The organism is Dactylosporangium thailandense (assembly GCF_059739745.1).
The window spans coordinates 12,324,221-12,379,096 of sequence record NZ_AP029195.1 but is presented as its reverse complement, the minus strand read 5'-3'; the positions used below and the strand labels follow the sequence as shown (position 1 = coordinate 12,379,096).

59 protein-coding genes and 1 pseudogene (2 of these 60 only partly in view) are annotated in these 54,876 nt (G+C 72.9%); 30 read left to right on the top strand and 30 right to left on the bottom strand.

The window, feature by feature from the left end:
* On the bottom strand, positions 1-983 hold the 5' portion of the coding sequence (locus AC6JBM_RS55890; RefSeq protein WP_497981524.1) for a glycosyltransferase family 2 protein. 19 nt of this gene lie to the left of the window's left edge; the window shows 983 of its 1,002 coding nt (coding positions 1-983); it begins with the start codon at positions 981-983; its stop codon lies beyond the left edge, outside the window.
* 42 nt (positions 984-1,025) lie between these two features.
* The gene (locus tag AC6JBM_RS55885; RefSeq protein WP_497981523.1) at positions 1,026-2,852 is read right to left on the bottom strand and encodes a hypothetical protein; all 1,827 of its coding nucleotides are present in this window, start codon (positions 2,850-2,852) and stop codon (positions 1,026-1,028) included.
* 249 nt (positions 2,853-3,101) lie between these two features.
* Here AC6JBM_RS55885 and AC6JBM_RS55880 point away from each other — a divergent pair, with 249 nt between their 5' ends.
* Positions 3,102-3,878: an NPP1 family protein gene (locus tag AC6JBM_RS55880; RefSeq protein WP_350621238.1), complete on the top strand. Its 777-nt coding sequence runs from the start codon at positions 3,102-3,104 to the stop codon at positions 3,876-3,878.
* 23 nt (positions 3,879-3,901) lie between these two features.
* On the opposite strand, the gene AC6JBM_RS55875 is transcribed toward AC6JBM_RS55880, so the two are convergent.
* The 4 genes from AC6JBM_RS55875 to AC6JBM_RS55860 are packed head-to-tail and all read right to left on the bottom strand — an operon-like array spanning position 3,902 to position 7,750.
* Positions 3,902-4,504: a GTP-binding protein gene (locus AC6JBM_RS55875; protein ID WP_497981522.1), complete on the bottom strand. Its 603-nt coding sequence runs from the start codon at positions 4,502-4,504 to the stop codon at positions 3,902-3,904.
* The gene (locus tag AC6JBM_RS55870; protein ID WP_497981521.1) at positions 4,485-4,853 is read right to left on the bottom strand and encodes a DUF742 domain-containing protein; all 369 of its coding nucleotides are present in this window, start codon (positions 4,851-4,853) and stop codon (positions 4,485-4,487) included. The genes AC6JBM_RS55875 and AC6JBM_RS55870 overlap by 20 nt, the downstream gene beginning before the upstream one ends.
* On the bottom strand, positions 4,854-5,261 hold the full coding sequence (locus tag AC6JBM_RS55865; RefSeq protein WP_350621244.1) for a roadblock/LC7 domain-containing protein: 408 nt from the start codon (positions 5,259-5,261) through the stop codon (positions 4,854-4,856).
* The gene (locus AC6JBM_RS55860; RefSeq protein WP_497981520.1) at positions 5,258-7,750 is read right to left on the bottom strand and encodes a sensor histidine kinase; all 2,493 of its coding nucleotides are present in this window, start codon (positions 7,748-7,750) and stop codon (positions 5,258-5,260) included. The genes AC6JBM_RS55865 and AC6JBM_RS55860 overlap by 4 nt, the downstream gene beginning before the upstream one ends.
* Positions 7,751-8,067: 317 nt before the next feature.
* Between AC6JBM_RS55860 and AC6JBM_RS55855 the strand changes: the two genes are divergently transcribed.
* From AC6JBM_RS55855 to AC6JBM_RS55820, 8 genes are read left to right on the top strand one after another with little or no spacing between them, the layout of a single operon-like run.
* Positions 8,068-9,198: an ABC transporter substrate-binding protein gene (locus AC6JBM_RS55855; protein ID WP_497981519.1), complete on the top strand. Its 1,131-nt coding sequence runs from the start codon at positions 8,068-8,070 to the stop codon at positions 9,196-9,198.
* 36 nt (positions 9,199-9,234) lie between these two features.
* On the top strand, positions 9,235-10,254 hold the full coding sequence (locus AC6JBM_RS55850; RefSeq protein ID WP_497981518.1) for an ABC transporter substrate-binding protein: 1,020 nt from the start codon (positions 9,235-9,237) through the stop codon (positions 10,252-10,254).
* Between the two features lie 3 nt (positions 10,255-10,257).
* Positions 10,258-11,067, top strand: a complete 810-nt coding sequence (locus AC6JBM_RS55845) for a class I SAM-dependent methyltransferase (protein WP_497981517.1) — start codon at positions 10,258-10,260, stop codon at positions 11,065-11,067.
* On the top strand, positions 11,064-11,825 hold the full coding sequence (locus tag AC6JBM_RS55840; RefSeq protein ID WP_497981516.1) for an ABC transporter permease: 762 nt from the start codon (positions 11,064-11,066) through the stop codon (positions 11,823-11,825). Before AC6JBM_RS55845 ends, AC6JBM_RS55840 begins: the two co-directional genes overlap by 4 nt.
* A gap of 18 nt (positions 11,826-11,843) precedes the next feature.
* Positions 11,844-12,632, top strand: coding sequence for an ABC transporter ATP-binding protein (locus tag AC6JBM_RS55835; RefSeq protein WP_497981515.1), 789 nt, complete (start codon positions 11,844-11,846; stop codon positions 12,630-12,632).
* A gap of 9 nt (positions 12,633-12,641) precedes the next feature.
* Positions 12,642-13,478 carry a trehalose-phosphatase gene (gene otsB, locus AC6JBM_RS55830; RefSeq protein WP_497981514.1) on the top strand — a complete coding sequence of 279 codons (837 nt, stop codon included), beginning with the start codon at positions 12,642-12,644 and terminating at the stop codon, positions 13,476-13,478.
* Entirely contained in the window at positions 13,475-13,987 is a 513-nt protein-coding gene (locus tag AC6JBM_RS55825; protein ID WP_497981513.1) for a tetratricopeptide repeat protein, read from the top strand. The genes otsB and AC6JBM_RS55825 overlap by 4 nt, the downstream gene beginning before the upstream one ends.
* Positions 13,988-14,034: 47 nt before the next feature.
* Positions 14,035-14,466, top strand: a complete 432-nt coding sequence (locus AC6JBM_RS55820; RefSeq protein ID WP_497981512.1) for a hypothetical protein — start codon at positions 14,035-14,037, stop codon at positions 14,464-14,466.
* Between the two features lie 19 nt (positions 14,467-14,485).
* On the opposite strand, the gene AC6JBM_RS55815 is transcribed toward AC6JBM_RS55820, so the two are convergent.
* The 3 genes from AC6JBM_RS55815 to AC6JBM_RS55805 are packed head-to-tail and all read right to left on the bottom strand — an operon-like array spanning position 14,486 to position 17,992.
* Complete coding sequence (locus tag AC6JBM_RS55815) at positions 14,486-15,682, bottom strand: pyridoxal-dependent decarboxylase (RefSeq protein WP_497981511.1); 1,197 nt, start codon at positions 15,680-15,682, stop codon at positions 14,486-14,488.
* Positions 15,679-16,539 (bottom strand): hypothetical protein, encoded by an 861-nt coding sequence (locus AC6JBM_RS55810; protein WP_497981510.1) that lies wholly within the window; start codon positions 16,537-16,539, stop codon positions 15,679-15,681. The genes AC6JBM_RS55815 and AC6JBM_RS55810 overlap by 4 nt, the downstream gene beginning before the upstream one ends.
* Entirely contained in the window at positions 16,532-17,992 is a 1,461-nt protein-coding gene (locus AC6JBM_RS55805; protein WP_497981509.1) for an APC family permease, read from the bottom strand. Before AC6JBM_RS55805 ends, AC6JBM_RS55810 begins: the two co-directional genes overlap by 8 nt.
* Positions 17,993-18,357: 365 nt before the next feature.
* On the opposite strand from AC6JBM_RS55805, the gene AC6JBM_RS55800 reads away from it, so the two are divergent.
* Positions 18,358-19,140 carry a protein kinase family protein gene (locus AC6JBM_RS55800; protein ID WP_497981508.1) on the top strand — a complete coding sequence of 261 codons (783 nt, stop codon included), beginning with the start codon at positions 18,358-18,360 and terminating at the stop codon, positions 19,138-19,140.
* Between the two features lie 38 nt (positions 19,141-19,178).
* A complete protein-coding gene (locus AC6JBM_RS55795) occupies positions 19,179-19,562 on the top strand; it encodes a YccF domain-containing protein (protein WP_350621272.1) in 384 nt (127 codons plus the stop codon).
* Positions 19,563-19,591: 29 nt separating this feature from the next.
* On the opposite strand, the gene AC6JBM_RS55790 is transcribed toward AC6JBM_RS55795, so the two are convergent.
* The 7 genes from AC6JBM_RS55790 to AC6JBM_RS55760 all read right to left on the bottom strand — a co-directional run bounded on the left by AC6JBM_RS55790 (position 19,592) and on the right by AC6JBM_RS55760 (position 26,792).
* The gene (locus AC6JBM_RS55790; protein ID WP_497981507.1) at positions 19,592-19,924 is read right to left on the bottom strand and encodes a chaperone modulator CbpM; all 333 of its coding nucleotides are present in this window, start codon (positions 19,922-19,924) and stop codon (positions 19,592-19,594) included.
* Positions 19,921-20,739, bottom strand: a complete 819-nt coding sequence (locus AC6JBM_RS55785) for a DnaJ C-terminal domain-containing protein (RefSeq protein WP_497981506.1) — start codon at positions 20,737-20,739, stop codon at positions 19,921-19,923. Before AC6JBM_RS55785 ends, AC6JBM_RS55790 begins: the two co-directional genes overlap by 4 nt.
* On the bottom strand, positions 20,729-21,214 hold the full coding sequence (locus AC6JBM_RS55780) for a nucleotide exchange factor GrpE (RefSeq protein ID WP_497981505.1): 486 nt from the start codon (positions 21,212-21,214) through the stop codon (positions 20,729-20,731). The genes AC6JBM_RS55785 and AC6JBM_RS55780 overlap by 11 nt, the downstream gene beginning before the upstream one ends.
* 9 nt (positions 21,215-21,223) lie before the next feature.
* The gene (dnaK, locus tag AC6JBM_RS55775) at positions 21,224-23,047 is read right to left on the bottom strand and encodes a molecular chaperone DnaK (protein WP_497981504.1); all 1,824 of its coding nucleotides are present in this window, start codon (positions 23,045-23,047) and stop codon (positions 21,224-21,226) included.
* A 93-nt stretch (positions 23,048-23,140) separates the two neighbouring features.
* Positions 23,141-24,394: a glycoside hydrolase family 3 N-terminal domain-containing protein gene (locus AC6JBM_RS55770; RefSeq protein WP_497981503.1), complete on the bottom strand. Its 1,254-nt coding sequence runs from the start codon at positions 24,392-24,394 to the stop codon at positions 23,141-23,143.
* A 23-nt stretch (positions 24,395-24,417) separates the two neighbouring features.
* Positions 24,418-26,082, bottom strand: a complete 1,665-nt coding sequence (locus AC6JBM_RS55765; RefSeq protein WP_497981502.1) for a sulfatase-like hydrolase/transferase — start codon at positions 26,080-26,082, stop codon at positions 24,418-24,420.
* Complete coding sequence (locus AC6JBM_RS55760) at positions 26,082-26,792, bottom strand: CDP-alcohol phosphatidyltransferase family protein (RefSeq protein WP_497981501.1); 711 nt, start codon at positions 26,790-26,792, stop codon at positions 26,082-26,084. The genes AC6JBM_RS55765 and AC6JBM_RS55760 overlap by 1 nt, the downstream gene beginning before the upstream one ends.
* Positions 26,793-26,896: 104 nt before the next feature.
* Between AC6JBM_RS55760 and AC6JBM_RS55755 the strand changes: the two genes are divergently transcribed.
* The 8 genes from AC6JBM_RS55755 (at position 26,897) to AC6JBM_RS55720 (ending at position 33,429) form a co-directional block, all read left to right on the top strand.
* Positions 26,897-27,862, top strand: coding sequence for a zinc-dependent alcohol dehydrogenase (locus AC6JBM_RS55755; RefSeq protein ID WP_497981500.1), 966 nt, complete (start codon positions 26,897-26,899; stop codon positions 27,860-27,862).
* 15 nt (positions 27,863-27,877) lie between these two features.
* Positions 27,878-28,276, top strand: coding sequence for a 6-pyruvoyl trahydropterin synthase family protein (locus AC6JBM_RS55750; protein ID WP_497981499.1), 399 nt, complete (start codon positions 27,878-27,880; stop codon positions 28,274-28,276).
* On the top strand, positions 28,276-29,277 hold the full coding sequence (locus AC6JBM_RS55745) for a glycosyltransferase family 4 protein (RefSeq protein WP_497986754.1): 1,002 nt from the start codon (positions 28,276-28,278) through the stop codon (positions 29,275-29,277). The genes AC6JBM_RS55750 and AC6JBM_RS55745 overlap by 1 nt, the downstream gene beginning before the upstream one ends.
* Positions 29,278-29,332: 55 nt before the next feature.
* A complete protein-coding gene (locus AC6JBM_RS55740) occupies positions 29,333-30,283 on the top strand; it encodes a lysylphosphatidylglycerol synthase transmembrane domain-containing protein (RefSeq protein ID WP_497981498.1) in 951 nt (316 codons plus the stop codon).
* Positions 30,284-30,292: 9 nt separating this feature from the next.
* Positions 30,293-30,925, top strand: coding sequence for a GTP cyclohydrolase II (locus AC6JBM_RS55735; RefSeq protein ID WP_497981497.1), 633 nt, complete (start codon positions 30,293-30,295; stop codon positions 30,923-30,925).
* Between the two features lie 31 nt (positions 30,926-30,956).
* Positions 30,957-31,652, top strand: coding sequence for a RibD family protein (locus AC6JBM_RS55730; protein WP_497981496.1), 696 nt, complete (start codon positions 30,957-30,959; stop codon positions 31,650-31,652).
* Entirely contained in the window at positions 31,652-33,055 is a 1,404-nt protein-coding gene (locus tag AC6JBM_RS55725; protein ID WP_497981495.1) for a ferredoxin reductase family protein, read from the top strand. Before AC6JBM_RS55730 ends, AC6JBM_RS55725 begins: the two co-directional genes overlap by 1 nt.
* 104 nt (positions 33,056-33,159) lie before the next feature.
* The gene (locus AC6JBM_RS55720; RefSeq protein ID WP_497981494.1) at positions 33,160-33,429 is read left to right on the top strand and encodes a hypothetical protein; all 270 of its coding nucleotides are present in this window, start codon (positions 33,160-33,162) and stop codon (positions 33,427-33,429) included.
* 195 nt (positions 33,430-33,624) lie between these two features.
* Here the strand turns inward: AC6JBM_RS55720 and der are convergent, their stop codons facing one another.
* From der to AC6JBM_RS55705, 3 genes are all read right to left on the bottom strand, one after another.
* On the bottom strand, positions 33,625-34,950 hold the full coding sequence (gene der / locus AC6JBM_RS55715; protein WP_497986753.1) for a ribosome biogenesis GTPase Der: 1,326 nt from the start codon (positions 34,948-34,950) through the stop codon (positions 33,625-33,627).
* A gap of 319 nt (positions 34,951-35,269) precedes the next feature.
* Positions 35,270-35,941, bottom strand: coding sequence for a (d)CMP kinase (gene cmk / locus AC6JBM_RS55710; protein ID WP_497981493.1), 672 nt, complete (start codon positions 35,939-35,941; stop codon positions 35,270-35,272).
* A 312-nt stretch (positions 35,942-36,253) separates the two neighbouring features.
* On the bottom strand, positions 36,254-37,093 hold the full coding sequence (locus tag AC6JBM_RS55705; RefSeq protein WP_497986752.1) for a MarR family winged helix-turn-helix transcriptional regulator: 840 nt from the start codon (positions 37,091-37,093) through the stop codon (positions 36,254-36,256).
* A 110-nt stretch (positions 37,094-37,203) separates the two neighbouring features.
* On the opposite strand from AC6JBM_RS55705, the gene AC6JBM_RS55700 reads away from it, so the two are divergent.
* Positions 37,204-37,767, top strand: coding sequence for an NADPH-dependent FMN reductase (locus tag AC6JBM_RS55700; RefSeq protein WP_497981492.1), 564 nt, complete (start codon positions 37,204-37,206; stop codon positions 37,765-37,767).
* A gap of 279 nt (positions 37,768-38,046) precedes the next feature.
* Here the strand turns inward: AC6JBM_RS55700 and AC6JBM_RS55695 are convergent, their stop codons facing one another.
* From AC6JBM_RS55695 to AC6JBM_RS55675, 5 genes and pseudogenes are all read right to left on the bottom strand, one after another.
* Positions 38,047-39,042 carry a helix-turn-helix transcriptional regulator gene (locus AC6JBM_RS55695; RefSeq protein ID WP_497981491.1) on the bottom strand — a complete coding sequence of 332 codons (996 nt, stop codon included), beginning with the start codon at positions 39,040-39,042 and terminating at the stop codon, positions 38,047-38,049.
* A 70-nt stretch (positions 39,043-39,112) separates the two neighbouring features.
* Positions 39,113-39,946 carry a pseudouridine synthase gene (locus tag AC6JBM_RS55690; RefSeq protein WP_497981490.1) on the bottom strand — a complete coding sequence of 278 codons (834 nt, stop codon included), beginning with the start codon at positions 39,944-39,946 and terminating at the stop codon, positions 39,113-39,115.
* The gene (gene scpB / locus AC6JBM_RS55685; protein ID WP_497981489.1) at positions 39,933-40,925 is read right to left on the bottom strand and encodes an SMC-Scp complex subunit ScpB; all 993 of its coding nucleotides are present in this window, start codon (positions 40,923-40,925) and stop codon (positions 39,933-39,935) included. The genes AC6JBM_RS55690 and scpB overlap by 14 nt, the downstream gene beginning before the upstream one ends.
* On the bottom strand, positions 40,922-41,944 hold the full coding sequence (locus AC6JBM_RS55680) for a segregation and condensation protein A (protein WP_497986751.1): 1,023 nt from the start codon (positions 41,942-41,944) through the stop codon (positions 40,922-40,924). Before AC6JBM_RS55680 ends, scpB begins: the two co-directional genes overlap by 4 nt.
* Before the next feature lie 136 nt (positions 41,945-42,080).
* Positions 42,081-43,017, bottom strand: a pseudogene (locus tag AC6JBM_RS55675) (ParA family protein).
* Between the two features lie 172 nt (positions 43,018-43,189).
* On the opposite strand from AC6JBM_RS55675, the gene AC6JBM_RS55670 reads away from it, so the two are divergent.
* From AC6JBM_RS55670 to AC6JBM_RS55655, 4 genes are all read left to right on the top strand, one after another.
* The gene (locus AC6JBM_RS55670; RefSeq protein WP_497981488.1) at positions 43,190-44,491 is read left to right on the top strand and encodes a serine/threonine-protein kinase; all 1,302 of its coding nucleotides are present in this window, start codon (positions 43,190-43,192) and stop codon (positions 44,489-44,491) included.
* Between the two features lie 94 nt (positions 44,492-44,585).
* Positions 44,586-45,224: a SigE family RNA polymerase sigma factor gene (locus AC6JBM_RS55665; protein ID WP_497981487.1), complete on the top strand. Its 639-nt coding sequence runs from the start codon at positions 44,586-44,588 to the stop codon at positions 45,222-45,224.
* Entirely contained in the window at positions 45,154-46,347 is a 1,194-nt protein-coding gene (locus AC6JBM_RS55660; RefSeq protein WP_497981486.1) for a hypothetical protein, read from the top strand. Before AC6JBM_RS55665 ends, AC6JBM_RS55660 begins: the two co-directional genes overlap by 71 nt.
* A gap of 233 nt (positions 46,348-46,580) precedes the next feature.
* Complete coding sequence (locus AC6JBM_RS55655; RefSeq protein ID WP_497981485.1) at positions 46,581-46,805, top strand: hypothetical protein; 225 nt, start codon at positions 46,581-46,583, stop codon at positions 46,803-46,805.
* Positions 46,806-46,814: 9 nt separating this feature from the next.
* Here the strand turns inward: AC6JBM_RS55655 and AC6JBM_RS55650 are convergent, their stop codons facing one another.
* Genes AC6JBM_RS55650 through ald form a run of 3 tightly spaced genes read right to left on the bottom strand, consistent with a single transcriptional unit; the run spans position 46,815 to position 49,493 of the window.
* Positions 46,815-47,381 (bottom strand): TetR/AcrR family transcriptional regulator, encoded by a 567-nt coding sequence (locus AC6JBM_RS55650; RefSeq protein WP_497981484.1) that lies wholly within the window; start codon positions 47,379-47,381, stop codon positions 46,815-46,817.
* A 37-nt stretch (positions 47,382-47,418) separates the two neighbouring features.
* Positions 47,419-48,360 carry a site-specific tyrosine recombinase XerD gene (locus AC6JBM_RS55645; RefSeq protein ID WP_497981483.1) on the bottom strand — a complete coding sequence of 314 codons (942 nt, stop codon included), beginning with the start codon at positions 48,358-48,360 and terminating at the stop codon, positions 47,419-47,421.
* 5 nt (positions 48,361-48,365) lie between these two features.
* Complete coding sequence (ald, locus tag AC6JBM_RS55640) at positions 48,366-49,493, bottom strand: alanine dehydrogenase (protein ID WP_497981482.1); 1,128 nt, start codon at positions 49,491-49,493, stop codon at positions 48,366-48,368.
* Between the two features lie 153 nt (positions 49,494-49,646).
* Here ald and AC6JBM_RS55635 point away from each other — a divergent pair, with 153 nt between their 5' ends.
* Positions 49,647-50,354, top strand: a complete 708-nt coding sequence (locus AC6JBM_RS55635) for an RICIN domain-containing protein (protein WP_497981481.1) — start codon at positions 49,647-49,649, stop codon at positions 50,352-50,354.
* Between the two features lie 348 nt (positions 50,355-50,702).
* On the opposite strand, the gene AC6JBM_RS55630 is transcribed toward AC6JBM_RS55635, so the two are convergent.
* Positions 50,703-51,179 carry an anthrone oxygenase family protein gene (locus tag AC6JBM_RS55630; protein ID WP_497981480.1) on the bottom strand — a complete coding sequence of 159 codons (477 nt, stop codon included), beginning with the start codon at positions 51,177-51,179 and terminating at the stop codon, positions 50,703-50,705.
* Positions 51,180-51,260: 81 nt separating this feature from the next.
* Between AC6JBM_RS55630 and AC6JBM_RS55625 the strand changes: the two genes are divergently transcribed.
* On the top strand, positions 51,261-52,199 hold the full coding sequence (locus AC6JBM_RS55625) for an AraC family transcriptional regulator (RefSeq protein WP_497981479.1): 939 nt from the start codon (positions 51,261-51,263) through the stop codon (positions 52,197-52,199).
* Complete coding sequence (locus AC6JBM_RS55620; RefSeq protein WP_497981478.1) at positions 52,196-52,582, top strand: YchJ family protein; 387 nt, start codon at positions 52,196-52,198, stop codon at positions 52,580-52,582. The genes AC6JBM_RS55625 and AC6JBM_RS55620 overlap by 4 nt, the downstream gene beginning before the upstream one ends.
* Here the strand turns inward: AC6JBM_RS55620 and AC6JBM_RS55615 are convergent.
* Both AC6JBM_RS55615 and AC6JBM_RS55610 read right to left on the bottom strand, forming a co-directional pair.
* Positions 52,564-53,142, bottom strand: coding sequence for a GNAT family N-acetyltransferase (locus AC6JBM_RS55615; protein ID WP_497981477.1), 579 nt, complete (start codon positions 53,140-53,142; stop codon positions 52,564-52,566). The two genes, AC6JBM_RS55620 and AC6JBM_RS55615, sit on opposite strands and share 19 nt — an antisense overlap.
* A 9-nt stretch (positions 53,143-53,151) precedes the next feature.
* The gene (locus AC6JBM_RS55610; protein ID WP_350621343.1) at positions 53,152-53,562 is read right to left on the bottom strand and encodes an ATP-binding protein; all 411 of its coding nucleotides are present in this window, start codon (positions 53,560-53,562) and stop codon (positions 53,152-53,154) included.
* A gap of 115 nt (positions 53,563-53,677) precedes the next feature.
* Here AC6JBM_RS55610 and arfB point away from each other — a divergent pair, with 115 nt between their 5' ends.
* The 3 genes in view from arfB to AC6JBM_RS55595 are tightly spaced (at most 12 nt apart) and all read left to right on the top strand, a layout consistent with a single transcriptional unit that may run on beyond the window.
* Positions 53,678-54,103, top strand: coding sequence for an alternative ribosome rescue aminoacyl-tRNA hydrolase ArfB (arfB, locus tag AC6JBM_RS55605; RefSeq protein ID WP_350621345.1), 426 nt, complete (start codon positions 53,678-53,680; stop codon positions 54,101-54,103).
* Between the two features lie 12 nt (positions 54,104-54,115).
* Positions 54,116-54,826: a hypothetical protein gene (locus AC6JBM_RS55600; protein ID WP_497981476.1), complete on the top strand. Its 711-nt coding sequence runs from the start codon at positions 54,116-54,118 to the stop codon at positions 54,824-54,826.
* Positions 54,827-54,831: 5 nt separating this feature from the next.
* Positions 54,832-54,876 carry the 5' portion of an NAD-dependent epimerase/dehydratase family protein gene (locus AC6JBM_RS55595; RefSeq protein WP_497981475.1) on the top strand. Its footprint extends 612 nt past the window's final position, so only the first 45 of its 657 coding nucleotides appear in the window; its start codon is at positions 54,832-54,834; the stop codon falls past the right edge of the window.

Here is a 54,876-nt window from a genome sequence, read left to right as displayed (position 1 = left end):
GAGACCGGGTCGTCCCCGAACGCGGGGACCACGACCTCCTCGGAGGAGTCGTAGGCGATGAAGAACATCGGGCGCCCCTGCGAGGCCGCGAAGATCCGCCCGACGTATTCGCCCAGCAGCCCGAGGCAGAGCAGCTGCACGGCCCCGAGGAAGAGCAGCACCACCGAGAGCGAGGCCCAGCCGGGGACGGTGACGCCGGCGAAGTACGACACCAGCACATACACGACGAGGCCGAGGCACACGGCGAACCCGGCCAGGCCGAGCCAGGTGGCGATGCGCAGCGGGGCGGCCGAGAAGCTCGTCACGCTGTCCGCGGCCAGGCGCACCATCTTGGTGAGCGGGTACTTCGTCACGCCCACGGCGCGGCGCTCCCGGCTGTACTCCACGGTGCCGCTGGGGAAGCCGAGCCAGGGCACGAGCAGGCGGTACACCGGCTGCCGCTCCGGCAGGGCCCGCAACGCGTCGACCGTGACCCGGCTCAGCAGCCGGAAGTCGCCCGCGTTGTGCGGCATCCGGTTGCCCGCGATGCCGCGCATCATGCGGTAGTAGCCGACCGCCGTCCAGCGCTTGAACATCGTGTCGGTGCTGCGGTCGTTGCGCACGCCGTACACGATGTCGAGGTTCTGTGACCGGGCCATGTCCAGCATGTCCGTGATCAGCTCCGGCGGGTCCTGGAGGTCCGCGTCGATGCTCACCACGTAGTCGCCGACCGAGCGGTGCAGGCCCGCGGTCAGGGCCGCCTGATGGCCGCCGTTGCGCCGCAGCCGGATGACCCGCAGCTGCGGCCAGTAGCGGCGCAGCCCGACCAGCACGGCCGCGGTGGCGTCGGTGCTGCCGTCGTCGACCGCGACGACCTCGTAGGACACGTCCAGCCCGTCGAGCACCTTGCGCAAGCGCTCGGCCATGATCGGGAGGACGGCCTCCTCGTTGTACATCGGCACGACGACGGACAGCGTCGTCGTGTGCTCTGCGGTCGTGCTCATACCGAAAGCTCCCCGGTGTCCTCGGTGCGGAACGTCACGGTCTTACTCACGGGTCAGCGCTCGGACGTCCCACAGCCAGACGTCCTCGACCTGCCGGCCGGAGCCGAGCAGCGGATCCAGCGTCTCACGCAGCTGCGGCAGCGCCTCGACGCGGTAGACGACGACCGCGTCGGCCTGCCACTTGCGCAGCTCGGCCAGCATGTCGGCCCGCTGGGCGGAGGTGAGCTGGACGGCCTTGCCGGTCCTGGCGACATCGAGCAGCACCGAGGTGACCGGGCCGGGCGGCGGCTCGTTGGTGGCGATGTTGTCGGGGCCGAGGGGGCCCATGAAATACCCCTCCGGCATCCGGAAGTCCATCCCGGCCGCCATCTGCCAGGTCAGCGCGGTCATGTCGCCGGTGGCCTTCAGCGCCGGGACGGGGACGACCGTGTGGTTCTCCGCGATGTACTGCTTGTAGGCCCCCGAGGTGAAGAAGTGCGGCACCGGCGGGCGCCCGGTCGCGGGCAGCGGCAGCGGCAGCAGCGGCACCAGGGCGGCGGCGAGGGCGGCCGCCCACACCAGGCGCAGCGGCACCCCGGCGCGCTCGACGCCGCCGTCGGCCGAGGCCTTGATGATCCGGTCGGTGGCCACGGCGAGCATCACGCCGAGCGCGACCACGGTCAGGAAGGTGAAGCGGCCCACGTTCATCGAGTCGAGGATCGGCAACTCCACGAACAGCTTCCACGGCCCCGGCACCCCGGTGCGCTCGAAGTACCAGCCGACGTCCGGGCCGAGGCTGAACGCGAGCCCGATCGCGCCGAGGACGGCCACGGTGCGCACGAGCCGGTCCCGCCACAGCCACAGCGCGAGCCCGGCGCCGAGGATGAGCAGCGCCCAGCCGAAGTAGCCGTTCTCCTCCGCGTAGTTGGTCGACGTCAGCGTGCCGCCGAGGTTGCCCACGGAGGTCGTGGAGTACTCGAAGAGCGTGTTGAGGTCGTTGGTGACGTACGCGAGACCGCCCAGGCTGTCGTAGTGGCGCGGGCCGGCGAACTGCATCCACAGCGGGTAGGCCAGCAGCGGCAGCGACACCCCGACGGCGACGGCGATCCCGGTCAGGAACGGGCGGACCATCGTGCGCAGGCCGGGCAGCAGCGGGAACGCGTAGACGATCACGAACATCCCGAGCGCCATCGCCGTCATCAGCAGGATCTCCTCGCCGATGAGGGCCTGGTAGGCGATCAGCAGGCCCAGGATCACGCCGTCGCGGACCGGCCGCGTGGTGCGGAACAGGCGCAGCGCGAAGCGCACGATCCACGGCACCAGGAACATCGACACGAGGTTCAGGTGCGCGTTGCCGTGCGAGACGATCGTCGGCGCGAAGGCCGCGAACCCGCCGCCCAGCACCGCCGCGATCCGGTGCACGCGCAGGTGGCGGTGCAGCACCCGGTACCACCCGAAAGCGGTCAGCGCGAACCCGAGCGTGACCGCGAGCAGGAAGCTGACGCTCGGGCCGAACAGCAGCGTGATCGGCAGCAGCGGCAGGGCCAGGCCGAGCACGCTCGCGTTGCCCATGAGGTTCACGCCGACGGAGGCGTTCTGCAGGTCGGTGAAGAACGGGTTGTGCAGGTGCGTGATGTTGTAGGTGTCGACCGCCAAAAACCACTCGAACTGATAGTGGTCGTTGTAACTGTGCGCGAGGATGCGGTCGCCCGGGGACAGCCAGACCTGGGAGAACAGGTAGCCGCCAACGGCGACGAAACCAGCCAGGATGAGCAGATCGGCGCGCATCCGCCGAAAACGGGATGTTCCGTCGGGGGCGTTCGCCGGACTCTCCGGCTCCTCGGCAGTCACTCGCTCGCCGGCCTCCTGGTCGGCCCTGACGACGGACATGGCCAGGAGACTAGAGCATTACGCGTGACGAGGTGCCCCGAACGGTCCGGCCCGGCGGTTGTGCGCCCACGTCGCGAAAAACGCCATCCCTTCGGTTGCTCAGCGTGACCGGACGGCCGCGGAACCGCGCCGTCCGCCGGACTGCGGTTCACCCGGCAACGGTCGGATGTTCACACCCGGCCGGTCGCGCGAGATACTCGCGTTCATCGATATTTAGCCGAGTATCTGACGACCCACGAAGGGGACGCATTGGAACCCAGGCATCGTCGTACCGCGTCGATGATCGTGGCCGGCCTGGCCGCACTCGTCGTCCTGCTGCCCGCGACGGCGGCCTTCGCCGACTCGCTGCCGAACCTGCCGCAGAACGCGGGCGGGTACGAGCAGTCGTTCTCCCCCGCCTACGACTACGACACCGACGGCTGCTACGCCGTGGCGGCCATCAGCCCCACCGGCACCCTGAACCCGGGGCTCAACCCGACCGGGGCGCTCAACGGCAACTGCCGGGACCAGTCCGACCTCGACCGCTCGCAGACCTACGCCCGCTCGAAGTGCAACAACGGCTGGTGCGCGATCGTCTACGCCAGCTACTTCGAGAAGGACCAGGCGCTGCCCGGCATCAGCCTCGGCGGCCACCGGCACGACTGGGAGCACGTCATCTCCTGGGTCAACCAGGCGACGAACCAGGTCGAGTACGTGACCACGACGCAGCACAGCAGCCAGGTGACCTACCCGCGCTCGCAGGTGCGCTTCGACGGCTCGCACCCGAAGACCGTCTACCACAAGGACGGCGCCTCGACCCACTTCTTCCGGCTCGCCAACGGCAACGACGAGCCCCCGGAGAACCACTACCACACCTGGCGCTACCCGCCGCTGGTCGACTGGAACGGCTGGCCCAGCACGGCGCTGCGCGACCGGCTCATGACCGCCGACTTCGGCTCGGCCACCATCAAGATCAACGATGGCCGGTTCGTGCCGCTGCTCACCGCGTCCAAGCCCACCGGGATCCCGTTCGACCCGGCCGCCTGACCCGCACCCGCGGGCCGGCTCCGTCAGGAGCGGGGCCGGCCCGCGGTCAGCGCCCGCAGCGCGTGCTCGGCGACGGCGATCAGCGTGTGCTTCACCGAGTCCCGCGAGCGGGCGTCGAACAGGGCGAGCGGCACGTGCCCGGCGATCGCCAGCGCCTGGCGCACCTCCTCGGCGTCGTAGCGCGGCGCGCCCTCGAAGCAGTTGACCGCGGCCAGGTACGGCAGCCCCCGGTGCTCGAAGAAGTCGAGCGCGGCGAAGCTGTCCTCGATGCGGCGGGTGTCCACGATGACGACCGCGCCGAGGGCGCCCCGGGCGAGCTCGTCCCACATGAACCAGAAGCGGTTCTGGCCGGGGGTGCCGAAGAGGTACAGGATCAGGTCCTCGGCGATCGTGATCCGCCCGAAGTCCATCGCCACCGTCGTGGTGCTCTTCGCCGGCACGCCGCCGGTGTCGTCGACCCCCACGCCGGCCGCGGTCATGATCGCCTCGGTGGTGAGCGGGGTGATCTCCGAGATCGCGCCGACGAGCGTGGTCTTGCCGGCGCCGAACCCTCCGGCGATGAGGATCTTCACGGCGGTGATCCGGCTCGTGCCCGGGCGGCGCCGCTCAGAGGTTGCGGAGTCCAATGAGAACCCTTTCCAGGACGTGGATCCGCTCCTGCGAGTCGCCCGCCTCGAGCGGCTCGTGCAGGGTCAGGATCCCTTCGGTGATCATGTCGGCCACCAGCACCCGGGCGACGCCGAGCGGGACGCGCAGGCACGCCGCGACCTCGGCCAGCGACTGCGGCCGGTCGATGCACAGGTCCGCGATGCGCTGCCAGTCCCGCCCGGCGTACCGGCTCGCCTCCGCCCCCTGCCGCATCGTGAGCAGCACCGCCTCGATCGCGATCTCGCGCGTGGGCTCGGTCCGGCCGCGGGTCACCGCGTACGGACGCACCAGGGCTCCGCGCGGGTCCTCCTCGCCGCCCTGGACCATCTACGGGGCCACCGTCTCCCGCGGCGGTGACACCAGCGACTTGCCGACCCGCTCGACCAGCAGCGCCATCTCGTAGCCGACGTGGCCGACGTCGCAGTCGCGGGCCGCGAGCACCACGAGCGACGAGCCGTCGCTGATCGCCATGAGGATCAGGTAGCCGGCCTCCATGTGCACGATCGTCTGCCGCACCCGGCCGCCGTCGAAGTGCCGGCCGACGCCGTAGGTGAGGCTGACCAGCCCGGCCGTGATCGAGGCGAGCTGCTCGGCCCGGTCCGGCGGGAGGTCGCCGGTGGCGGCCAGCAGCAGGCCGTCGGCCGAGACGGCGATGACGTGCGCGACCCCGTTCAGGGGCTGGGCGAAGCTGTCCAGCAGCCAGCTCAGGCTCTCCAGTGCGCCGGACCCGCTCATCTGTGGTTCTCCTCCGCTGGCTGGGCGTGGTCCGTCGCGGCCGCGCCGGCCTGACGTCCGCGCTGAACTCCCCGTTGGTACGACGACAACAGCCCGCGCAGTTCCTCGGCGCTGGGCCGCTTGAGCTTGGCCGGGCGCGCGGGCACGCCGCCGGGCACGAGCTGGGCCTGCGGCGAGCGGATCGGCAGGCCGGAGCGGGTGCTGGCGTCGGTGCGCGGGTGCTGCGCCGCGGCGGCGGCCCGCCAGCCCTCGTCGGCCCGTGTCCGCCAGCCGCCCTTGGCCGCGCCGTTGGCGGGTGGCGCGGCGGGCGCGGGCGGCGGCGGTCCGGTGAGCGCGCTGTGGCCGCGCTCGTGGAACCAGGTGTCCTCGATCGCCCGGAAGATCGGCAGCTCCGTGGTGTCGTCCGCGGCCGCCGGCCCGGCGGTTGCGCCCAGCGGGTCCGGCCGGTACTCCTCCCGCCGGTGCACGGCGACCGGCGCCTGCGGCGGCGGGGCGGCCGGGCGCCGGGTCGGCAGCGCCGTGCGCCGCTCGACCGGCGGCCGCACGAGCGCGCCGGCGGGCAGCACGACCTCGGCGACCGTCCCGCCGCCGGCGTTGTCGCCCAGCCGCACCGTGACGCGGTGCCGGGCGGCGAGCCGGCCGACGACCGCGATGCCCATGAGCCGGAACGCGCCGACGTCGACCGGCGCCGGCTCGGCCAGGCGGCGGTTGAAGTCGGTCAGCGCCGCGGGGTCGATGCCGAGGCCGCGGTCCTCGACGCGCACGATCGTGCGGTCGCCGATGCGCCGCCCGGAGACCAGGACGGGCGCGTGCGGGGGCGAGAAGCGGGTCGCGTTGTCCAGCAGCTCGGCCAGCAGCCGCACCACGTCGTTGACGGCGGGGGCGGCGACGAGCACGTCCCCGTCGGTCTCGGCGAGCTCGACCCGCTCGTAGAGCTCGATCTCGGACTGGGCGGCCCGGATCACGTCGAGCAGCGGCGCGTCCTGGCGGCGCGGCGGCGCGGTGTCGGCGCCGGCCAGCACGAGCACGTTCTCGTCGTTGCGCCGCATCCGGGTGGCGAGGTGGTCGAGCTGGAACAGCTCGGCGAGCCGCTTCGGGTCGTCCTCGCCGCGCTCGATCCGGTCGAGCTGGCCGATCATCCGGTCGACGAGGGTCTGGCTGCGGCGGGCGACGCTGAGGAACATCGCCGAGACGCTGTCGCGCAGCACGGCCTGCTCCGCCGCGACCCGGACCGCCTCGCGGTGCACGGTGTCGAACGCGCGCACCACCTCGCCGATCTCGTCGCGGCGGTCGATCCCGGCCGGGGTGCGGATCTCGGCGGCGATCTGCCGCGGCGAGCGCTCCTGCACCGTCCGCGCGTCGCGCAGCCGCAGGACGAGCTCGGGCAGGTCGTGCTCGGCCACGCCGAGCGCGGTCTGCCGCAGCCGCCGCAGCGAGCGGACCATCGAGCGGGCGGTGACGAAGGCCAGGCCGGCCACGAGCGCGAGGATCGCGAAGAGCACCGCGGACTCGAGCACGACCTGGCGGCGCACCGCCGAGCCGACGGCCTTGGCGTCGCCGACGAGCTGGTCGTCGAGGCGCGCCTCGGTCCAGCGCATGAGGTCGTTGACGGCGCCGAAGACGGCCACCGCGTCCTCGGCGCCGACCGTGCTCGGCTGGCCGGCCGTGCGCTGCAGGGTGCTCGTCAGGTCGTCGGCCATCTGGGTCGCGTCGCCGGCGATGGCGGACTCGACGATGCGGCGCTGGGGCACGCTGGCCGAGAGCGAGAACGCGACGAACGCCTCCTGCTGGCCGGTGAGCGTGGCCAGCAGCGCGGCGAGCTGGTGGGCGTCGAGGGAGCCGGACTTCAGGGCGGCGTAGGAGACCGCCTCCTGCTCGGCGACCCGCGCCTTGGCCTTGGAGAACGCCGCGGCCGCCCGCAGCTCGTCGGCGAGCGCCTGGTCGGTGCGGACCTGGGCGACGGCCTCGCGGTAGGAGACGAGGTCGTCGGCGACGACGCCGTAGCGCAGCAGCACCTCGGCGACCGACACGCCCCGGCGGCCGCCGACGTCCTTGCGGATCGCGGCCAGCACGTCGAGCTGGGCGTCGATGCGCTCCAGGCGGTCCCGCACGCCGGCCGGCACGGCGGCGCCGAGGGAGTCGCGGCGCCTGCTGTAGCCGGCGACGGCGGCGTCGGTGCGCACGATCTGGCGGTTGTACGCGTCCGGCTTCGCGTCGGCCGCGGAGAGCAGCGCCGCGGCGGCCATGCGCTCGAGGTGGACCTCCTGGGCGAGGCCGGACACGTCGGCGGAGAGCCGGGTCAGGGCCCCGACCGTGTCGGCGTCGCTGGCCCGGGCGGCCGCGTCGTGCAGCCGCAGCGCGGCCAGCGTGACGATCGCCAGCAGCGGGATCAGCAGGATCAGGCCGAGCTTCGAGCGGATGCGGGCGTTGGCCAGCCGCGGCCGGCGGATGCGAAACCCACCACCGGCAGGCCTGTTCGATACGGGCATGCGCGAGTTCTCCGCGTACTCGTGGCCGCCAATGAGCGGGTGCCGGGGCGCAGGACACGGCATTCCACCATGAACGGCACGATCTCGGAAACCCCGTCAAGCGCGCCGGGCACATTTGTTGATCAAGCGAGCAATGTCGATCAAAGGTGTAACCAGCGCATTTATTGCTACCACTGGGTAAGCGATGCCGGAGAAGTTAACACGGCGCATTTCGACCCACTTGACCGACCTCGCGTGAGTTGGCAAGGTGTGCATCCGAATGAACGGGGCTTCGATCGAGGGGAATCGACTTGCGGCGCGGGCGCTATGTTGCGGCGATGCTGGCGGTGGCCCTGATATCGACCAGTGCGTGCACGCCTGCCAATGCCAAGAACGAGGCCGACATCCTCGTCGCGGCGAGCCTCGAGCTGTCGGGCAGCGCGGCCGACGTCGGCGTGGCCTACCAGCGGGCGCTGGAGCTGCGGGCGGCCCAGATCAACGCGAGCGGGCTGCTCGGGCGGCGCCGGCTGACCGTGCGGATCAAGGACAACCGGGGCGACCCGGCGACCGCGCTCAGCCAGCTCACGGCCTTCACCGCGGACCCGGCCGTGACCGCGATCGTCACCGGGACCTGCGCCGACTGCACCGGCGGGGCGGCCCGGGCCATCGACGAGCGGCGGGTGCCGACGATCGCGTTGTCGCCGGTCGCGGACGTCATCGCGCCGCCGGCCGAGCGGCGGTACATCTTCCGCCTCGCCCCCAGCGCCGACGACGACGCCGTCGTGCTGACGGGCGAGCTCGGCCGGGCCGGCCAGCGCAAGGTCGCGCTGCTGAGCAGCGACGACGCCTACGGTCGGCACGGCGCCGACGCGACGGCCCGCGAGACCGGCAAGATCGGCGCGAAGGTCGTCGGCCGGGCCCAGTTCGCGCCGGCCGACACCGACCTCGGCAGGGCCGCCCGCACGGCGCTGGCCGGCGGCCCGGACGCGGTCGTGATCTGGGGCTTTCCGCCCCAGGCGGCGCTCGCGCTCGGGGCGGTGCGCGACGCCGGCTACCACGGCCAGGTCTACCTCGACGCCGCCGCCGCGGGCGAGCTCTTCCTCGGCGCCCCGTTCGCCGGCGCCGGCGCCACCGCCCTGGTCTTCACGCCGACGCTCGCCATCGACGACGTCATCGCGACCACGCCCGCGAAGGCGGCCCGGCGGCAATGGTTTCAGGACTACACGTCCCGCTACGGCACCTACCACGGTCATGCCTCATTCGCGGCCGACGCCTTACAACTCATCGCGAATGCCGTGGTGCAGTCCGGATCGCTCGACGGGCCCACCCTGCGGGCCCGGCTGGAATCGGCGCAGATCGACGGGCTCAGCGGTTCCATTCGATTTACGCCCGACAATCATTCCGGGTTCACGCCGCAATCGCTGACCATGCTCGAGGCGCGCGGCGGCCGGTGGCGCCTGCTCGGCTAGATCAGTTTTCGAAAACTCAATTTGGGGGTCCAGGCAGTGAGGCGTTATCGCACATTGCTCGTGTCGGCGCTCGCCGTCGTCATGATCGGCGCGGCGGGGTGCTCATCGGATTCGCAGCCGCAGCCCGCGGCGGCCGGCGCGGGAAAGCCGGCGGACAAGGTCACCTACCTGACGGCGTTCGGCGCGGTCGGCCGCGACGCGTTCGCCTGGGTGGCCCAGGACAAGGGGTACTTCAAGGAGGCCGGCCTCGACGTCACCATCCAGCTCGGCGCGGCGACGGGCGAGAATCTCAAGGGCCTCGCCTCCGGGCAGGCGCAGTTCGCCAACCTGGACCTGATCGGCGCCTGGATCCTCGCGGGCAAGGGCGACTACAAGGACTTCCGCACGATCGCCGCGATCCACCAGCAGACCCTCGTGTCCATCATCGCGCTGGAGGGCTCCGGCATCTCCGCGCCCAAGGACCTCGAGGGCAAGAAGCTCGGCGCCGCCACCGGCTCGGTGAACCAGCTGCTGTTCCCGGGCTACGCCAAGCTGGCCGGCATCGACCCGAGCAAGATCCAGTGGGTCAACGCCCAGCCCGCCCAGCTCCCCGCGCTGCTGGCCGGCGGCCAGGTCCAGGCGCTGAGCACGTTCCTCATCGGCTCCAAGGGCATCGAGAAGGCGGCCGGCGGCAAGAAGGCCGTCGTGCTGCCCTACAGCAAGTACCTCGGCGACCTGTACGGCAACGGCATCATCACCACCGCGAAGATCGCCAAGGACAGCCCGGACCTCGCCCGCCGGTTCCGCGACGCCTGCCTCAAGGCGCTCAAGTACACGATCGAGCACCCCGACGAGGCCGCGCAGATCCTCAAGAAGGCGCAGCCGGCCGCGGACGTCACCGCCGCCGTCGGCGAGATCACGCTCATGACGCCGTACGTCAGCTCCGGCAGCGCGATCGGCGTGATGGAGCAGGAGCGGGTCGCCCGGGCGATCGCCACGCTGCAGGCCGCCGAGCTCATCCCGGCCGGCCTGACCCCGGACGCGGTCGTCGACTTCTCGCTCACCCCGAAGGCCTGAGCCGTGAGCACCTCCATCGACCCCGGCCCGTCGCGCTACTCGTTCGACAACGACGACCCCGAGTCCGTCGGCCGGCACAGTCACCTGTCGGACATCCTCGACCCGCTCACCTTCGAGCGCCTCGGCTCGCTCGGCGACCTGGCCGGGCGGCGCTGCCTCGAGGTCGGGGCGGGCGGCGGCAGCGTCGCCCGCTGGCTCGCCGAGCGGGGCGCGGACGTGCTGGCCACCGATCTCAACGTGCGGCACCTGCCGCTCGACGCCGGGTTCCGGGTGCTGCGGCACGACCTGGTGCGCGAGCCGGTGCCGGACGGGCCGTGGGACGTCATCCACGCCCGGCTCGTGCTGCTGCACATCCCCGAGCGCGAGGCGATCCTCGAACGGCTCGCGGCCGAGCTGGCCCCGGGCGGGGCTCTGGTGATCGAGGACTGGGCGACGGAGTTCGGCAACCTGTGCCTCGCCGCGCCGGACCGCGAGACGGCGGAGCTCATCGAGGAGTACCGCGACGTCCTCGTGAACCGGGTGCTCCCGGCCCGCGGCAACGACCCCACCTGGGCCGCGCGGGTGCACGCCACGATGCTCGCGCACGGGCTGACCGGGGTCGACACCGTCATCAACGCCGCCTCCTGGCCCGGGGGCAGCCCGGGGGCGGTGCTGATCGCGGTCAACGTGGCCCAGCTGCGCGAGGACTTCGTCGCCGCGGGGTTCACGCCGGAGCGGATCCGGCAGCTGTACTCCGCCGTGCGGGATCCCCGCCTGGTCGTCCGGAGCCATTTCACGTACTCGACCATCGGCCGGCGACCGGACGGGTCATGAGCTCGCGATGGGCCGGACTGTCGCTGCCCCTCGCCGGGGCGGCGGTGGCCGTCGGGCTGTGGTGGGGTGCGACCGCGCTCTTCGGCATCCGGTCCTTCTTCCTGCCCTCGCCCCCGGATGTCGTCTCGGCGTTTCGCGCGCAGCCGCGGTACCTGCTCACCGAGGCCGGGGCGACGCTGCGCGAGACGGCCCTGGGGTTCCTGATCGCGCTGGTCGCGGGCCTGCTCATCGCGATGCTGCTGACCATGTCCCGGGCGGTCGAACGGGCCACCCTGCCGCTGCTCGTCGCCCTGAACTCGATCCCGAAGGTGGCCCTCGCGCCGCTGCTGATCGTGTGGCTCGGCTACGGCCCCGGCCCGAAGATCGTGATGATCGTGCTCATCAGCTTCTTCCCGATCGTGGTGTCGGCGGCCGCCGGGCTGTCGTCGACCCCGGCTGACCTCGGCGAGCTGGCCACCTCACTGTCGGCGTCGTGGTGGCAGGCGTACCTCAAGGTGCGCCTGCCCTGGGCCCTCCCCCAGGTGTTCGTGGGGCTCAAGCTCGGCATCTCGCTTGCCGTCATCGGCGCCGTCGTCGCGGAGATCAGCAGCCCCAACGGCGGGCTCGGCGCGGTCGTCGTGCTCTCCGGCACCTCGCTGGACACCCCGCTCGCGTTCGCCGCCATCACCCTGCTGGCGGTCCTGAGCATCGCGCTGTTCTACCTCGTCGTGGGCCTGGAGCGGCTGCTGCTGCCCTGGGCCCGCGCGATCGCCGCCTAGGTTCTCTCCGGAGGGGTCATGATCGAGCTGGACGGGGTGTCCCGGGTCTTCCGCACCCGCTCCGGCGACGTCGAGGCGCTGCGCGCGATCGACCTGACCGTGGCGGCCGGCGAGTTCCTGGCCGTCATCGGCCGCTCGGGCTGCGGCAAGTCGACCCTGCTGCGGCTCGTGGCCGGCCTGCTGGCGCCGACCGAGGGCCGCGTCGCCATCGGCGCGGCCCCGGTCACCCGCCCCCGCCCCGACGTCGCCCTGATGTTCCAGCGCCCGGCCCTGCTGCCGTGGCGCTCGGTGCTCGGCAACGTCCTGCTGCCGCTGGAGCTGCGCGGCCGGGTCCGCCCGCCCGATCGCGCCCGCGCGCAGTCCCTGCTGGACGCGGTCGGCCTGGCCGGCTTCCACCGGCGCCTGCCCCACGAGCTCTCGGGCGGCATGCAGCAGCGCGTGGCCCTGTGCCGCGCCCTCATCCAGCGCCCGAGCGTCCTGCTCATGGACGAGCCCTTCTCGGCCCTGGACGCCCTCACCCGGGAGGAGCTGGCGGGGCAGCTGCAGCAGGTGCACATGGAGATGCGCCCGACCACGGTCTTCGTGACCCACTCGATCCAGGAGGCGGTGCTGCTGGCCGACCGCGTGGCGGTGCTGAGCAGCCGCCCGGGCCGGGTGCAGCGCATCATCACGGTCGATATCCCCCGGCCGCGCTCCTTCGGCCGCAACGCCCACCTGACGGACGTCGCGGCCCGGGTGGCCGAACTCACCGATCTGCTGCACGCCACCGATGCCGCCGTGCCCCTCCTGGACACGAAAGCGATCTAAAATGGCGCGATGGCGACCGACGGATGTGAGGTCCAGATGACGGAGCCGGACGCCACGATCGAGCTCCTGACCGCGGCGCCCGGGCGCGCCGGGCTCGTGATGGACTTCGACGGGGTGCTCTCACCGATCGTCACCGACCCGGCCTCGAGCCGTCTGCTCGACGGCACGGCCGACCAGCTCGCCGGGCTCGCCCGGCGCCTCGACCTCGTCGCCCTGATCTCGGGCCGGCCCCTGGCGTTCCTGCGCGACCGGGCGCCGATCGACGGCGTGGCGCTGCTGGGCTCCTACGGCCTCGAGGAACTGCGCGACGGCGTCACCCACACCGAGCCGGCCATCGAGGCCTGGCTTCCCGCGGTGCACGAGGCGAGCGCGGAGCTGCACCGGACGTTCGACGACGCCGACGGCGTCAAGGTCGAGGACAAGGCCGTCTCGGTCGCGGTGCACTGGCGGCTGGCCCCGGACCGGACGGCGGCGGCCGAGGCCGTGGCGGCGGCCCTGCGCGAGATCTCCGGCCGCACCGGCCTGGTGGCGGAGCCCGGCAAGCTCGTCGTGGAGCTGATCCCGCCCGTCCGGCAGGACAAGGGCACCGCGCTGACCCGGCTGGTCGACCGGCTCGGGCTGGCCCGCGTCGTCTACGCCGGCGACGACCTCGGCGACCTGCCGGCCCTGCGCGCGGCGGTCGCCGGCGGCGGCCACGCGCTGGTGGTGACCCACGGCCCGGAGACGCCGCCGGACCTGCTCGAGGTCGCCACCCGCACGTTCGACGGCGTCGAGGCGTTCGCGCAGTGGCTGGGCCGGCTGCGCGCCACGCTCGACCCCGCGGCGGCCCCGGCCGAACCGGCGTGAGCGACTGGGAGCGGCGGGTCGGCGAGGCCTGGGCGGCGATCGACGAATACGAGGGCCGCGAGGACGCGTTCCGCGCGCTGATCGACGAGCTCGCGGACGAACTGCCCGCGGACGATCCGGTCGCGGCCTTCGAGCGGGCCGGTGCCTGGGACTCGACCGGGCACTCCGACCGGGCCGTGCCCCTCTACCGCTTCGCCCTCGAGCACGGCCTCACCGGCTACCGGCGGCGCCGCGCGGTGATCCAGATGTCCAGCTCGCTGCGCAACATCGGGCAGGCCGGCACGGCAGTGGCCCTGCTGGAGGCCGAGCGGGCCCTCGACCCGGCCGGGCTCGACGAGGCGACGCGCGGGCTGGCCGACGCGATCAGCGCGACCCTCGCCCTGTGCCTGGCCGACACGGGCCGCGAGCGGGAGGCCGTGTCGGTGGCGGTCGCGGCGCTCGCCGCGCACCTGCCGCGCTACCAGCGATCGATGGCCAACTACGCCCGCCGACTGGTCGAACCGGGCTGATCCCGGGCCGCCTCCGCCGCGTACACCGGGGTGAGGAGGTGCCGCACGTGGTCCGATTCAGCAAACGCGCCGAGGACGCGGACCGCGACCCCGGGCCCAGGGCCGCCGGGGATCGTTACGCCAACCGCGAGACCGCCGCCGGGCTGTTCAGCCGCCCGCCGCCCCCGATCCCGCCCAAGCCGCCCCCGAACCCGGCGCCGGCGCGGCACGACCCCGAGCCGCAGGCGCGGCACGAGCCGGAGCCGCCGGCACCGCAGCTGTCGATACGGCCGCTGCGAGAGCCGGCGCCGGCCGTCACCACGATCCGGGTCGAGCCGGTGCCGATCGACGGGTTCGAGTTCGAGACCGCCGCGCCCTGGTGCAGCGATCCCCCGCCGGAGCCGCCCCGCCCGCCGGTCCCGCGACCCGCGCCGCGCCCGATCTTCGAGCCGCTCGCCCCGCGGCCCGAGCGCCGCACGATCACCTGGCTGGACGAGTGAGGAGCGGGCCGCCGCCCGCTCAGCTCGCCAGGGCGCCCGGCACCAGCCCGGACGCGGCGGCGACGGTCTCGCGCACGTCGGCGACGAAGCGGTCGACGCGTTCGGGCGGGACGCCGGGCATCAGCACGACGTGGGCGTTGCCGCGCTCGTCGGTCGCGAGCGGCCACCGGTCCAGCAGCGGCTGCGGCGGGCGCGGGAACACCACGGTGAAGGCCCGCGGCTGGGCGCGCCAGGCCGGCCAGCCGACGCCGCGCAGCTGCTGCTCGGTGTACCGCGCCAGCGCCCGCGCCCCCTCCGCCCGCGCCCGCAGGCCGGCCGGGCCCCAGTGCCGCAGCAGGTACCACAGCCACAGCGGCGCGTGCCCCGAGCGCGAGCCGGTGATGGTGCTGTCGGGCGCGGCCGTGTACGTGATGTCGCCCCGGCCCGTGTGCCGGTCGGCGAGCGCCACGACCACCCCGCACGGGAACGGCACCGCCAGGAACTTGTGCCCGCTGACGGCGATGCTGTGAGCGCCGTCGGTGAACGTGAACGCGGGGCGGCCGACGGACTCGTCCAGGGCCAGCGGCACGCCCGCCAGCGCGGCGTCGGCGTGGACCCAGCGCCGATGCGGCTCGACCCCGGCGGCGTCGAGGGCCGCGCCGATGCGGGCGATGTCGTCCACCGCCTCGGTCATCGTCGTGCCGATCGAGGCCACCACGATGACGCCCGTGCCGCGCCGGTGCCGCGAGTCCCGGCTCACCGCCGCGTGGAGCAGGTCGTACCGCATCTCCCCGCGCTCGTCGGCCGGGATCTCGCGCAGCCGCAACCGCAGCAGCTCGGCGGCCTTGGCCACGCTGTAGTGCGCCGCCGAGGAGCAGTAGACGGTCGCGGCCGCGAGCTGCCGCCGCGCCTGCCACAGCGCCCAGTGGGTGCTCTCGGTGCTGCCGGTGGTGACGTACCCGTGCCGGTTGTCCAGCGGCGCCCCGAACAGGTCCGCCAGGAACCCGATCACCTCGTACTCGAGGTGCTTGGTGTGCAGGCGGTACGCGCCGCCGGGCGCGAACGGGTGCCCGACGTTGTTGAGCAGCAGGCGCTCGAACGGCACCAGGGCGCTCACGTCCGGCAGGTCGGTCGCGCCGGGGAAGCCGAGGTCGTAGTCGCGGTGCTGGAGCAGGTCGGCGTGCAGCTGGTCCAGCCGGCCCGCCACCGTCGGGTCGCCCGGCAACCCCGGGGTCATCGCGGCCGCGACCCGTGGTCGACGATCCGGCCGATCTCGCCCATCCACCGCCACACGTGGTAGATGGGGTCGGACTCGGGCGTCTCGGCCAGCGCCGGGTTCCAGCGCCAGTGCATGCTCGGGGTGCCGTACTGCGTGTTGCCGTCCCGCACCGAGCAGTCCACGGTGAGCGCGTTGAACTGCTGCTCCCCGCCGCGGTCGAGCACCAGCATCGTGCCGTCGATGAGCCGGGCGTAGCAGCGGCCCGGCAGATCGGCCTCGCTGCGCGCCGTGCGCTGGGCGGTGGCCCAGTCGCCGTACTGCGTGTCGAGCGTGACGACCCCGATGCCGGCGAACACGGCGTGGCCCGACATCGAGTCGGTCTTGTTGCACATGGCGGTCCGCGGGTCGAAGCGCGGATCGGCGGTGTAGCCCTCGCGGGCGTGCTGGGCCATCCCGTACAGCAGGTGCGGCAGGGAGGCGGCCTCGTCGTCGGCGAGGAAGATCCGGGTGGCCGTGCGCAGCTGGTCGTACAACCGGCCGTCCGGCTCGCTGTAGAACAGGGCCACCCCGTGCGGGGCGAGCGGGTCGCGGCGGCGACGCTCCCAGGCGTGCCGCGCGTGCAGGAACGAGAAGCGCCGCAGCCGCGCCACGACCGCGCCCCGATACGTCGGCGTGATGTCCACGTTCGGCGGCGGTGGCAACGGTACCGACTCGGGGCCGGCCGGCACGCTCTGCATGTGCCGCGGGCCGGGCGCGCGGGTCTCGGGCTCGGGCGAGAAGCCCGGCGGCGGTGTCTGCCCCTCGCTCGTGCGCTCGAGCGCCCACCAGGGCACCGGGGAGGAGGACGGCGAGGGGCTGATGCGCGGGTCAGACATCGAGGTCCTGCAGCCGCTGGTCGAGCACCCGCAGCGGGTCCGGCCGGCCCTTGCCGACCTCGGCGAGCACCGGCGCCTTGCGGGCCCGCAGCGCGAAGCCCCACACCACGCCGACGACGACCGTCAGCAGCACCACGGCCGGGATGATGGCCTGCAGCGGCGAGCTCTCGGCGATCTGCAGCAGCGAGGACAGGTGCGACACCATGATCGCGAGCACGACCAGGCCGCCGACCACCCCGAGCGAGGGCAGCACCGTAGTGACGAACAGGCCCTCGGCGCTCCCGCCGCCGCGGCGGTAGAAGCGGATCGCGCCCGTCGAGATGAGCACGAGCATGACCAGGATGCCCACGGCGCCGGCCGCGGAGAACCAGGTGAAGATGACGCCGATCGGGTCCGCCCCGGCCGCGGCGAAGACGCCGACGACGAGCAGGGCCGAGACGCTCTGCACGAGCGAGCCGCCGGTCGGCGCGCCCTGGGCCCGGCCGCTGGTGCCGGTGCGGGCCAGCCACGCCGGCAGCACGCCCTCGCGGGCCATGGCGAAGAGGTAGCGCGCGATCGTGTTGTGGAAGGACAGCATGGCCACCGTCACGCTCGTGACGAGCAGGAGCGTGGCGAGCAGGCTCAGGCCGCTGCCGTACCACTGGTCGAACAGCGAGAACGGCAGGCCCGAGTCCGGGTTGGCGGCGGTCGCCGCGATCTGCCGGTCGCCGACGGCCACCGCGAGCGCCCAGGCCGAGACCCCGTAGAACAGGGCCATGAAGAGCACCGCGGCCAGCGTGGAGCGGCCGATGCTCCGGCTGGTGCGGACCTCCTCGGAGTACGCCGGGGCGGTGTCGAAGCCGATGAACGCCGCGATGCCGAGCGCGAAGGCACCGCCGATGCCGGGCGCCCACAGGCCGCTGAGGGTGATCGGCGCCGCGGTGATCGAGCCGCCGAACGGGTGCGTGAAGCTCGCGATGTCGAACAGCGTGATGACCGCGAGCTCGACGCAGAGCACGCTGCCGACGACGAACGCCGACAGCGAGACGTGCAGCAGCCCGCAGATGGCGACGACGAGCCAGATGACCCCGGCCCAGATCAGCCACGATCCGCCGATCAGGCCCGCGATCGTGACGCCGATCAGGCCGTACAGACTCATCTGGATCGCCGAGTAGAACACCAGCGCGAGCGCCCCGCCGGCGAGCCCGGCCACCGGCCCGAAGGCGTGGGCGAGCAGCGCGTAGGCCGGGGCGGCGTGCGGCACCGTGCGCGACATGGCCACGTATCCGACCGCGAGGAGCCCGAGCATGACGCCGAGCAGCGGGAACGTCAGCGGCGTGGCGACGAGTCCGGTGGCCGCGTAGGTGGCGACGATACCGCCGGCGAGCACCGCCATCGGCGAGCTCGCGCCGACCTGGAAGAGCCACACACCCCCGCCGCTCATCTTGCGGCGAGTGAGACCTTGCGTCGTCACCGGACCCCACCGTCCACAGTGGAGATGTTCCGGATTGCGGGCACGGGTGTAGCGGAAGGACGCATCGCGGCGCGCTCTCCAAGGCTCTGATGGGGCCGAATGCAATCCGACCACGGGAGTCAATGTGATAAATGTCGCTGCGAAGTGTATAGGTGTGGATCACTGAGCGCATACCGCCCGAGGCTGCGTGGAAATTCACATTCCGCGCCGTCATGATCACCTTGCGTTGACCTTTCCGTACGGCAACAAAGGATCCTTAGTCGAGTCGGAAATCCGATCGGAAAACTGCCACGAAGGCCGCACCGGCGGCCGGCGGCGCGGAAAATCGCGCGGGGGTTCGGCGGCCCGCGAGTAGCGTCCGGCCGATGACGGAACCTGAAAAGCCCGAGCATCTCGAAGGCGGCCGGACGACCGGTGCGCAACGCCTCGGGGACACGATCCGAAAACCGGCCCGGCCGTGGACCCCGGCCGTCCAGGCGGTGCTCGCCCACCTGGAGGCGGCCGGGTTCGAGGGCGCGCCCCGGCCCCGCGGCCTCGACGACCAGGGCCGCGAGGTGCTGACGTACCTGCCCGGGGAGACCATCGGCAACGTCACGCCGTGGGCCCCGTGGGTGTTCGACGAGACGACGCTCGACCTCGTGGGCGCCTGGCTGCGCGGGCTCCACGACGCCACCGAGGGCTGGGTCCCGCCCGCCGGCGCCGTGTGGATGTCGGGCGCCTCCTGGCGGCCGGGTCTCGTCATCGGCCACCAGGACGCCGGGCCCTACAACGCGGTCTGGAACGAGGGCCGGATCGCCTTCGTCGACTGGGAGGTCACGGGGCCGTCGAGCCGCGAGTTCGACCTCGCGTTCGCGGCGTTGTGGTGGGTGCCGCTGCACGCCGAGCACATCGCCCGGGCCGTCGGCTTCACCGCGTTCGAGGATCGTGCGCGGCGGCTGCACCGGCTGCTCGACGCGTACGGCTACGAGGGCGACCGCCGGGCGTTCGGCGTCACGGTGGCCGCCCGAGTGCGGCGCAACGCCGAGGTGCTGCGCCGGCTGGCGGCGACCGGCGACCCGGTGTTCGTCCGGAACCTGCCGATGACCGAGGACCTGGAGACGGCCGCCCGGCAGGTGGAGGCGTTGCCCGAGTCCTTCTGGACCGCCTGACTTTGTGCGCGGTGGCGACGGTACGTCATGATCGAGGAGTGATTCGCTTTGTCCTCAACGTCCTGTGGGTCATCTTCGGCGGCGGGTTCGTGCTGTTCCTCGGCTACGCGCTGGCCGCGCTCATCTGCCTCGTGCTCGTGGTGACGATCCCGTTCGCGATCGCGTCGTGGCGGCTGGCGGTGTACTCCCTGTGGCCGTTCGGCCGGACGGTGCAGGCCAAGCCCGGCGGCTCCGGCGTGGTGACCGGCCTCGCCAACGTGCTGTGGGTGGTGCTCGCCGGCTGGTGGCTCGCGCTGACCCACATCTCGGCCGGCATCACCCTGTGCGTCACCATCATCGGCATCCCGTTCGGCATCGCGCACTTCAAGCTCGTGCCGGCCGCGTTCTGGCCCCTGGGCCGCGAGGTCGTCGACCTCGACTAGGCCTCGACCAGGCCTCGACCGGGCCTCGACTAGGCCGGCTCAGACCCGCGGCCGGGCCGGTCCAGGTGCGCGTGGCGCAGCTGCGCCTCGAGCTCTTCGATGCGGGCGAGCAGGTCCAGCACGACACCCAGCGCGGCGTAGTTCAGCGGCAGCTCGGCGTGCAGGCGGCGGATGCGGGCGAGGCGGGCCAGCTGGGCGTCCGGAAACTCGGGCGCCCCGCCGGCCCCCGGCACCGGATCCAGCAGGCCCAGGGCCACGAACCGGGCCACCAGGCGCGGATGCACGCCGGCCGCGGCCGCGAACGCCTCCAGCGAGCGGACGCGAGCGGTCTGTCTCGTCGTGTGCACGATGGCCAGGGTCATGAGGCGCTCCGCGGGTCGTAGGCCGATGCGCGCGCCAGCTCCTCGAACAGCCGGCGCTCCTGGGGTGTCGGGTCGGGCGGGACCATCACGCGCACCTCGGCGTAGAGGTCACCGGGGCGCGCGCCCGGCAGGCCCTGGCCCCGCAGGCGCAGGCGGCGGCCGGACGAGGAACCCCGCGGCACGTCGAGGAGCACCTCGCCCGCCGGCGTGCGCAGCGGGACCTTCGCGCCGAGGGCCGCCTCCCACGGGGCGACGGGGAGCCGGACGGTGAGGTCACGACCGTCCACTGTGTACCGTGGGTCCGGCGCGAAGCGCACCACGAGGTGCAGGTCGCCGCGGGGCCCGCCGCCGAGGCCGCCCGCGCCCTGCCCGGCGAGCCGCAGGCGCTGCCCGTCGGCGACGCCGCGCGGGATCGTGACCCCGAGCCGGGTGCCGTCGGGCAGCGTGACGGTGCGGTGGCCGCCGCGGTACGAGTCCTCGAGCGTGATCGTGATCGTCGCCTCGGCGTCGGCTCCCCGCACCGCCCCGAAGCCGAACAGGTCCTCGAAGTCCGCGAAGTCCTGAAACCCGCCGCCGGGGCCGCCGCGGAAACCGCCGCCGCTCGGGACCGAGGCCCGGGCGTCGTACTCGCGGCGCAGCGACGGGTCCGAGAGCGCCCGGTACGCCTCGGTGATCTCCTTGAAGTGATCCTCCGCGCCCGGCTCCTTGTTCACGTCGGGGTGGCTGCGGCGGGCCAGGGTGCGGTACGCCCGCTGGATCTCCTCGCCCGTCGCGGTCTTCGGCACCCCGAGCACCGCGTAGAAGTCACGCGCCATCGTCGGGCCGTTCCGCTCCCGGGTCCTCGCCCGGGTCCGTCCCGGGGTCGCTCCCCGAGACGGCGACGGCCACGGCCGCGGGGCGCAGCAGGCCGTCCGGGCCGCCGTAGCCGGGGCGGATCACCCGCACCACGATGCCGGCGCCGCCCGGGCCGCCCGCGACCGCCTCGGTCACCTCGTGCCGGGCCGGGTCGAAGACCTCGCCGGGCGCGCCGAGCGGCTCGAAGCCCAGGCGGCCCAGCACCGCCCGGCCCTCGTCGCGCACCCGCTCGACGCCGGCGACGATCGTGGCCGGGTCGGCGCCGGCGTGCTCGAGCGCCAGGTCGAGGTCGTCGAGCAGCGGCAGCCACGCGGCCGTGCACCGGGCCCGCTCGGCCGCGGTGCGCTCGGCGACCAGCCGATCGCACCGCTTCCGCGCGTTGTCGGCATCGGCCGCGGCCCGCCGCCACCGCTCCTGCCAGTCGACGTCATCCATCACGACCACTCACGAGAACTCGGCGTCGACGACGTCTTCTTCCGCGGTGGCCGAGGAGGTCGCGGGGCCGCCGCTGTGCGCGTACACCATCTGGCGCAGGTCCTCGGTCACCCGCGGCACGTCGTCGTCGCCGGCGGATCGGGCCTCCTCCAGCAGCAGCTGTGCCCGCTCGCGCTCGTGCGAGGGGACCTCGCGCTCGGTCAGCAGGCGGCGCACCTGGTAGCCGGCCCCGTCGAGCTCGTTGCGCGCCTCCACCGAGCGGCGCGTGCGCTCGTCCTCGCCGCGGAAGCGCTCGGCCTCTTGCACCATGCGCTCCACCTCGGCCTGGTCCAGGGTGCCGCTCTCGGTGATGGTGATCTGCTGCTCGCCGCCGGTGTCGCGGTCCCGCGCCGAGACCTGCAGGATGCCGTTGGCGTCGATGTCGTACGTCACCTCGATCTGCGGCCCTCCGCGCGGCGCCGGGCGGATGTGCTCGAGCCGCAGCCGGCCCAGCACCCGGTTGTCGCAGGCCCGCTCCCGCTCGCCCTGCAGCACCACGACCTCGACCGCGGGCTGGTTGTCCTCGGCGGTCGTGAACGTCTCGGTGCGCCGGGTCGGGATGGTCGTGTTGCGCTCGATCACGCGGGTCATGAGACCGCCGAGGGTCTCCACGCCGAGCGAGAGCGGGGTCACGTCGAGCAGGACGACATCACGCACGTCGCCCTTGAGCACCCCGGACTGGATCGCGGCGCCGAGCGCGACGACCTCGTCCGGGTTGACGCTCATGTTCGGGTCCTTGCCGCCGGTGAGCCGCCGGACCAGGGCCTGCACGGCCGGCATGCGGGTCGCGCCGCCGACGAGGATCACCTCGTCGAGGTCGCCCTCCCCCACCCTGGCGTCGCTCATCGCCTGGCGCACCGGGGCGAGGGTGCGCTCCAGCAGGTCGTGGGTGAGCTCCTCGAACACGGCCCGGGTGACGGTCGTCGTGAGGTGCTTCGGGCCGTTCGCGTCGGCGGTGATGAACGGCAGGTTCACGGTGGTCTGGGGCACCGTCGACAGCTCGATCTTGGCCCGCTCGGCGGCCTCGATGAGCCGCTGCAGGGCCTGCGGGTCGCGGCGCAGGTCGATGCCCTCGTCGCGGCGGAACTCCTCGGCGAGGTGGTCGACGAGCCGGTGGTCGAAGTTGTCGCCGCCGAGGTGGGTGTCGCCGGCCGTCGCGCGCACCTCGACCACGCCCTCGCCGACGTCGAGGATGCTCACGTCGAAGGTGCCGCCGCCGAGGTCGAAGACCAGGACGGTCTCGTGGCCCTGCCTGTCCAGGCCGTAGGCGAGCGCCGCCGCGGTCGGCTCGTTGATGATGCGCAGGACCTCGAGCCCGGCGATGCGGCCCGCGTCCTTGGTGGCCTGGCGCTGCGCGTCGTTGAAGTAGGCGGGCACCGTGATCACGGCCTCGGTGACCTTCTCGCCGAGGTACTTCGCGGCGTCGTCGGCGAGCTTGCGCAGGACCTGGGCGGAGACCTCCTCCGGTGAGATCCGCCGTCCGCGCACGTCGAACCGGACCGCTCCCTCGGGGCCGGGCACGACCGTGTAGGTGACGGTCGCGGCCTCCTCGGGGATCTCGTCGAAGCGCCGCCCGATGAACCGTTTCGCGGAGGTGATGGTGCCTTCGGGGTTGAGCGCCGCCTGGCGCCGCGCCAGATGCCCGACGAGCCGCTCGCCGCCCGGCGTGTACGCGACCACCGATGGCGTGGTCCGGCTGCCCTCGGCGTTGGGGATCACGGTCGGCGTCCCGCCCTCGAACGCGGCGATCACCGAGTTGGTCGTCCCGAGGTCGATGCCTACTGCCCTGGCCATGGGAATCGGTCCTTCCGACGCGAGTGACGTCTTCGGGATCCAGGGTCGCCGCGGGTCCGCGGCCGGAGCGTCCTGCGAACCGGATGACCCGGGCTAGCCGCAGGTCACGAGCCCGGCCCGGACCTTGCTGCGCACCACGCGGGTCGCGGACTGGGTCACGCGCTGGGCGAACGCCGGGTCGGCCTTCGCCGCGGCGACGAGCGCATCCGTCATCGGCCCGGCGTCGGAGAGCCGCACGCTCAGCGGCATGTCCCCGCCGGCCTGCACGAACTTCACGGCCCGCTGCCCCACCGGGACCGAGGACACCGCGACCGCCGCGCCGAGGTCGTCCGACATCACGAGCCCGTCGAAGCCGAGCTTCCCCCGCAGCAGGTCGGTCACGATCGGCGCCGAGAACGCGGCGACGTTCTTCGCGTCGAGCTTCGGGTACGTCGCCGAGGAGATCATCACCGCGGCCGACCCGGCCTTGATGCCGCTCGCGAACGGCTCCAGCGACGCGTCGTCCGCGGTCGTCAGGTCGTCGCGCGCGCCCGTCGTGGTGTCGGTGTTCACGCGCACGCGGCCCAGGCCGGGAAAGTGCTTGAGCGTGGTCTGCACGCCCGCGCCCTGGATCGCGGTCACCACCGTGGCCACGTCCTCGGCGACGGGCCCGGGCGTCGAGCCGTACTGCCGCTCGAACCCCCCGATCGGCGGGTTGCTCTTGCCCACGTCCGCGGGCACCACGTCGGCGACCGGCGCGAGGTCGATGGTGATCCCGATGCCCTTGAGCCGCCCGGCCCACTCGGCGGTGCGGCTGTTCAGCGTCGAGGCGTCGAGGCGGCCCTGGCTGACCGCGGTCGGGATGGCCGGGAAGTCGTCGCCCTTGAGCGTCTGGACCTGGCCGCCCTCCTGGTCGATGCCGACCTGCAGCGCGAGCCCGCCGCCGGCCCGGGCCGCGTCCTGGAGCTGGGTGATCTGCTGGCGCAGCGTGGCCGCCGAGGCCGAGGAGCGCCCGGCGAGGAAGATACCGCCCAGTTTGTACTTCTGCAGCGTCTGTGTCGCCCCGAGCGGCGAGCTCAGCGGCGTGCCGATCATGAGCAACTGGGCCGCCTGCAGCTCGAGCGGCAGCTTGGCGACCACCGACTCGGCGCACCCCGCGGCGGCGGACGACGCCGGCGCCGCGGCGCTCGCGCGCGCCGACCCGCCCTCGGAGGCCACCGCCCCGGGCGACGGGGAGTCGTCGCCCCCGGACACGGCGTAGGCGACTCCGGCCCCGACCAGCACGACCACCGCCACCGCGATGACCGCCCACACCGGGAACGGCCCGATCCGCCCCGGCTCGGCGTTGCGGCGCGTTCCTTTCGGCATCCGTCGAGGATACGCAGGCGCCGCTAGCGGTAGGCGGTCAGGAACTTGTCGCGGAACTGGTCCATTCGCCACACTGGCGCGCCGTCGGCGGGCCGCAGCCCGTCCTGCCAGCCCCAGCCCGAGATCTTCGCGAGCACGGCGGGGTCGCGGGCGACGATCGTGATCGGCACGTCGTGGCTCGCGGTGTCCCCGACGATGACCGGCGACGGCTGGTGGTCGCCGAGGAAGACGACCACGAGGTTGTCGTCGCCGTAGGTCTCCACGTAGGAGATCAGCGAGCTCAGCGAGTACACGATCGAGTTGCGGTAGGCCGTGCGGATCTTCTCCGAGGTGCGGATCACGGAGTCCGGCGGGTCGCCCTCGGTGCTCATCGAGCGGTAGACGCTGCCGTCGCCGACCTCGTCCCAGCCGACCAGCTGCGGAATCGGCGTCCAGGGCGCGTGGCTGGAGACGAGCGGGATCTCCGTGAAGGTCGGCTGGTGGCCCGGCGCGCGCTCCAGGCGCTGGTAGGCCGCCAGCGTGAACTGGTCGGGCACGGGCACGTAGCTGAACTTCGGGCCCTTGTAGCCCATGTTCCGCGAGTCGTAGAGGTCGTGGTACTGGAAGAACTTGCCCTCGGGCCAGTCGCGGTCGTTGGCCGGCATGATCCCGCCGACGTGCCAGCCGCCCCGGCGGAACGCGGCGTTGAGCGTGAACCGGTCGCCGGCCAGCAGCGACGAGCTGCGCTGGTTGTTGTCGACCCACAGGCCCGACAGCAGCGTCTCGTGCGCCATCCAGCTGCCGCCGCCGGTGATCGGGGAGGTCAGGAACGCCGAGCGGGCCTGGAAGCCCTTCGCCGCCAGCCGCTTCGTGCCGTCGTCGAGCACCGCGTTGACCTGGGGCGCGTACTGCGGATTCTGCACCGCGTCGCGCCCGTAGCTCTCCACGAACGTGAGCAGCACGTCCTTGCCGCGCAACGCGGTGAGCAGCTGCGAGCCCGGCACGTCGCGGAACGCGTCGATCTGGGACTGCCGGCCGAACTTCTCGCCGTCGTCGAGGTCGCGCCGCACGAGCGAGACCTGGGTCCCGAGCGCGCCGACGGCGCCGTCGGAGGCGACCGGCACCCCGCTCGCGGCCTGCACGTCGAAGACCGCGAACACCGCCCAGGCCGCGGCCAGGATCGCGGTGCCGCGGGTGGTGGCCACCTGGTGCCGCACGGCCAGGCGGGCGAGCCGGCGCAGCGTGAGCGTCATCACCACGGGCACGCTGAGCACGACCAGGCCGAGGATGACCGTGATCACGATCGCGGCCGGTTCCCCGAGCGAGGACTTGACCAGGCCGTACGCCGGGTCCAGCAGCACCCAGTCGAGCACCGGGTCGAACGGGCGCGCGAGCGCGGTGTAGAAGCCGAGGTTGAACAGCCGGACGATGAACAGCGCGCCGAGCAGGATCCCGGCCGCCCAGAGCACCACGGTCCGGGCCCGGCCGCGCACGGCGAGGAACAGCGCGACAAGCAGCAGACCCTCGATCGGGATCCGCAGGAAGGCCCCGAAGGTGTACTGCGTGAGCCGATCCGGCGTGACCAGCGTGAACAGCACCACCGCCGCCCCGAGCAGCGTGCCCGCCCACACCAGGACCGTGCGCGGCCAGGACCGCCCCGGGGGCGACGGCGGCGCGGGGGCCTCGACGTCGGGTGCCAGCACGGACATCAGGATGACACCGCGATCCGCAGCGACTGCCGGCGCCAGCGCCACAGCACCTCGGAGCCGAACGACTCGACGAGGAACAGCAGCGAGATGGCCACGACGGTGGTCGTGACCGCGAGCGGCAGGAGCCCGGACGCGGCGACGGCGAGGGTCACGCCCTGCATCGCGGCGACCACCTTGCGCCAGTACCGGGGCGGAACCGGCCCGCGCAGCCAGGGCACGAGCCACGTGGCGACCCCGATCACGTAGCGCATCGCCCCGATCGCGAGCACCCACGGCCCGACGGACTCGGCCACGAACGCGCTGAGCACGAGGATCAGCCAGGCGTCGGTCTCCATGTCGAAGCGCGCGCCGAGCGGGGTGACCCCGCCGGTGCGCCGGGCGACGTTGCCGTCCACGGCGTCCAGGGCGAGGGCGACCGCGGTGAGCACGCACAGCACCGGGACCGACACAGGCCGCGAGAAGGAGTCGGCGGTGAGTGCGGCCACACCCCCGGCGAGCCCGGCCCGGGTCAGCGTCACCCAGTTCGCGGCGCCGAAGGCCTCGGCCCCGGAGCGCTGCAGGCCCGCCTCGAGCGCGATCGAGACGACCAGACCGCCGGCGAGACCGACCGCCCAGCCCGCCGTCCCCAGCCCGACCGTCTCCGAGAGGACGCCGAGCACGGCAACATGGAAGATCAGTCCAATGACCGGACCGGTTCGAACCTTCGGCATCGTCGCTCCGTGTACGAGGCTGTGCTTGCTGACCATGGACCCGACAGTGCATACGCGCATTCGGGCGTGACGGTTCGATCTGCACGATTCCAGGGAGTTTTCGCATGCCAGTGGCGTACGCGTTCTGGACCACCGAGTCGGGGGGCGAGATCCGCCCGGTCGAGGTGCCCGCGCCGGGCGAGGACGAGGTGCTGGTCCGGACGTTGTACTCGGGCGTGAGCCGCGGCACCGAGACCCTCGTGTTCGCCGGCCGGGTGCCGGCCGACCAGCACGAGGCGATGCGCGCGCCGTTCCAGGAGGGCGGTTTTCCGTTCCCGGTGAAGTACGGCTATCTGAGCGTCGGCGTGGTCGAGGCGGGCCCGGCGGACCTGCGCGGCCGGACGGTGTTCTGCCTGTACCCGCACCAGACCGAGTACGTGGTGCCGCGCGCGTCGGTGGTGCCGCTGCCCGAGGGGGTGCCGCCGCGCCGGGCCGTGCTCGCCGGCACCGTGGAGACGGCCGTGAACGCGCTGTGGGACGCGGCCCCGCTGATCGGCGACCGGGTGAGCGTGGTCGGCGCGGGGATGGTCGGCTGCAGCGTCGCCGCGCTGCTGGCCCGCCTGCCCGGGGCCGAGGTCGAGCTGGTCGACACCGACCCGTCCCGCCGGGCCGTCGCGGACGCGCTCGGGGTCGCGTTCGCCGGCCCGGACGAGGCGTCCGGGGGCCGCGACCTCGTGATCCACGCGAGCGCGTCGCAGCGGGGGCTGCAGACGGCACTCGGGCTGCTGGCCGCCGAGGGGACGGTGGTGGAGCTGAGCTGGTACGGCGACCGCCCGGTCACCCTCGCGCTGGGCGGGGCGTTCCACTCGGGCCGGCTCACGATCCGCAGCAGCCAGGTCGGCACCGTCTCGCCGGCCCGGGCCGCCACCCGCACCTACGCCGACCGGATGGCCCTGGCGCTGCGCCTGCTGCGGGACCCCGCCTTCGACGCCCTCATCACCGGCGAGTCCCCGTTCGCCGAGCTGCCGGCGGTGCTGCCCCGGCTCGCCGACGGGACGCTGCCGGCCCTCGGCCACGTGATCACCTACTGAACAGGAGCATGCCGCGTGTACAGCCTCACCGTCCGTGACCACATGATGATCGCCCACAGCTTCCGCGGCGAGGTCTTCGGGCCCGCCCAGCGCCTGCACGGCGCGACCTACGTCGTGGACGTGACCTTCTTCCGCCGCCGGCTCGACGCCGACAACCTGGTGGTGGACATCGGGCTGGCGTCGCAGCAGCTCAAGGACGTCCTGGCCGCGTTCAACTACCGCAACCTCGACGACGAGCCTGACTTCAGCGGCGTCAACACGTCGACCGAGATGCTCGCCGCGGTGGTCGCCGACCGGCTGGCCGAGCGGGTCGCCGCGGGGGCGCTGGGGGCGGGCGGGGCCGGACTGGAGCGGCTGTCCGTGACCCTGCGCGAGTCCCACGTGGCCTGGGCCACGTACGAGCGCGATCTGTGATCTTCTTCGTCCTGCCCAACGACATCGACGACCCCGGCTCGCCGAGCGGCGGCAACCGGTACGACCGCGAAATCTGCGACCGGTTGACCGTCCTCGAACGGCCGGCGTTCGGTGCGTGGCCGGAGCCGAGCGCCGGGGAGCTCGCGGCGCTCGGCACCCTGCTCGCCGGGATTCCGGACGGCTCCGCGGTGCTGATCGACGGCCTGATCGCCTCGTGCGCGCCCGCGGTGCTGGAGGCGCACACGGCCCGGCTGCGGCTGGTCGTGCTGGTGCACATGCCCTTCGACGCGCTTCGAGCCTCCGAGGCCCGGGCGCTGCGCGCGGCGAGCGGGGTCATCGCGACCAGCGGCTGGACCCGTCGCCGTGTGATCGAGTTGTACGGTCTGAGCCCCGAAACCGTGCATGTGGCGACCCCGGGCGTCGATCCCGCACCACTCGCGGAGGGTTCGGGCGGCGCCGGGTCGCTGCTCTGCGTCGCCGTGGTCGGCGCCCACAAGGGCCACGACGTGCTGGTCGAGGCCCTCGCGCGGGTCGCCGACCGGGCCTGGACGTGCGTCTGCGCCGGCTCGCTCGAGCACCACCCGGGCTTCGTCGCCACGCTGCGCGAGCGCATCGACGCGCTCGGGCTCGGCTCCCGCATCGAGCTGGCCGGCCCGCGCGCCGCCGGCGGCCTGTACACGGCCGCGGACCTGCTGGTGCATCCGTCGCTGGGCGAGACCTACGGGATGGTCGCCGCCGAGGCCCTCGCCCGCGGGGTCCCCGTCCTGGCCACGACCGCGCAGGGGCTGCCGGACGCGATCGGCGCCGCCGCGCCGCCCGGCTGGCTGGTGCCGCCCGGCGATCCCGGCGCCCTGGCCGGCGCCCTGCGGAACTGGTTCGACGACGCGGCGCTGCGCGAGCGCCTCCGAACCGCCGCGCTCGCCCGCCGGGCCACGCTCACCGGGTGGGACGACACCGCCCGAGCGATCGAGGCGGTTTTCCGACACGCGGCGGTGGACTGAACCCGATCGGTCCGGGCGGCGTATGACAAGAGAGATCGTCCGGAAGGGAGCCCCCATGGCCAACGCCGCCGCCGTCGTGCCCACCACGGGTCGCCGGGCGATCAACTGGGGTCTCGTGCGGACCGTCGCCGGCCTCGCCGTGCTCGCGGTGCTCGTCTGGCGGGTCGGCAGCGGCCCCTTCCTCGCCGGGCTGCGCATGATCGACGCGTGGGCGATCGTCGCCGCGGTCGGCGTCGGGGCGGCCACGATCGTCGCGTGCGCCTGGCGCTGGCGGCTCGTCGCCCGCGGGCTGGGCCTGCGGCTGCCCCTGCACACCGCGGTCGCGGAGCTGTACCGGGCCGTGCTCATCAACTCCACGCTGCCGGGCGGGGTGCTCGGCGACGTCGACCGGGCCGTCGGCCACGGGCGCGAGGACGGCGACGTCGGCCGCGGCATCCGCGCCGTCGTGTGGGAGCGCACCGCCGGCCAGGTCGTCCAGCTCACCCTCGCCGTCGGGCTGCTCTGGGCGCTGCCCTCGCCGGTGCGCCCGCTGATGCCCCGGATCGCCGCCGTCGCGGCCGGGCTCGCGCTGGTCGTGGCCGTGCTCGCGCTCGTCGCCGGGCGGCGCGGGCCGCAGTGGTGGCGCCGGGCCGTGCGCACCGCCCGGACCGACGTCCGCGAGGTGCTGCTCGCCCGGCGGATCTGGCCCGGGGTCGTCTTCTTCTCCGCCGTCGCGGTCGCCGGTCATCTGGTCACCTTCATCGTCGCCGCGCGCACGGCCGGCCTGACCGCGCCGGCCGGGCAGCTGCTGCCGCTGACGCTGCTGGCGCTGCTGGCGATGGGGGTGCCCGCGAACATCGGCGGATTCGGGCCGCGGGAGGGCGTCGCCGCCTGGGCGTTCGCCGCCGCGGGCCTGACCGCCGCGCAAGGCGTCGCTACGGCGACCGTCTATGGGGTACTGGTGCTGGTGTCGAGCCTTCCCGGCGTCGTGGTCCTGCTGTTCCGCCGACGCACCGTGGCCAGCTGAAGGAGAGGGATGTTCGAAACACTGCCTGGGGCAACCATGCGCACGCAGGTGACCGTGCCGCTGCGGCTCCTCGACGGGTATTCCACCACCGCCCGCCTGTTCACGTTCCACGGCCTGGTCGACGGCCGCGAGCACGTCGCCTTCGGCCTCGGCGACTGGGCCGGCGCCGTGCGCCGCAGCGGCGACGGGGGCGCCGCGCCGCTGGTCCGCCTGCACAGCGAGTGCCTGACCGGGGACATCTTCGGCAGTGAGCGCTGCGACTGCGGGCCGCAGCTGCGTGAGGCGATCGAGCGGATCGCCGAGTCCGGGGGCTTTCTGCTGTACCTGCGGCAGGAGGGGCGGGGCATCGGGCTGTACTCGAAGCTCGACGCCTACGCGCTGCAGGACACCGGCCTGGACACCTTCGAGGCCAACATCGCGCTCGGCCACGCCGAGGACGAGCGGGACTACTCCGCGGCCGCCCAGATGCTCGACGCCCTCGGCGTGGACCGCATCCGGCTGCTGACCAACAACCCCGACAAGGCCGACCAGCTCGGCGGGCTCGGGATCACGGTGGCCGACTCGGTGCCGACCGGGGTGTTCCTCAGCCCGGCCAACGCGGGATACCTCGCGGCAAAGGCGAGCCGTGCCGCCGCTCGGTGAGGCGACGCTCGCGCCTTGGGACAATGCGGCTGTGCAGACTTCGCGGGCGCGACCCTACGTGCTGCTGAGCTGCGCGATGTCGCTGGACGGGTATCTCGACGACGCGACCGACGAGCGGCTGGTGCTCTCCAACAGCGAGGATCTCGACCGGGTCGACGCGATGCGGGCCGGCTGCGACGCGATCCTGGTCGGGGCCAACACCATCCGCCGCGACAACCCGCGGCTGCTCGTGCGCGCGGCCGAGCGCCGGGAGCGGCGGGCCGGCGACGGGCTGCCGCCCCCGGCGAAGGTCGCGATCCTCGGCCACGGCGACGTCGACCCCGGCTCGCGGTTCTTCACCGAGGGCGACACCGAGAAGATCGTGTACTGCGCGACGACGACCGCCCGCCACAACCGGGCCCGGTTCGGCGGGCGGGCCGAGGTCGTCGACGGCGGCGAGCCCGTCGGCGCCGCCTTCGTGCTCGAGGACCTCGCCGCCCGCGGGGTGGGACGGCTGCTGGTCGAGGGCGGCAGCACGATCAACACGATGTTCCTCACCGCCGGGCTCGTCGACGAGCTGCAGCTCGTGATCGCGCCGTTCTTCGTCGGCGACGGGCGGGCCCCGCGGTTCGTCGGCGACGGCCGCTTCCCGTGGCACCCGGGCCACCGCGCCACGGTGGTGGACGTGCGGCAGATGGACGACGTGGTACTCCTGCGCTACGCCCTTTCCGACCGATTCGAGGCCTGATGAGCACCCCCACGAGCAGTGTGCAAGCGCCGATCCGGATGCACGACCCCAGGGCCGCCGTCTCGGAGCGGGTGCAGCGGCACCGGCGGCCGCGAGGCGGGACGGGGCCCCAGCGGGCGACGTTCGCGCTGGTCGCCGCCGCGCTCGCCAACGCGGCCGCGGTCGAGGCGCTGTTCTTCACCGCGACCGACGCGCCGAGCGCCATGCTCGCCGCCGGGCGCTTCCTCGGCCTGCACGCCGCGGTGCTGCTCGCGCTGCAGCTCGTGCTCGTGGCGCGGGTGCCGTGGCTGGACCGGCGGCTCGGGCTCGGCCAGCTCACCGCCTGGCACCGCTGGGTCGGCATCGGGCTCGCCTGGACGATCGTGGTGCACGCGACGCTCGCTTCGTGGGCGTACGCCCGCATCAACCACTGGCCGTTCGGCACCCTCGCGGACAAGTGGCTCGGCTCGCTCGGGACCCTCGCCGGCGTCATCTCGGGCACCCTGCTGTTCGTCGTCGTGCTCGCCTCCACCCGGGCGGTGCGGCGGCGGTTGCCGTACGAGCTGTGGCACCTCGTCCACCTGGGCACCTATGCGGTCATCGGGTTCGCGATCGTGCACCAGACCATCGAGAACCCGATCTCCCAGCCGGCCACCTGGGCCAAGGTCTACTGGTGGGTCCTGTGGACGGTCGCGATCGGGCTGTTCGTGCTCGGCCGGATGGCGCTGCCGCTGTGGCGCAACCTCCGCCACGGCCTGCGCGTGTCCGCCGTCGTGGCCGAGTCCGACGACGTGACCTCGGTGTACGTCACCGGGCGGGGCCTGGACCGGATGCCGGCCGAGGCCGGGCAGTTCATGCTGTGGCGCTTCTTCACCCCGGGCCGCTGGTGGCAGGTCAACCCGTTCTCCCTGTCGCAGGCGCCGGACGGCCGGACCCTGCGGCTCACCGCCAAGGCCGTCGGGCACGGCACGGCGGGCCTGCGCAAGCTCCGCGTCGGCACCCGCGTCTTCGTCGAGGGCCCCTACGGCGCGTTCACCGCCAAGCACCGCACGAAGTCCTCGACGCTGCTGATCGCGGGCGGGGTCGGCATCACCCCGATCCGGTCGCTGATGGAGGTGCTCGAGGGCCCGATCGTGCTCATGTACCGCGTCCGCTCCGAGGCCGACGCCACGCTGCTGAGCGAGCTGCGCGACCTCGCGCACACCAAGCGTGCGACGCTGATGCTCGTCGTCGGCCGCACCAAGGACACGAACCCGCCGCCGCTGAGCCCGGAGCACCTGACCACGCTGGTGCCCGACATCCGCCAGCGCGACGTGTACGTCTGCGGGCCGACCGCCATGACGGACACGGTCCTCGCGTCGCTGCGCAAGCTGGGCGTGCCCAAGACCCAGATGCACGCGGAGATCTTCGCCCTGGCCGACTGATTTTCGGGGTCAACCGGGTGCGGTCCGGTGCCCGGTGCTCACGGATGCCCCGGGCACGCCGAAGTCAGCCCTGGAACCGGCCGGACTTCGACAGGGAGCGCACCTTGGGACTCACCGTCTTCGTGGTACTCGTGGTGCTCGCCGCCGGCGCCGAGGCGCTGCTCCCCCGGCGCAACCGCCCCGCGCCCGAGATCGCCGAGCCGGAGGACCTCTCGTTCGTGCTGCGCTCCGGGCTGGCGCCGATCCGCGGCTACGCGGAGATCCTCGGCGACCGCGTGAGCGGCGACGACGACCGGCGGATGATCCGGGCCATCGAGCACCACGCCGACCGGCTCACGGTGCTGGCCGACCGCCTCCACACCGAGCGCGCCTGACGCTCCTGCTTGTTCTTCTTCCGCCGCGTTACTTCTTGTTCTTCGCCCGCCGCGTTACTACTTGTTCTTCTTCCGCGGCTACTTCTTGTTCCTCTTCGCGGCTACTTCTTGTTCTTCTTCCGCGGCTACTTCTTGTTCCTCTTCGCGGCTACTTCTTGTTCTTCTTCCGCGGCTACTTCTTGTTCCTCTTCGCGGCTACTTCTTGTTCTTCTTTCGCGGCTTCACCGTGATGTGGATCGGCGTGCCGGTGAAGTCGAACTCCTCGCGCAGCTTGCGCTCGACGAAGCGGACGTAGCCCGGGTCCAGGACGCCCGTCGTGAACAGCACGAACTTGGGCGGGGACACACCGGCCTGGGTCGCGAACAGCACGCGCGGGGCGCGGCCGCCGCGCACGGGGTGCGGGGTCGCCTGGACGAGCGCGGTCAGCCACTGGTTGAGCTGGCCCGTCGGCACCCGGCGCTCCCAGTTGGCCAGCGCGGTGCGCAGGGCCGGCGCCAGCTTGTCCACCGCGCGGCCGGTCAGCGCCGAGACGTTCACGCGCACGGCCCACGGGACGCGACGCAGCTCGCGGTCGATCTCCTTGCCGAGCTGGTAGCGCCGGTCCTCGTCGACCAGGTCCCACTTGTTGAACGCGATCACGAGCGCCCGGCCGGCCTCGATCACCATCGTGATGATCCGCTGGTCCTGCTCCGAGATGACCTCGCTCGCGTCCAGCAGCACGATCGCGACCTCGGCGGCCTCGATGGCCGCGTTGGTGCGCAGGGACGCGTAGTACTCGGTCCCGCTCGCGTGCGAGACGCGCTTGCGCAGGCCGGCGGTGTCGACGAGGTGCCAGGTCTCGCCGCCGAAGTCCACGAGGCTGTCCACCGGGTCGACGGTGGTGCCCGCGACCGAGTCGACGACCGCGCGCTCCTCCTTGGCCAGCTTGTTGAGCAGGCTCGACTTGCCCACGTTGGGGCGCCCGACGAGCGCGATGCGGCGCGGGCCGGCCTCGCGCGGCTCGACCGGGCGGGCCGCGGGCAGGTGCTCGAGGATCTTGTCGAGCAGGTCGCCGGAGCCGCGGCCGTGCAGGGCCGAGACCGGGAACGGCTCGCCCAGCCCGAGGCCCCACAGGCTGGCGGTCTCGCTCTCGATCCGATCGTTGTCGACCTTGTTCGCGACGAGGATCACCTTGCTCGCGCTGCGGCGCAGCATGCGCACCGCGGCCTCGTCGTCGGCGGTCGGCGGGATCGTGGCGTCGACGACGAAGAGGACCACGTCGGCGGTCTGCGCGGCGATCTCGGCCTGGGTCGCGATGGCCTTGGCCCGCTCGCGGGCGTCGGGCAGCCAGCCGCCCGTGTCGACGATCGTGAAGTTCCGGCCGGACCACTCGGCGTCGTAGGCGACCCGGTCGCGGGTCACCCCGGCGACGTCCTCCACGACCGCCTGCCGGCGCCCGAGGACCCGGTTGACCAGCGTGGACTTGCCGACGTTGGGACGGCCTACGACGGCGACGATGGGCAGGCTGAGCTCGATGTCCATGTCGTCGCTCTCGTCGAGAATCTCGCGGGAGACGTCCGCGGGCATTGCGTTCACGCCGTCACCTTCCAGCGCATCCCGGCCCGGTCCTTGTTGCACACCCCGGCTCGGTCGTTTTTGCGGATCCCGGCCCGGTCCTCGTTACGCAACCCGGCTCGGTCGTTGTTGCGAATCCCGGCCCGATCCTCGTCACGCAACCCGGCCCGGTTCAATTCGCGGATCCCGGCTCGGTCCGAGCGTTCGTTTGCGGGTCGTGGTCCGCCGGGCGGGCAGCCGGGAACCCGGCGTATCCCGGCCCGGGAGACGTCCGCGGGGGCTGCGTTCACGCCGTCACCTTGTCGAGCATGCGCCGCAGCCGCTCGACCACCTCGTCGATGCCGAGCGCGGTGGTGTCGAGCACCACGGCGTCGTCGGCCTGGCGCAGCGGGTCGGCGGCGCGGGTGGAGTCGAGCCGGTCGCGCCGCGCGAGGTCGGCCGCGGTGGCGGCCCGGTCGGTCGCGTTCTCGCTGCTGCGGCGGCGGGCGCGCTCCTCGGCGTCGGCGGTGAGGTAGACCTTGAGGTCGGCATCGGGCGCCACGACGGTGCCGATGTCACGTCCCTCGACGACGATCCGCCCGGACTCGGTGATGATCGCGCGCTGCTGGGCGACGAGCCGGGCACGCACGGCCGGGACCGCCGAGACGGCCGACACCGCCCGGGTGACCTCCGGCCCGCGAATCTCCCGGTCGACACCGACGCCGTCGACGCTCACGTGCGGGCTCACCGGATCGGTGCCGACGACCAGCTCGACGCCGTCGGCGACCGCGGCGATCTTGTCGGCGTCGCCCAGGTCGACGTTGTCGCGCAGCACCGCGTAGGTGACCGCGCGATACATGGCGCCGGTGTCCAGGTAGCGCGCGTTGAGCGCCTGGGCGACTCGGCGGGAGATGGTGGACTTGCCGGAGCCGGACGGCCCGTCGACGGCAATCACCAGTTGCCGGCCCTCGTCGTGCACGCCCGTCTCCTCTGACTCGATGAAGCCCTTCAAAACAGTACTTGACCCGCCGATGACGCCCGCCCACGGGAGGCCGCCGTCACATCCGGTTTCCCCGGGATGGCACAGCGCACCGACGCGCTCGTTCGCTCGCTCAACTTCGCTCGCTCAACAAGTAGCCGACTCGCCGCCTTGTCAACGAGCAGCCGGCTCGCCCACCTGGCCATCGAGTGGCTGGCTCGCCCACCTAGCCGATGAACAGCCGGCTCGCCCGCCTCCTCAACAGCAGCCGACCGGCCCGCCTCGCCAACGAGCAGCCGCCCGCCCGCCTCCTCAACGAGTGGCCGGCTCGCCCGCCTCGTCGCAGACCGCGGGAGCCTCGTCACACGGCGGAACTTCCTCGCCGGCCGCATCACAGGGCCGGACTTCCTCACCGGCCGCACCAAGGAGCCGGACTTCCTCACCAGCCGCACCAAGGAGCCGGACTTCCTCACCGGCCACATCAAGGAGCCGGACATTCTCACCAGCCACATCAAGCTCACCAGCCACATCAAGGAGCCGGACCTCCTCGCCGGCCGCATCACAGGGCGGAACCTCCTCGCCGACCGCGTCGCAGGACCCGGCTCCGCCCCCGCGCGGCGAACATTCCGACATTTCGGAAATGTCGGAGTCGTCTGGGCAAACAGGGCGCTGCGTACACGGCTCGCCCATCGTGCGGTCGGCCACGGGCAGGCGCGACAGCACCGAGTCGGCGATGCCCAGCAGCGCGTCCACCTGCTCGGGGCCCAGCGCGTCGAAAAACCAGTGCCGCACGTGCGCCACGTGCCGGGGCGCCGCCGCGGCCACCGCCTCCCAGCCGGCCTCGGTCAGCACCACGAACGCCCCGCGCGGGTCGTCGGCGCACGGCTCCCGGGCCACCAGCCCCCGGGCCGTCATCCGGGTGATCTGGTGCGTGAGCCGCGTCTTCTCCCAGTCGGCCGCGACTCGCAGCTGGAACACGCGCAGCCGCCCGCCCGGCGCCTCCGACAGGCGCGCCAGCACCGCGTACTCCGCGATCGTGAGCCCCGTCTCCCGCAGCAACTGCCGGGCCGTGCGGCGCTGGACCTCGGCGTTGAGGGCGAGGTACGCGCGCCACGCCCGCTGCTCCCGCTCGTTCAGCCACCCCGGATCCATCACACCGGAAGTCTACGGGTGTGGGTGACACGTCACCGTTGTTGTGAGCTATCGTCTCGGTGACACGTCACCCTTCCCCGGTGGCGCCGCGCAGAAAGAGGAACCACGCTGTGACCAAGGTCGGAATCATCCTCGGCAGCACGCGTCCGGGCCGTAACGGCGAGGCCGTGGCCAAGTGGGTCTACGACATCGCGAGCCGCCGCACGGACGCGGAGTTCGAGCTGGTCGACCTGCTCGACTACAACCTGCCCCACCTGGACGAGGCCGCGCCGCCGTCGTTCGGGCAGTACGCCAACGAGCACACCAAGCAGTGGTCGGCCAAGATCGCCGAGTTCGACGCCTACATCTTCGTCACGCCCGAGTACAACCACTCGACCAGCGGCGCGCTGAAGAACGCGATCGACTACCTCTACGCCGAGTGGAACAACAAGGCGGCCGGCTTCGTGAGCTACGGCTCCGCGGGCGGCACCCGCGCGGTCGAGCACCTGCGGCTGATCGCGGGCGAGCTGCAGATCGCCGACGTACGCGCCCAGGTCGCGCTCTCGCTCTTCACCGACTTCGAGAACTTCTCGGTCTTCAAGCCGGGCCCGCAGCACGAGTCCACGCTCACCACGGTCCTCGACCAGACGATCGCCTGGGGCAACGCCCTGAAGACGGTCCGCAAGGCCGCCTAAGTCGCATATACGAAATGTCGGATATGTCGCGGCGCGCCAGCGCCCGACATATCCGGTTCGACCGTTCGGTGCGGAAAAGCTCGCTGCGGGAAGCTCGCTGCGGGAAAAGTCGACGCCACAAGCACCCGCGTGACAAGTAAGCCGGCGTGACGAGAGCCAGCGCTCCAGAGCTGGTGCGGCGACAGGTCGGCGCGACAAGAGCCGAAATGGCGAGAGGTCGGCGCGGCAAGAGCCGACGTGGTGAGAGGTCGGCGCGGCCTGAGCTGGTGCAGCCCGAAGCTAGTGCGGCATCCTGCCGGTGCGGCCCGAGCCGCGGGCGAACCGCTCGGCCAGGGCCGCCCCGGCCTCGACCAGCTCCGGCGGGCCGACCAGCTCGAAGTCCGCGTCGAACATGCCGAACCACGCGGCCAGCCCCGTCCACGACCACGAGCCCGCCGTCACCCGGCACCGGTCCGGGCCCGCGTCCTCGACCAGCGCCTGCCCGCGAATCCAGTCGTTCGCCGCCGCGGCCGGGGCGTGCAGGATCGCCGTTCCCTTGCAGGGGGACAGGTCCTGGCGCTCGAAGCGCTCCGCCACGAAGTCGGCCACGTCCGCGGCCGGCAGCGGGCGCGGCTGGAAGCGGGGGCCGTTGGGGGTGCGCGGGGACATGCGGTCGACGCGGTACATGCGCCAGTCCGCCCGTTCGAGATCCCAGCCGATCAGGTACCACCGCCCGCCCCAGGTCACCAGGTGGTGCGGCTCGGCTCGGCGCGGCGGGCGCTGGCCGGCCGGGCCCTCCCGCATCTCGCGGCGGCCCTCGTAGTCGAAGCGCAGCACCTCGCGGGCGCGGACCGCCGCGCCGATCGCGAGCAGGTGCTCGGCGTCGATGTCGCCCTCGCGCCAGGTGCTCTTCGCCACGCGCGTCACCTGCAGGGCGTCGATGCGGTGGCGCAGGCGCGCGGGCATCACCTGGCGCACCGTGGCCAGGGCCCGCAGCGCCGCCTCCTCGACGCCCTGCACCGACATCGTGGCCGTCTGCAGCGCGACCGCCACGGCCACGGCCTGGTCGTCGTCGAACAGCAGCGGCGGCAGCTCGGAGCCGGCGTCGAGCCGGTAGCCGCCGTCCGGCCCGCGCGTCGCCTGCACCGGGTAGCCCAGCTCGCGCAGCCGGTCCACGTCCCGGCGGACCGTGCGCGGGCTGACCTCGAGCCGGTCGGCGAGCGTCTGGCCGGGCCAGTCGCGGCGGGCCTGCAGCAGGGACAGCAGGGCCAGCAGTCGCGCCGAGGTTTCGAGCATGGGCTCAGTATCGCCCGCGTACAGGACAGGGCCTGTCCGCATCCCGGTCCGATGCGGACAGGCGGAGGCGCTACTCCCCGACGGCCTTGAAGAGCGCCCCGATCTCGGCCTGCGACAGGTGCCGCGTGCGCGCCGGCCGCAGGTCGCCGAGGCGGATCGGGCCGATCTGGGTGCGGATGAGCCGCTGCACCGGGAAGCCGACGGCGTCGAACATGCGCCGGACGATGTGGTTGCGGCCCTCGTGCAGGACCACCTCGACGAGGGCCACCTTGCCGTAGGCGTCCACGACCCGGAACGAGTCGACCTTCACCGGACCGTCCTCGAGGGCGACGCCGGACTTGAGCTCGCGGCCCATCGCGCGCGGGACGGGGCCGGGGATCTCCACCTGGTAGGTCTTGGCCACCTCGTAGGACGGGTGCATGAGCTTGTGCGCGAGCCCGCCGTCGTTGGTGAGCAGGATCAGGCCCTCGCTGTCCTGGTCGAGGCGGCCCACGTGGAACACCCGCGACTCGATGTTGGGCACGAGGTCCGAGATCGCGTTGCGGCCCTTCTCGTCGTCCATCGTGGAGACGACGCCGCGCGGCTTGTTCAGCGCGATGTACACCAGCCGGGTGTCGGTCACCAGGCGCTGCCCGTCGACGTGGATGGCGTCGCGGCTGGGGTCGGCCTTGTCGCCGAGGCTCGCCTCACGGCCGTTGACCGTGACCCGGCCCTCGTCGATCATGCGCTCGCAGGCGCGGCGCGACCCGAGGCCGCCGGCGGCCAGGATCTTCTGCAGCCGCTCCTCGCGCCGCGGCACCTCGGCGTCGGGCGGGGCGTCGAAGGCCGAGCCCTCGAACTCGGGTCCGGCGAACCCGGGCGCGGGCACGGAGTCGGAGTCAACTGACGGGTCAACGCTGGGCATCGGCGATCTCATCTATGTCGTCGGGCAGGAACGGGGCGAGCGGGGGCAGCTGCTCGACGCTGTCCAGGCCGAGTTTCTCCAGGAACAGCGTGGTCGTCTTGTAGAGGAACGCGCCGCTCTCGGGCTCGCTGCCGATCTCCTCGATCAGGCCCCGCGTTACCAGCGTACGGACCACGCCGTCACAGTTCACACCCCGGATGGCGGAAATGCGCGACCTGGTCACCGGCTGCTTGTACGCGATCACGGCGAGTGTCTCCAGCGCGGCCTGTGTCAGCCGGATCTGCTGCCCGTCGAGCACGAACTTCTCGACGTAGGCCGCATACTCGGGCCGGGTGTAGAGCCGCCAGCCCCCGGCCACACGCCGAAGATCAAAACCGAAACCCAGCCGGGTGTACTCCGCTGAGGCCGCCTCAAGCGCCCCCACCACCCGTTCGACGGGCTGGTCGAGCACCTGGGCGAGCGTGACCTCACTGGTCGGCTCGTCGACGACGAGCAGAATGGCCTCGACGGCGCCCCGCAGCTCGGCGTCGCCCATCTCGGGCTTGACGGGTTCCGCGGCCGCTTCCGGGGCCGGCGCCTCAAGCCCAGGCAGCGTGTCGGCAACCGCCTCGCCCTCGGGCTCGGCGACGACCGGCTCGACTTCCGCTACGGACTCAAGCTCCGGCTCCAGCTCCGGCTGAACCTCGGGCTCGGGCTCAGCGACAACCGCCCGAACTTCCGCCTCGGGCTCGGGCTCAGCGGCGACCGGCTCAATCTCAGCTTCAGGCTCAATCTCGCCCTCAGCTTCAGGCGAAGGCTCAGACGAAGGCGAAAGCTCAGACGCCGAGGGCGAGTCCTCCCCCGCGGGCTCGTCGGACTGCCACTGGAGCTCGGGAAACGACTGAGCGGCCGCCGGCTCCGGCTTCGGACGCGCCCACGGCGGCACCCAGCTCGCGGCCTGATCGGCCAGCGACCCGGCGGGCTTGTCGTCCTCGTTCACTCGTCCACCTCGTTGTCCACGTCCGCCGCGGCCGAGGCGTGCTCCGCCCCCGGCGACTCCGAAGCCGAACCGGCAGAGTCCGCCGCGGCCGAGGCGAGCTGCGCCCCCGGCGACTCCGAAGCTGCCACCGAACCGGCGCCATCGTCCAGGGATCCTGCGGCGTCGCCCGGTTCCGGCTCCTTGGCGGCGGGCGCCGGCGACCCCTCGTACTCCTCGACCTGGATCTCCACGTTCGCGTCCTCGGCCGCGGTCCAGCGCACGATCAGCTCGCCGAGGGCCTGGACCTGCTCGAAGCCGACGAGGTTCTCGCGGTACAGCTCCAGCAGCGCCAGGAACCGGGCCACCACCTCGAGGGTCGTCTCGCAGTCGGCGCAGAGCTCGGCGAACGTCGCCACCCGGCGCTCGAACAGCCGGTCGCGCAGCAGGTTGGCGTGCTCCCGGACGCTGACGCGCACCTGGTGGATGTGCGCGACCGAGACCACCGGCGGCACCTTGGGCGTGAACGCCCGGACGGCGAGCTTGAGCAGCCGCTTCGGGCCGATGCCGAGGACCAGGTCGGGCAGGGCCTCCGCGTACTGCGGCTCGAGGGAGACCGCGCGCGGGTACCGCCGCGACCCGACGGCCTCGAGCCCCTGGATGTGCGCGGCCGCCTCCTTGAACGCCTTGTACTGCAGCAGCCGCGCGAACAGCAGGTCCCGCGCCTCGAGCAGCGCGAGGTCCTCCTCGTTCTCGACCGTGGCCGACGGCAGCAGCCGGGCCGCCTTCAGGTCGAGCAGCGTGGCCGCGATCACGAGGAACTCGGAGGTCTCGTCGAGGTCCCAGTCGTCGCCCATGGCTCGGATGTAGGAGATGAAGTCGTCGGTGACCGTGTGCAGCGCGACCTCGGTGACGTCGAGCTTGTGCTTGCCGATGAGCTGCAGCAGCAGGTCGAACGGCCCCTCGAAGTTGGACAGCTTCACCTGGAAGCCGGAGGGGGCCGGCGTCGCCGGCTGCGCGTCCGGCACGTCCGGCGCCGGCAGGTCGGGAGCGGGCGCGTCGGGAGCCGGCACGTCGGCGAGCACCGGCGCCTCGGCGTCCACCACCGCGGGCGCCGACGACTCCACAACCGGCTCAGTCACGCGAAGAACCTAGCGCACGAACAGCGAAAAGCCCCTATTAGAGACGCCGCTCGGCCTGCTGCGCGATGACCTCCCGCGCCAGCTGCCGATAGTTGCGCGCCCCCCGACGAGGCCGGGTCGAGCGTGGTGATGGGCGCGCCCGCGACCGTCGACTCCGGGAACTTCACGGTCTTCGTGATGACGGTCTGGTACACCTTGTCGCCGAACGCCTCCACCACGCGCTGCAGCACCTGGCGGCAGTGGGTGGTCCGGCTGTCGTACATGGTCGCGAGGATGCCCTCGAGCTCCAGGTCGAAGTTGAGCCGCTCGCGCACCTTGTCGATCGTGTCCAGCAGCAGCGCCACCCCGCGCAGCGAGAAAAACTCGCACTCCAGCGGGATCATCACACCGTGCGCGACGGTGAGCGCGTTGATCGCCAGCAGGCCGAGCGACGGCTGGCAGTCGATCAGGATGAAGTCGTATTCCTTGAGGACCGGACGCAGCACGCGGGCCAGCGCCATCTCGCGCGCGACCTCGGTGACGAGCTGGATCTCGGCCGCCGAGAGGTCGATGTTCGCGGGCAGCAGGTGCAGCCCGGCGATGTCCGTCTTGATCCGGATGTCCTCGACCGTCACGTCGGAGTCCATCAGGATGTTGTAGATCGTGAGGTCGAGGTTGTGCGGGTTGACACCGAGGCCGACCGAGAGGGCGCCCTGGGGGTCGAAGTCGACGAGCAGCACCCGCCGGCCGTATTCCGCGAGCGCCGCGCCCAGGTTGATGGTCGACGTGGTCTTGCCCACGCCGCCCTTCTGGTTGGCCATGGCGATGATCCGCGCCGGGCCGTGCCGGTCCATCGGCATCGGCTCGGGGATCGGCTTGCGCATCGTGTACGCGGTCGGGTCCGCCGGCCCGAGCTCCGCACCGAGGTCAAGCGAGGCCTGCTCGGCGCGCATCGTGGTGGTCCACGACTCCGCCTGGTCGCCCATGCCTGTCATCGCTGTCTGCGCCCCTCCCGGCGGCGTTGTCTCCGCCCCGGGGACCGAAATCGGCGTTCAGCCTTAGGGGGGAGCGAGTCAGCCGTTGCCCGACTCTACCGTCCCTGCAGCGTACATACCGCGCCGCGCGCCCGGCGTGTCGCGAAGCTCATCGTTGGGTACGGTCATTGCCGTGTTGGGACCAGGGGACGTGCTCGGCGACCGGTACCGCCTCGAGGAGTTCGTCGCCAGCGGCGGCATGGGGCAGGTCTTCCGCGCCACCGACAAGACGCTCGGCCGCACCGTCGCCGTGAAGGTGCTGCTCCCGGGCCACGGCAGCAACGCCGAGTTCGGCAGCCGTTTCCGCTCCGAGGCGCGGATCATGGCCTCGATCGGCCACCCGGGCGTCGTCGGGGTCTACGACTACGGCGAGACCCCCGAGGGCACGCTGTTCCTGGTCATGGCGTTCGTCGACGGCCGGCCCCTGGGCGAGCGCATCACGGCCGAGGGCACCCTGTCGGTCGGCGAGACCCTCGACGTCGTGGCGCAGGCGGCCGACGCGCTGCACGCCGCGCACGAGATGGGGATCATCCACCGCGACGTCAAGCCCGGCAATCTCCTGGTCGGCGAGAACGGCGCGGTGACGCTGGTCGACTTCGGCGTGGCCCGCTCGGCCCAGGTGACCGCGGTGACGAAGCTCAACGCGGTGATCGGCACCGCGCTGTACATGTCGCCGGAGCAGGCGTCGGGCCACCAGATCTCGCCGTCGGCGGACATCTACGCGCTGGGCGTGGTGGCGTACCACTGCGTCACCGGCGCCCCGCCGTTCACCGGCAACTCCCCGCTCGAGATCGCCATCAAGCACCTGCAGGACGAGCCCCCGCCGCTGCCCGCAACCCTGCCGGCCGCGACCCGGGCGCTGATCGAGCGCGCGATGGCGAAGGACCCCGAGGACCGGTTCCCGACGGCCGCGGCGATGGCGGCCGCGGCCCGCGCCGCGCGCGACGGCACCGCGGAGGACCCGGCGCTCGCCCCGGCGGTCCGCGCCTCCGCGCCCACCACGGTGATCACCGCGCCGGGCTCCGTCCCCGGCGACGACTCCCCCGGCCGGCCGGTCTGGATGCCGATCGCCGCCACCGCCGCCGTGATCGCCCTGGTCGCGGGCGTGATCCTGGCGGTCGTGGCGCTGTCGCGCAAGGCGTCCGACCCGAGCTACCCGGACGCCCGCCCCACCGCGTCGGCCACGCCGGCGGCCTCGGAGCCGGACAAGGCACCCGGCGCCCCGAACGCGTCGCACAACCCGACCCCGGCCGCATCCGCCGGCGGCCCCAGCGCGACGGACACGGCCCCGCCCAGCTCCCCGGCGCCGGACAACAATCCGGTCTCCTCGGCCCCGCCGGTGACGAAGACCACCACGCCGCCCCCACCCACCACGGAGGCCCCGACCCCGCCACCGGCCTCGGTCGAGGCGACGATCGCCAACGGTAACGGCTGAAATACGGACAAACACGCGACGAACATTTCTCGGATCGTGTGCAACCCTTCCCGGGGCGCTTGCGTCTACCCCCGGACGAAGGGAGCCCGAACGGGTGAACCAAGACGACGAGGCGCACTTCCGCGAATTCGTCACCGCGCGATTCGACGGGCTGCGCTCGCTCGCCTACCTGACGTGCGGGGACTGGCACGCCGCCGAGGACGCGGTGGCCGCGTCCCTGGCCAAGCTGTACGTGCGCTGGACGAAGGTGGACACCCCGCTGGCGTACGTGCGGCGGGCGATCGTGCACGCGCTGGTCGACGAGTCGCGGCGGCCCTGGCGGCGCCGTGAGCGGTCGGCCGGTTACGCGCTGCCCGAGCTGCCCGGCCCCGACCACGCCGATCAGGTCGACGAGCGGCTCCGGATTCGCGCCGCGCTCGCCCGTATGGCACCGGGCCAGCGCGCCGTGCTGGTCCTGCGGTACTACGAGGGGCTGAGCGTTGAGGAGACCGCCGAGGTGCTCGGCCGCCAGCCGGGGACCGTCAAGAGTCAGACCGCCCGCGGGCTCGCCGCGCTCCGCGCGCTCCTGGGCACGGACGAGCTCCGTGTCCGTGACGACGTTGCGCAGGGCACTCCAGCGGGTGGTATCGGGATCGGCCGCGAGCAGGACGGGAGGGAAGGGCATGGAACAGGATCTGCACACGCTGCTGACGTCGGTCCGGGACGACGCGCCGCCACCGCGGCTCAGCGTTGACGACATCACCGCCGCGGGCCGGCACCTGGTGCGGCGCCGCCGGCGGCTGACCCTGCTCTCCTCCGTCGGCGGTGGCGCGGTCACCGCGATCGCGGCGGTCACCGCGGTGCTGATGCTCACCGGCGCGCCCCGCGCGCTGACCCCGGCCGTGGACCCGAGCGGGCTGGCCAGCCCCGCGAAGCCGGTGCCGACCGCGTTCGCCGAGGCGGCCGCGTTCAGCACGACCTACCAGGGCTACAAGGCCGGGCCGTATCAGGTCGGCGACCCCGACGTCGTGACCAACGCCTACCAGCAGTCCACGATCGTGACGGTGCCCCGCGCCGAGCCGACGCCGTCGGAGTCGGCCGAGGCGGCGGACCCGGTGCAGTCGGCCGCTCCGGGCGTGCCGGCGAAGGCGAAGGGCGTTGCCACCGGCGGGCTCCTCGTGGTGTACCGCCCGGGCGCCTTCGAGCCGGCGCTGTTCGAGAAGGGCGGCGAGAAGGTCCAGCTGCGCGACGGCGGCACCGGGCTGCTCGCCTACGCCGGCAGCATGAACGCTCCGACGACGCCGGGCGACCGGGCGTTCATCGGGCGCGCGAGCCTGGTGCCGACGCTCACTTGGCAGTACACCGAGGGCGCCTGGGCGGCGATCTACTGGTCGGCGTGGGAGAACGTGCCCGACCGTGAGCATCTGCTCGCGATCGCGGACGGGCTCGTGCCCTCGGTGCCGCGGCAGTTCCCGGTGGCGTTCCAGTCGGCGACGGTACCGCGGGGCTACCAGCTGCTGTCCGTGAGCTACGGCGGCGACGTGTTCACCGGCGACGAGGTGGTGTCGGCCGCACGGCTGACGGCGAAGCCCCCGGCGCTGCCGATCTACCAGCCGTACATCTTCGAGGACCTGCCGGTGCTGACCCTGGCGGCCGGGCGCACGGACGCGGGGCCGAAGCTGGCGGGCCGGCTCGACTGCGAGGGGCAGATCCGCTGCACGAAGGTGGCCGACACCGGCACGACGTACGTCTACGCCGAGGCCAGCAACACGAAGCTCACCGCCCCGCTCACCCAGCTGGCGCTCGGCATCAAGCTCGAGGGCGATCTCGGCGACAGCGGCAGCTGGCCACCCGCCGCGAAGGTGTTCGCGAACTGAGCCGGTCACGACGGCACCCCGGCCGCGGAGGAAAAAACGCGCGTGCGCGAGCGGCCGGGGTGCTGTTACCGTTGGTCCATGCGTTTCTGAGCCCATCGACGCCGCGCGTGCCGCCGCTGACCGCCTGAGCCGGTCCAGCCGGACGGCCCCCGTTGTGGGTTCATCTCTTCCCCCTTCGCCGCGCGGCCACAGCCTGCCCACCAGCCAGCCCGCCGTCCGCGAAGGAGACGCTCATGCCTGCCGTGAACCACGAACCGGAAGACACCACCACCACCGAGGCGACCGAGGCCGCAGAGGCCGCCGAGAGCCCCGAGGACCAGCCGGCCAACCCGCTCGAGGCGATTCGCCGGGCCCAGGCCAACCGCACGTTCCCGACCGGGGGCGGCGGCCGGGGCGGCCGGGGCGTCGGCAAGGGCGGCAACCCGCAGACGCCGAGGATGTACAACCGCCACAAGTGAGCGAGGGTGTCACGGGGCGCCGGTGAGGTACTGCTGCACCGTCGCCCCGATCCGCTCGACCACCGTCTCGGCCGGCATGTGCGCGACCGGCGGGATGCGCAGGATGTGCCGGCAGATCGCCAGCCCGAGCATCTGGGTGGCGAGCAGCCCGGCCCGCTGCTGCGCCTCGGCCTCGTCGCCGCCGCAGAGCCGGCGCACGAGGGGCACGATCTGCTCGGCGAAGACGCCGCGGACCCGCTCGGCGACGGTCTCGTCGGTGGTGGCCGAGCGCAGGAGGGTCAGCAGCACGTCGCCGGTCGGGTCCTCCTCCCAGCGGCGCACCCAGTGCCGCACCAGCTCCGGCCCGATCCGCTCCGGCGGGATGGCCGAGACGTCCGGCATGCGCAGGTCGATGTCGACGGCCGCGGCGAAGAGGCGCTCCTTGCTGCCGTAGTACCGCATCACCATCGACGGGTCGATGGCGGCGTCGGCGGCGATCGCGCGGATGGTGGCCCGCTGGTAGCCGTCCTCGGCGAAGCGGATCCGGGCGGCTTGCAGGATGGCGGCGCGGGTGGCATCCGAGCGGCGAACGGTCACAGGCGCGACCCTAGGCCAACAAGCGTTGGCCTCCAAGTCAGCGGGCGCGGGGGTGGGCGGTGGCGTACACCTCGCGCAGGCGGTCGACGGTCACCAGCGTGTACACCTGCGTCGTGGTCACCGAGGCGTGCCCGAGCAGCTCCTGGACGACCCGGATGTCGGCCCCGCCGTCGAGCAGGTGCGTGGCGAACGAGTGCCGCAGGGTGTGTGGCGACACCCCCGACGGCCCGTCGACCGGCAGCCCGGCCCGGTCGGCGGCCTTGCGCAGGATGGTCCACGCGCTCTGCCGCGACAGCGCGCCGCCGCGGGCGTTGAGGAACACGTTCGGCGACCCGGTGCCGTGGGCGGCGAGGGCGGGGCGGGCCCGGACCAGGTAGGCGTCCAGCGCCGAGCGCGCGTAGCTGCCCATGGGCACGAGCCGGGTCTTGCCGCCCTTGCCGTGCAGGGTCGCCATCCCCGGCCGGGCGTCGAGGTCGAGGGCGTCGACGGCGAGCCCGACCGCCTCGGAGATGCGGGCGCCGGTGCCGTAGAGGAACTCCAGCAGCGCCGCGTCGCGCAGGTCGAGCGGCCCGCCCTGCGCGGCCCCAGGCACGGCCAGCAGCCGCGAGACCTGGTCGACGTCGAGCGCCTTCGGCAGCCGCTTGGGCAGCGCGGGCGGCTTCACCTCGCGGGACGGGTCGCTCGGGGCGAGGCCCTCGAGCAGGGCGAAGCGGTGCAGGCCACGCACGGCGCTGGCGGCGCGGGCGGCCGAGGAGGCCGAGAGCGCCACGGCGTCCCCGGCGGGCGCGCGCAGGTCGGCGACGTGGGCGGCGATGTCCCGCGTGGTCACGTCGGCGAGGTCGGCGATGCCCGCCGCGACCAGCCAGTCCAGATACCGGTCGAGGTCGCGGCGGTACGACGCCAGGGTGTTGGCGGCCAGCGCCCGCTCCACCGTGAGGTGGTCGAGATAGGAGTCGACGGCGCGGCGCAGGTCCACCATGCGTCCTATGCTGATTTCCCTGTCAAGACGTCTTGCAGGGCGACGTGGGCCATGCCGTGCGCGTCGGCGACCGGGCCGTAGGTGACGTGCCCGTCGTGCGTGTTGAGGCCGAGGGCCAGGGCCGGGTCGCGGCGCATGGCCTCGCGCCAGCCGCGGTTGGCCAGCTCCTGCACGTAGGGCAGGGTGACGTTGGTCAGCGCGTAGGTGCTGGTGTGCGGCACCGCGCCGGGCATGTTCGCCACGCAGTAGAAGATCGAGTCGTGCACCCGGTAGGTGGGCTCGTCGTGCGTGGTCGGCCGCGAGTCCTCGAAGCAGCCGCCCTGGTCGATCGAGATGTCGACCAGCACGCTGCCCGGCTTCATGCGCTTGACCAGCTCGTTGCTGATGAGCTTGGGCGCCTTCGCGCCGGGCACGAGCACCGCGCCGATCACCAGGTCGGCGTCGAGAACGGCCTTCTCGATCTCGTACGCGTTCGACGCGATCGTCTGCAGGTGCCCCTGGTAGATGGCGTCGGCCCCGCGCAGGCGGGCGATGTTCTTGTCGAGCAGCAGCACCTCGCCCTGCATGCCCAGCGCGATCGCGGCCGCGCTGAGCCCGGAGACGCCGGCCCCGATGACGACGACCTTCGCCGCGTAGACGCCGGAGACGCCGCCGAGCAGCACGCCGCGCCCGCCGCCCGCGCGCATGAGGTGATAGGCGCCGACCTGCGGGGCCAGCCGCCCGGCGACCTCGGACATCGGGGCGAGCAGCGGCAGTGAGCGGTCCGCCAGCTCGACGGTCTCGTAGGCGATGCCGGTGACCTTGCGCTCGACGAGGGCCTGGGTGCAGTCCTTGGACGCGGCCAGGTGCAGGTAGGTGAAGAGGACCTGGCCGGCGCGCATCCGGTGGTACTCCTCGGCGATGGGCTCCTTGACCTTGAGGATGAGCTCGCCCTCGGCCCAGGTGTCGTCCGCGGACGGCAGGATGGTGGCGCCGGCCTCGCGGTACTCCTGGTCGGTGATCGAGGAGCCCTCGCCGGCCCCGGTTTCGACGAAGACCTCGTGCCCGTTCGCGGCGAGCTCGTGGGCGCCGGCGGGCGTGATCGCCACGCGGTACTCGTGGTTCTTGACCTCGCGCGGAATTGCGACCTTCACGTTGACCCCTCTCCACTCAGCGCGTCATTGCGCTGTGTGTCCAAGGCGGAGTTTATGGCTCTGTCCCACTACCCGTCGGCCGCACAGTGTGAACTCCTGAGCAGCGGGATTGACAGGTTGTCGGGGGCGGACGGTGATCTATGCTGTGCGGCCATGACCGTCTACGGCGGGCCCCGCCCCTCGCTGCCCGGGCCGAAGCACGACAAGGTCCTGCTCGGCGCGGCCGCGGTCGCCGTGCTGGCGGTCGTCGTGGGCATCGTCTTCGGGGCCCGGGCGTTCATGTCCGACGATCCCCAGGCGGCCAGCGCGACGCAGGCCCCGCTCAGCGCCGGCGAGGACTCCTCCGCCCCGGCTCCCCCGCCGTCGGCCGCGCCCCCGCCCAGCCCCACCCCGAGCCCGACGCCGTCGCCGACGCCGCCGAAGGCCGCGCTGCTGGCCGCGAAGCCGTCGCTGATCCGCCCCGACCACTCGCAGCTGTGCCTGCAGGCCAACGGGGGCAACGGCGGCAACACCACCCAGCAGGGCTGCGACGGCAACAACGCGACCGAGATGTGGGTGCCGCAGGCGATCGGCGCGTCCCAGGACACGTTCCAGTTCGTCAACGCGGCCGACAACCGGTGCCTGAGCGTGAGCAACAACTCGAAGGACAACTACGCCCAGGTGTGGCTGTGGGACTGCCACGCCGACATCGGCCAGCTGTGGAAGCTGGTGCCCGACAACGGCGGGTACCGCCTGCTCAACCCCAACAGCAGCCGCTGCCTGACGATCGAGGGGGGCAACCCGCAGCCGGGCGCGGTCGCGCGGATCTTCGACTGCAACGGCCAGCCCGACGAGCGCTACCACTTCCAGCCCCTGGGCTAGGTCCTGGCTAGGTCCTGGCTAGGCCCTGGGCTGGTCGCCGAAGACGGTGGCGGCCAGGCCGTCCAGCAAGGTGCGCAGGCCCAGGTCCGGCTGGACGCGTGGTCGTCCGGGCGGGTCCCTCTGCTCGGCGACGCGGGCTACTGCCCCTCGCCGCTGTCCGGGCAGGGCACGAGCCTGGCCCTGGTCGGCGCCTACGTGCTGGCCGAGGAGCTGGCCCGCTCCGGCGTGGGCGGGCTGGCCGCCTACGAGGCCCGGATGCGCCCGTTCGTGGAGCTCAACCAGGCCCTCGCCACTGAAAACCCCGGCGGCCCGGCCGCCCCGAGTCGATCGACCGGGCCAAGGTCGCCATCACGCTCTGATCAGGGCCAGCGCCAGAGTCAGCAGCGAGCCGCCCGAGGCGATGGTGCGCACCAGGTTCCAGCCCGTCCACGGGCCCTCGAAGGCCTGGCGCACCGCGGCCGGGTCGGCGATCCGCGCGACCGGCCCGGCGGCCTCGAGCGTGTTGTTCATCGGCACGTTGATCGCCACGGTGACCGCCACGACGACGAGGTACAGCACCGCCGTCGCCACCAGCCAGGGCAGCGGCCCCCGATGGCCGGACGACAGGTGCAGCAGCACCGCGACGACGGCGAGCAGCAGCGCGCCGAGGAACGCGGTCATGAACCAGCCGTTGACGATGACCCGGTTGATCCGCTGCATCACGTCGATGAAGGTCCGGTCCTCGACCTGGTGCAGGGCGAGCATGACCGAGGTGGAGTAGGCGAAGAAGACGCCGGCGGAGAGGCCGACGAGCAGGGTGGTGGCGGCGAGGACGACGTTTCTCATGCATCCCAGTGAATCGGCCCGGGCTGAGACGCACCATGGCCGAGACGCGCCGATGCATACGCCACCGTCTACGGTGATGGGGTGGACGCGCTCACCGCACTGCTCGACGGGCCCCGGGCCCGCGGCGCCTTCCTGCTCCGCTCGGTCCTGACGCCGCCGTGGTCGCTGCGCATCCAGGACGAGGCCGCGCTGGCCATCGCGGCGGTGGTGCGCGGCGAGGCCTCCTACGTCGGCGACGACGGCGAGATCGCGGTCGCCGGGCCGGGGGATGTGATGGTGATCCGGGGGCCGCAGGCGTACACGGTCGCCGAGCCGCCCGGCACCGCCCCGCAGATCGTGATCCACCCCGGGCAGCGCTGCGCCACCCCGGACGGCGTGGACCTGGCCGAGGAGATGCACCTCGGGGTGCGCACGTGGGGTACCGATCCCGACGGCCCGACGCTCATCCTCACCGGCGCCTACCAGCTCGCCGGCGAGGTGAGCCGGCGGCTGCTCACCGCCCTGCCCCGGGTGCTCGTGGTGCCCCGGGCCGAGTGGGACACGCCGCTGGTGGCGCTGCTGGCCGACGAGATCGCCAAGGACCGGCCCGGGCAGGAGGCGGTGCTCGACCGGCTGCTGGACCTCATGCTCATCACGGCGCTGCGCACCTGGCTGGCCCGGCCGGGCTCGGGGGCGCCGGGCTGGTACCGCGCCCAGTCCGACCCGATCGTCGGCCCGGCCCTGCGGCTGCTGCACCACAACCCGGCCCTGACCTGGACGGTCGCCGACCTCGCGGCGAAGGTCGGCGTCTCCCGCGCGCTGCTGGCCCGGCGCTTCGGCGAGCTCGTCGGCGAGCCGCCGATGGCCTACCTGGCCGGCTGGCGCCTCGCGCTCGCCGCGGACCTGCTGCTGGAGCCGGACGCGACGCTCGCCGCGGTCGCCCGGCGGGTCGGCTACGGCAGCGCGTTCGCGCTCAGCGCCGCGTTCAAGCGTGTCCGCGGAGTGTCGCCCCAGACCCATCGGGAACAATGTTCGGCATGACCTCAACCGGCCTGCCCGACACCTGCCCCTGCGGCCTCGGCGAGCCGTACGACGAGTGCTGCGGGAAGTACCACCGCGGCGCGGAGCCGCCGAGCGCCGAGCTGCTGATGCGGGCGCGGTACTCGGCCTACGTCGTCGGCGATCGCCGGTTCCTGCTGCGCACCTGGAGCGAGAGGACCAAGCCGCGGGCCCTGACGCTGGAGGCCGACCAGAACTGGCAGGGGCTGACGATCCTCGAGCGGTCCGGGGGCGGCCTGTTCGACACCGAGGGCATCGTGGAGTTCCAGGCGCGGTTCGTCACCGACGGCCGGCCGGGCAAGATGCACGACCGGAGCCGGTTCGAGAAGGTCGGCGGGGCCTGGCGCTATGTGGACGAGGTCTGACGGCCGCGCCACTCGCGGTCGAGCATGGCGTAGATGTACTGGTCGCCGTACTCCCCCTTGAAGATCTCGTCCTCGACGAAGTGCGCCTCGCGGCGCATGCCGAGCCGGGTGAGCAGCCCCCACGAGGCGGCGTTGCGGGTGTCGCAGGCGGCGTAGATCCGGTGCAGGCCGAGGCCCTCGAAGCCCAGGCGCAGCATCGCCTCGGACGCCTCCCGGGCGTAGCCGCGCCCCTGGAAGGCGGGGCTGAGCGTGAAGCCGAGCTCGCCCTGCCGGTGCGCGACGCTGGCCCAGCGCAGCACCACCTGCCCGACGACCCGCGGCTCCCCGTCGGGCGCGGCCTGCATGGCCAGCGTCAGCCACTGGCCCTCCTCGGTCAGGGCGGCCTGGCCCTTGCGCCGCTCGAGCGCGGCCCGGGTCTCCTCCGGGGTGTGCACCTCCCAGTAGAGGTACCGCACCACCTCGGGGTCGCCGGTCATCAGGTGCAGGTCGTCGTAGTCGCCGTCGGCGAAGGGGCGCAGCGTGAGCCGCTCGGTCCGGATCGGGTAGTCGGGTCGCAGCACTCGCGCAGACTAGTCCGACAGGGCGCTGCTCAGCCGCACAATTGTTCCGGCCTCGCCGGTCGTCACGAGCACGTCGTCGACCAGGTGCCGGGCCAGCCACAGCCCGCGGCCGCTGATCGCGCTGCTCGGCGGCAGGGCGGCCTCGCCGCTGAGCCGCTCCTCGGGGATGCCGGCGCCCTTGTCCACGACCTCGCAGGCGAGCACCCCGTCGGCCACCCACATCCGCAGGGTGCCGCCGCCGCCCGCATGGCGCACGGCGTTCGTGACGATCTCGTTGACCGCGAGCACGAAGTCCTCAAGCCGCTGCCCGATCAGCCCCGCTCCGGCGGCGCCGCGGTTCACGGCGTGACGGACGGCGGTGATCAGTGCGACGTCAAAGTCCTCGACCAGCAGCGCCGTCGTCTGAACGGCTTCAGCCACGGTGTCACCTTTCCGCTGCGTCTCGCCTCGCTGAGCGTACATCGAGCTTCCGCCGAGCCGCCGTCAAGTCACCCTGGGGTGCAAGGTGCATACCGCGAGACGCATGCTGGACGCCATGGATGACGACCTGCGGGTGACGGACGACATCACGCTGCCCCGGGCCGAGCTGAGCTGGCGGTTCAGCCGCTCCGGCGGCCCCGGCGGGCAGTCGGTGAACACCACGGACTCGCGCGTCGAGGTCCGCTTCGACCTGCTCGCGACGGGTGCGCTGCCCGAGCCGCTCAAGGCACGGGCCCTGGAGCGCCTGGCCGGCCGGCTCGTCGACGGCGTCCTGTCGATCACCGCGTCGGAGCACCGCTCGCAGCTGCAGAACCGCCACGCGGCCGAGGAGCGCCTGGTCGCGGCCATCGCCGCCGCGATCGCCCCGCCGCCCCGGCCGCGCAAACGGACAAAGCCGTCGAAGGGGGCGGTGGAGCGGCGCCTGGAGGCCAAGCGGCACACGGCCCGGCGCAAGCAGCAACGGCGCCCACCCGATGAGTGACAAAATCCGGATGTGATTCGCAAACTGCTCATTCCGCTCACCGCCCTCCTGCTGGCCGGGTGCGGCGGTGACGAGCAGCCCGCGGCCCTGGCGAGCGAGCCGCCCGGCCATCCCCCCGAGACCGGCGCCTACCCCGGGGAGTCCAGCGCGCCGCCCATCCCCGCGATCACCGGCCGGACGGTCGAGCTCACCGGCTGGGAGGTGACCGTCTACTACACGGCGGTCGAGAGCCTGCACACGGACAAGAGCACCGAGGTCACCGGCTGCCCCACCATCGACTGTGGCAAAAATCGCAACCAGCAGCGGCTCGGCGCCTTCCCGGCCTCGTTCGTCAAGGCGGTCAAGGACGAGGGCACGGGCCGCACGAGCGACGGCCGGTACCTGAACTGGTCCTACGACACCGGCTACTGGATGGACACCGCCCCCCGCGACACCGCCGGCCGCCCGCTGCGCCCCTGGATCTCGGCCGCCGCCGACGCCGGCGCGCTCAAGGCCGGCAGCCGGTTCACCGTCCAGCGCTGCGGCACCGCCGAGGTGACCGCGGAGGTGTGCGCCAAGCTCAAGGCGCCGACGTGGACGATCGTCGACGAGTTCACCCCCGGGCTCGGCGGCGACAAGCACGTGGACGTGTACATCGGCGAGGAGACGGGCCCCGGCTTCACCGACTCGGACCTCTACACCACGCTGGAGAACGCGACCCTCTCGGCGATCAAGGCACAATGAAGGACATGAAGGTGATCGTCTTCGGCGCCACCGGCATGGTGGGCCAGGGC

Excerpts from the sequence above, each read along its gene's own strand:
- AC6JBM_RS55885 (WP_497981523.1), bottom strand. The coding sequence starts at position 2,852 with ATGTCCGTCGTCAGGGCCGACCAGGAGGCCGGCGAGCGAGTGACTGCC.
- AC6JBM_RS55870 (WP_497981521.1), bottom strand. The coding sequence starts at position 4,853 with ATGGTCCAGGGCGGCGAGGAGGACCCGCGCGGAGCCCTGGTGCGTCCG.
- AC6JBM_RS55865 (WP_350621244.1), bottom strand. The coding sequence starts at position 5,261 with ATGAGCGGGTCCGGCGCACTGGAGAGCCTGAGCTGGCTGCTGGACAGC.
- AC6JBM_RS55860 (WP_497981520.1), bottom strand. The coding sequence starts at position 7,750 with ATGCCCGTATCGAACAGGCCTGCCGGTGGTGGGTTTCGCATCCGCCGG.
- AC6JBM_RS55855 (WP_497981519.1), top strand. The coding sequence starts at position 8,068 with ATGCTGGCGGTGGCCCTGATATCGACCAGTGCGTGCACGCCTGCCAAT.
- AC6JBM_RS55840 (WP_497981516.1), top strand. The coding sequence starts at position 11,064 with ATGAGCTCGCGATGGGCCGGACTGTCGCTGCCCCTCGCCGGGGCGGCG.
- AC6JBM_RS55835 (WP_497981515.1), top strand. The coding sequence starts at position 11,844 with ATGATCGAGCTGGACGGGGTGTCCCGGGTCTTCCGCACCCGCTCCGGC.
- otsB (WP_497981514.1), top strand. The coding sequence starts at position 12,642 with ATGGCGACCGACGGATGTGAGGTCCAGATGACGGAGCCGGACGCCACG.
- AC6JBM_RS55815 (WP_497981511.1), bottom strand. The coding sequence starts at position 15,682 with ATGACCCCGGGGTTGCCGGGCGACCCGACGGTGGCGGGCCGGCTGGAC.
- AC6JBM_RS55810 (WP_497981510.1), bottom strand. The coding sequence starts at position 16,539 with ATGTCTGACCCGCGCATCAGCCCCTCGCCGTCCTCCTCCCCGGTGCCC.
- AC6JBM_RS55800 (WP_497981508.1), top strand. The coding sequence starts at position 18,358 with ATGACGGAACCTGAAAAGCCCGAGCATCTCGAAGGCGGCCGGACGACC.
- AC6JBM_RS55790 (WP_497981507.1), bottom strand. The coding sequence starts at position 19,924 with ATGACCCTGGCCATCGTGCACACGACGAGACAGACCGCTCGCGTCCGC.
- AC6JBM_RS55785 (WP_497981506.1), bottom strand. The coding sequence starts at position 20,739 with ATGGCGCGTGACTTCTACGCGGTGCTCGGGGTGCCGAAGACCGCGACG.
- AC6JBM_RS55780 (WP_497981505.1), bottom strand. The coding sequence starts at position 21,214 with ATGGATGACGTCGACTGGCAGGAGCGGTGGCGGCGGGCCGCGGCCGAT.
- dnaK (WP_497981504.1), bottom strand. The coding sequence starts at position 23,047 with ATGGCCAGGGCAGTAGGCATCGACCTCGGGACGACCAACTCGGTGATC.
- AC6JBM_RS55770 (WP_497981503.1), bottom strand. The coding sequence starts at position 24,394 with ATGCCGAAAGGAACGCGCCGCAACGCCGAGCCGGGGCGGATCGGGCCG.
- AC6JBM_RS55765 (WP_497981502.1), bottom strand. The coding sequence starts at position 26,082 with ATGTCCGTGCTGGCACCCGACGTCGAGGCCCCCGCGCCGCCGTCGCCC.
- AC6JBM_RS55760 (WP_497981501.1), bottom strand. The coding sequence starts at position 26,792 with ATGCCGAAGGTTCGAACCGGTCCGGTCATTGGACTGATCTTCCATGTT.
- AC6JBM_RS55755 (WP_497981500.1), top strand. The coding sequence starts at position 26,897 with ATGCCAGTGGCGTACGCGTTCTGGACCACCGAGTCGGGGGGCGAGATC.
- AC6JBM_RS55740 (WP_497981498.1), top strand. The coding sequence starts at position 29,333 with ATGGCCAACGCCGCCGCCGTCGTGCCCACCACGGGTCGCCGGGCGATC.
- AC6JBM_RS55735 (WP_497981497.1), top strand. The coding sequence starts at position 30,293 with ATGTTCGAAACACTGCCTGGGGCAACCATGCGCACGCAGGTGACCGTG.
- AC6JBM_RS55725 (WP_497981495.1), top strand. The coding sequence starts at position 31,652 with ATGAGCACCCCCACGAGCAGTGTGCAAGCGCCGATCCGGATGCACGAC.
- der (WP_497986753.1), bottom strand. The coding sequence starts at position 34,950 with ATGGACATCGAGCTCAGCCTGCCCATCGTCGCCGTCGTAGGCCGTCCC.
- AC6JBM_RS55705 (WP_497986752.1), bottom strand. The coding sequence starts at position 37,093 with ATGGATCCGGGGTGGCTGAACGAGCGGGAGCAGCGGGCGTGGCGCGCG.
- AC6JBM_RS55695 (WP_497981491.1), bottom strand. The coding sequence starts at position 39,042 with ATGCTCGAAACCTCGGCGCGACTGCTGGCCCTGCTGTCCCTGCTGCAG.
- AC6JBM_RS55690 (WP_497981490.1), bottom strand. The coding sequence starts at position 39,946 with ATGCCCAGCGTTGACCCGTCAGTTGACTCCGACTCCGTGCCCGCGCCC.
- AC6JBM_RS55660 (WP_497981486.1), top strand. The coding sequence starts at position 45,154 with ATGGAACAGGATCTGCACACGCTGCTGACGTCGGTCCGGGACGACGCG.
- AC6JBM_RS55655 (WP_497981485.1), top strand. The coding sequence starts at position 46,581 with ATGCCTGCCGTGAACCACGAACCGGAAGACACCACCACCACCGAGGCG.
- AC6JBM_RS55645 (WP_497981483.1), bottom strand. The coding sequence starts at position 48,360 with ATGGTGGACCTGCGCCGCGCCGTCGACTCCTATCTCGACCACCTCACG.
- AC6JBM_RS55635 (WP_497981481.1), top strand. The coding sequence starts at position 49,647 with ATGACCGTCTACGGCGGGCCCCGCCCCTCGCTGCCCGGGCCGAAGCAC.
- AC6JBM_RS55630 (WP_497981480.1), bottom strand. The coding sequence starts at position 51,179 with ATGAGAAACGTCGTCCTCGCCGCCACCACCCTGCTCGTCGGCCTCTCC.
- AC6JBM_RS55620 (WP_497981478.1), top strand. The coding sequence starts at position 52,196 with ATGACCTCAACCGGCCTGCCCGACACCTGCCCCTGCGGCCTCGGCGAG.
- arfB (WP_350621345.1), top strand. The coding sequence starts at position 53,678 with ATGGATGACGACCTGCGGGTGACGGACGACATCACGCTGCCCCGGGCC.